The organism is Amycolatopsis albispora (genome assembly GCF_003312875.1).
GTDB lineage: Bacteria > Actinomycetota > Actinomycetes > Mycobacteriales > Pseudonocardiaceae > Amycolatopsis > Amycolatopsis albispora.
In genome coordinates this window covers 4,629,521-4,685,749 of record NZ_CP015163.1, presented here as the reverse complement: position 1 = coordinate 4,685,749, position 56,229 = coordinate 4,629,521, and the positions used below count along the sequence as shown (strand labels likewise).

General features: G+C 68.1%; 60 protein-coding genes, 1 tRNA gene and 1 pseudogene (2 of these 62 only partly in view). 39 read left to right on the top strand and 23 right to left on the bottom strand.

From position 1 onward, the window contains the following. Both A4R43_RS22020 and A4R43_RS22015 read right to left on the bottom strand, forming a co-directional pair. On the bottom strand, positions 1-475 hold the 5' portion of the coding sequence (locus A4R43_RS22020) for a phosphatase PAP2 family protein (RefSeq protein ID WP_113694066.1). It extends 86 nt beyond the left edge of the window; 475 of the gene's 561 nt are visible here — the first part of the coding sequence; its start codon is at positions 473-475; the stop codon falls past the left edge of the window. After that, positions 472-1,383, bottom strand: a complete 912-nt coding sequence (locus tag A4R43_RS22015; protein WP_113694065.1) for an ATP-binding cassette domain-containing protein — start codon at positions 1,381-1,383, stop codon at positions 472-474. Before A4R43_RS22015 ends, A4R43_RS22020 begins: the two co-directional genes overlap by 4 nt. Positions 1,384-1,516: 133 nt before the next feature. Here A4R43_RS22015 and A4R43_RS22010 point away from each other — a divergent pair, with 133 nt between their 5' ends. Continuing rightward, on the top strand, positions 1,517-2,329 hold the full coding sequence (locus tag A4R43_RS22010; RefSeq protein WP_113694064.1) for an ion transporter: 813 nt from the start codon (positions 1,517-1,519) through the stop codon (positions 2,327-2,329). On the opposite strand, the gene hrpB is transcribed toward A4R43_RS22010, so the two are convergent. Both hrpB and A4R43_RS22000 read right to left on the bottom strand, forming a co-directional pair. After that, positions 2,323-4,695, bottom strand: a complete 2,373-nt coding sequence (hrpB, locus tag A4R43_RS22005) for an ATP-dependent helicase HrpB (protein ID WP_113694063.1) — start codon at positions 4,693-4,695, stop codon at positions 2,323-2,325. The genes A4R43_RS22010 and hrpB overlap by 7 nt on opposite strands. Then, complete coding sequence (locus A4R43_RS22000) at positions 4,692-5,528, bottom strand: glutamate ABC transporter substrate-binding protein (RefSeq protein WP_113694062.1); 837 nt, start codon at positions 5,526-5,528, stop codon at positions 4,692-4,694. The genes hrpB and A4R43_RS22000 overlap by 4 nt, the downstream gene beginning before the upstream one ends. Positions 5,529-5,614: 86 nt before the next feature. Here A4R43_RS22000 and A4R43_RS21995 point away from each other — a divergent pair, with 86 nt between their 5' ends. From A4R43_RS21995 to A4R43_RS21960, 8 genes and pseudogenes are all read left to right on the top strand, one after another. After that, a complete protein-coding gene (locus tag A4R43_RS21995) occupies positions 5,615-6,427 on the top strand; it encodes a DsbA family protein (RefSeq protein ID WP_113694061.1) in 813 nt (270 codons plus the stop codon). Between the two features lie 72 nt (positions 6,428-6,499). Continuing rightward, entirely contained in the window at positions 6,500-6,841 is a 342-nt protein-coding gene (locus A4R43_RS21990) for a hypothetical protein (RefSeq protein WP_113694060.1), read from the top strand. Next, the gene (locus A4R43_RS21985; protein ID WP_236808185.1) at positions 6,838-7,950 is read left to right on the top strand and encodes a C40 family peptidase; all 1,113 of its coding nucleotides are present in this window, start codon (positions 6,838-6,840) and stop codon (positions 7,948-7,950) included. The genes A4R43_RS21990 and A4R43_RS21985 overlap by 4 nt, the downstream gene beginning before the upstream one ends. Before the next feature lie 29 nt (positions 7,951-7,979). Then, on the top strand, positions 7,980-8,345 hold the full coding sequence (locus A4R43_RS21980) for a YbaB/EbfC family nucleoid-associated protein (RefSeq protein WP_236808184.1): 366 nt from the start codon (positions 7,980-7,982) through the stop codon (positions 8,343-8,345). 5 nt (positions 8,346-8,350) lie between these two features. After that, positions 8,351-8,854, top strand: a complete 504-nt coding sequence (locus A4R43_RS21975; protein WP_113694059.1) for a YbaB/EbfC family nucleoid-associated protein — start codon at positions 8,351-8,353, stop codon at positions 8,852-8,854. Between the two features lie 75 nt (positions 8,855-8,929). After that, positions 8,930-9,002, top strand: a tRNA-Ala gene (locus A4R43_RS21970). A 322-nt stretch (positions 9,003-9,324) separates the two neighbouring features. Then, positions 9,325-10,028, top strand: a pseudogene (locus A4R43_RS44780) (hypothetical protein). A 28-nt stretch (positions 10,029-10,056) separates the two neighbouring features. After that, positions 10,057-10,548: a hypothetical protein gene (locus A4R43_RS21960; RefSeq protein ID WP_113694058.1), complete on the top strand. Its 492-nt coding sequence runs from the start codon at positions 10,057-10,059 to the stop codon at positions 10,546-10,548. Between the two features lie 113 nt (positions 10,549-10,661). Here A4R43_RS21960 and A4R43_RS21955 read toward each other — a convergent pair whose 3' ends face one another. The 4 genes from A4R43_RS21955 to fxlM all read right to left on the bottom strand — a co-directional run bounded on the left by A4R43_RS21955 (position 10,662) and on the right by fxlM (position 13,253). Further along, a complete protein-coding gene (locus tag A4R43_RS21955) occupies positions 10,662-10,871 on the bottom strand; it encodes a hypothetical protein (protein WP_113694057.1) in 210 nt (69 codons plus the stop codon). Continuing rightward, on the bottom strand, positions 10,859-11,125 hold the full coding sequence (locus tag A4R43_RS21950; RefSeq protein ID WP_113694056.1) for a hypothetical protein: 267 nt from the start codon (positions 11,123-11,125) through the stop codon (positions 10,859-10,861). The genes A4R43_RS21955 and A4R43_RS21950 overlap by 13 nt, the downstream gene beginning before the upstream one ends. Positions 11,126-11,445: 320 nt before the next feature. Beyond that, positions 11,446-11,850 (bottom strand): hypothetical protein, encoded by a 405-nt coding sequence (locus tag A4R43_RS21945; RefSeq protein WP_162788551.1) that lies wholly within the window; start codon positions 11,848-11,850, stop codon positions 11,446-11,448. A 161-nt stretch (positions 11,851-12,011) separates the two neighbouring features. After that, positions 12,012-13,253 carry a methyltransferase, FxLD system gene (fxlM, locus tag A4R43_RS21940; protein WP_113694054.1) on the bottom strand — a complete coding sequence of 414 codons (1,242 nt, stop codon included), beginning with the start codon at positions 13,251-13,253 and terminating at the stop codon, positions 12,012-12,014. Between the two features lie 24 nt (positions 13,254-13,277). On the opposite strand from fxlM, the gene A4R43_RS42840 reads away from it, so the two are divergent. Beyond that, positions 13,278-13,649, top strand: coding sequence for a hypothetical protein (locus tag A4R43_RS42840; protein WP_162788550.1), 372 nt, complete (start codon positions 13,278-13,280; stop codon positions 13,647-13,649). On the opposite strand, the gene A4R43_RS21935 is transcribed toward A4R43_RS42840, so the two are convergent. Further along, positions 13,632-13,997 (bottom strand): histone-like nucleoid-structuring protein Lsr2, encoded by a 366-nt coding sequence (locus A4R43_RS21935; RefSeq protein WP_113694053.1) that lies wholly within the window; start codon positions 13,995-13,997, stop codon positions 13,632-13,634. The two genes, A4R43_RS42840 and A4R43_RS21935, sit on opposite strands and share 18 nt — an antisense overlap. A gap of 250 nt (positions 13,998-14,247) precedes the next feature. Beyond that, entirely contained in the window at positions 14,248-14,427 is a 180-nt protein-coding gene (locus A4R43_RS42835; protein WP_162788549.1) for a hypothetical protein, read from the bottom strand. 440 nt (positions 14,428-14,867) lie between these two features. Here A4R43_RS42835 and A4R43_RS21930 point away from each other — a divergent pair, with 440 nt between their 5' ends. Further along, positions 14,868-15,218, top strand: a complete 351-nt coding sequence (locus A4R43_RS21930) for a hypothetical protein (RefSeq protein ID WP_113694052.1) — start codon at positions 14,868-14,870, stop codon at positions 15,216-15,218. Positions 15,219-15,420: 202 nt separating this feature from the next. Continuing rightward, on the top strand, positions 15,421-16,002 hold the full coding sequence (locus tag A4R43_RS21925) for a hypothetical protein (RefSeq protein WP_418190741.1): 582 nt from the start codon (positions 15,421-15,423) through the stop codon (positions 16,000-16,002). Here A4R43_RS21925 and A4R43_RS21920 read toward each other — a convergent pair. The 3 genes from A4R43_RS21920 to A4R43_RS21910 are packed head-to-tail and all read right to left on the bottom strand — an operon-like array spanning position 15,944 to position 20,612. Beyond that, the gene (locus A4R43_RS21920; RefSeq protein ID WP_113694050.1) at positions 15,944-17,152 is read right to left on the bottom strand and encodes a DNA adenine methylase; all 1,209 of its coding nucleotides are present in this window, start codon (positions 17,150-17,152) and stop codon (positions 15,944-15,946) included. The two genes, A4R43_RS21925 and A4R43_RS21920, sit on opposite strands and share 59 nt — an antisense overlap. Beyond that, complete coding sequence (locus tag A4R43_RS21915; RefSeq protein ID WP_113694049.1) at positions 17,149-18,549, bottom strand: hypothetical protein; 1,401 nt, start codon at positions 18,547-18,549, stop codon at positions 17,149-17,151. Before A4R43_RS21915 ends, A4R43_RS21920 begins: the two co-directional genes overlap by 4 nt. Continuing rightward, positions 18,549-20,612, bottom strand: a complete 2,064-nt coding sequence (locus tag A4R43_RS21910) for a helicase HerA domain-containing protein (protein WP_113694048.1) — start codon at positions 20,610-20,612, stop codon at positions 18,549-18,551. The genes A4R43_RS21915 and A4R43_RS21910 overlap by 1 nt, the downstream gene beginning before the upstream one ends. 1,285 nt (positions 20,613-21,897) lie before the next feature. Between A4R43_RS21910 and A4R43_RS21905 the strand changes: the two genes are divergently transcribed. From A4R43_RS21905 to A4R43_RS21885, 5 genes are all read left to right on the top strand, one after another. Continuing rightward, on the top strand, positions 21,898-22,881 hold the full coding sequence (locus A4R43_RS21905) for a hypothetical protein (RefSeq protein ID WP_162788548.1): 984 nt from the start codon (positions 21,898-21,900) through the stop codon (positions 22,879-22,881). A gap of 848 nt (positions 22,882-23,729) precedes the next feature. Continuing rightward, positions 23,730-24,053 (top strand): hypothetical protein, encoded by a 324-nt coding sequence (locus A4R43_RS21900; protein WP_113694046.1) that lies wholly within the window; start codon positions 23,730-23,732, stop codon positions 24,051-24,053. Next, on the top strand, positions 24,050-25,270 hold the full coding sequence (gene yidD, locus A4R43_RS44060; RefSeq protein ID WP_236808182.1) for a membrane protein insertion efficiency factor YidD: 1,221 nt from the start codon (positions 24,050-24,052) through the stop codon (positions 25,268-25,270). Before A4R43_RS21900 ends, yidD begins: the two co-directional genes overlap by 4 nt. A gap of 117 nt (positions 25,271-25,387) precedes the next feature. Continuing rightward, on the top strand, positions 25,388-25,582 hold the full coding sequence (locus A4R43_RS21890; protein ID WP_113694045.1) for a hypothetical protein: 195 nt from the start codon (positions 25,388-25,390) through the stop codon (positions 25,580-25,582). Beyond that, a complete protein-coding gene (locus A4R43_RS21885; RefSeq protein WP_113694044.1) occupies positions 25,579-26,556 on the top strand; it encodes an RNA polymerase sigma factor in 978 nt (325 codons plus the stop codon). The genes A4R43_RS21890 and A4R43_RS21885 overlap by 4 nt, the downstream gene beginning before the upstream one ends. Before the next feature lie 261 nt (positions 26,557-26,817). Here the strand turns inward: A4R43_RS21885 and A4R43_RS21880 are convergent, their stop codons facing one another. The 3 genes from A4R43_RS21880 to A4R43_RS42830 all read right to left on the bottom strand — a co-directional run bounded on the left by A4R43_RS21880 (position 26,818) and on the right by A4R43_RS42830 (position 28,018). Then, a complete protein-coding gene (locus A4R43_RS21880) occupies positions 26,818-27,009 on the bottom strand; it encodes a hypothetical protein (protein WP_113694043.1) in 192 nt (63 codons plus the stop codon). 493 nt (positions 27,010-27,502) lie between these two features. Beyond that, on the bottom strand, positions 27,503-27,847 hold the full coding sequence (locus A4R43_RS21875) for a hypothetical protein (RefSeq protein ID WP_113694042.1): 345 nt from the start codon (positions 27,845-27,847) through the stop codon (positions 27,503-27,505). Between the two features lie 9 nt (positions 27,848-27,856). Then, on the bottom strand, positions 27,857-28,018 hold the full coding sequence (locus A4R43_RS42830; protein ID WP_162788547.1) for a hypothetical protein: 162 nt from the start codon (positions 28,016-28,018) through the stop codon (positions 27,857-27,859). Between the two features lie 945 nt (positions 28,019-28,963). Between A4R43_RS42830 and A4R43_RS42825 the strand changes: the two genes are divergently transcribed. From A4R43_RS42825 to A4R43_RS21850, 5 genes are all read left to right on the top strand, one after another. After that, the gene (locus A4R43_RS42825; RefSeq protein WP_162788546.1) at positions 28,964-29,473 is read left to right on the top strand and encodes a hypothetical protein; all 510 of its coding nucleotides are present in this window, start codon (positions 28,964-28,966) and stop codon (positions 29,471-29,473) included. A 761-nt stretch (positions 29,474-30,234) separates the two neighbouring features. Further along, entirely contained in the window at positions 30,235-30,957 is a 723-nt protein-coding gene (locus A4R43_RS21865) for a hypothetical protein (RefSeq protein WP_113694040.1), read from the top strand. 2 nt (positions 30,958-30,959) lie between these two features. After that, positions 30,960-31,301: a hypothetical protein gene (locus A4R43_RS21860; RefSeq protein ID WP_113694039.1), complete on the top strand. Its 342-nt coding sequence runs from the start codon at positions 30,960-30,962 to the stop codon at positions 31,299-31,301. A 15-nt stretch (positions 31,302-31,316) separates the two neighbouring features. Then, positions 31,317-32,039: a hypothetical protein gene (locus A4R43_RS21855; protein ID WP_162788545.1), complete on the top strand. Its 723-nt coding sequence runs from the start codon at positions 31,317-31,319 to the stop codon at positions 32,037-32,039. A gap of 362 nt (positions 32,040-32,401) precedes the next feature. After that, positions 32,402-32,689, top strand: coding sequence for a hypothetical protein (locus A4R43_RS21850; RefSeq protein ID WP_113694037.1), 288 nt, complete (start codon positions 32,402-32,404; stop codon positions 32,687-32,689). A gap of 419 nt (positions 32,690-33,108) precedes the next feature. On the opposite strand, the gene A4R43_RS21845 is transcribed toward A4R43_RS21850, so the two are convergent. From A4R43_RS21845 to A4R43_RS21835, 3 genes are all read right to left on the bottom strand, one after another. Beyond that, the gene (locus A4R43_RS21845) at positions 33,109-33,498 is read right to left on the bottom strand and encodes a hypothetical protein (RefSeq protein ID WP_113694036.1); all 390 of its coding nucleotides are present in this window, start codon (positions 33,496-33,498) and stop codon (positions 33,109-33,111) included. Then, positions 33,495-34,511, bottom strand: a complete 1,017-nt coding sequence (locus tag A4R43_RS21840; RefSeq protein ID WP_162788544.1) for a hypothetical protein — start codon at positions 34,509-34,511, stop codon at positions 33,495-33,497. The genes A4R43_RS21845 and A4R43_RS21840 overlap by 4 nt, the downstream gene beginning before the upstream one ends. A 382-nt stretch (positions 34,512-34,893) precedes the next feature. Continuing rightward, on the bottom strand, positions 34,894-36,393 hold the full coding sequence (locus tag A4R43_RS21835) for an amidohydrolase family protein (protein WP_113694034.1): 1,500 nt from the start codon (positions 36,391-36,393) through the stop codon (positions 34,894-34,896). A 108-nt stretch (positions 36,394-36,501) separates the two neighbouring features. Here A4R43_RS21835 and A4R43_RS21830 point away from each other — a divergent pair, with 108 nt between their 5' ends. Then, entirely contained in the window at positions 36,502-36,963 is a 462-nt protein-coding gene (locus A4R43_RS21830) for a MarR family winged helix-turn-helix transcriptional regulator (protein ID WP_205215064.1), read from the top strand. A gap of 239 nt (positions 36,964-37,202) precedes the next feature. Here the strand turns inward: A4R43_RS21830 and A4R43_RS21820 are convergent, their stop codons facing one another. The 4 genes from A4R43_RS21820 to A4R43_RS21805 form a co-directional block, all read right to left on the bottom strand. Further along, positions 37,203-38,381, bottom strand: a complete 1,179-nt coding sequence (locus A4R43_RS21820; protein WP_162788513.1) for an IS4 family transposase — start codon at positions 38,379-38,381, stop codon at positions 37,203-37,205. Between the two features lie 49 nt (positions 38,382-38,430). Continuing rightward, positions 38,431-38,922: an acyl-CoA dehydrogenase family protein gene (locus tag A4R43_RS21815; protein ID WP_205215063.1), complete on the bottom strand. Its 492-nt coding sequence runs from the start codon at positions 38,920-38,922 to the stop codon at positions 38,431-38,433. A 16-nt stretch (positions 38,923-38,938) separates the two neighbouring features. After that, the gene (locus A4R43_RS21810; protein ID WP_113694033.1) at positions 38,939-39,742 is read right to left on the bottom strand and encodes a MerR family transcriptional regulator; all 804 of its coding nucleotides are present in this window, start codon (positions 39,740-39,742) and stop codon (positions 38,939-38,941) included. A gap of 63 nt (positions 39,743-39,805) precedes the next feature. Next, entirely contained in the window at positions 39,806-40,981 is a 1,176-nt protein-coding gene (locus A4R43_RS21805; RefSeq protein ID WP_113694032.1) for a serine hydrolase domain-containing protein, read from the bottom strand. Positions 40,982-41,190: 209 nt separating this feature from the next. On the opposite strand from A4R43_RS21805, the gene A4R43_RS21800 reads away from it, so the two are divergent. The 16 genes from A4R43_RS21800 to A4R43_RS21725 all read left to right on the top strand — a co-directional run. Further along, entirely contained in the window at positions 41,191-41,529 is a 339-nt protein-coding gene (locus A4R43_RS21800) for a hypothetical protein (protein WP_162788543.1), read from the top strand. A 132-nt stretch (positions 41,530-41,661) separates the two neighbouring features. Beyond that, positions 41,662-42,405, top strand: a complete 744-nt coding sequence (locus tag A4R43_RS21795; protein WP_113694030.1) for an SDR family oxidoreductase — start codon at positions 41,662-41,664, stop codon at positions 42,403-42,405. Further along, complete coding sequence (locus A4R43_RS21790; RefSeq protein WP_113694029.1) at positions 42,402-42,800, top strand: hypothetical protein; 399 nt, start codon at positions 42,402-42,404, stop codon at positions 42,798-42,800. Before A4R43_RS21795 ends, A4R43_RS21790 begins: the two co-directional genes overlap by 4 nt. Positions 42,801-43,039: 239 nt before the next feature. After that, on the top strand, positions 43,040-44,146 hold the full coding sequence (locus A4R43_RS21785; RefSeq protein ID WP_335645170.1) for a LysR family transcriptional regulator: 1,107 nt from the start codon (positions 43,040-43,042) through the stop codon (positions 44,144-44,146). Positions 44,147-44,323: 177 nt separating this feature from the next. Then, a complete protein-coding gene (locus tag A4R43_RS21780) occupies positions 44,324-45,367 on the top strand; it encodes an isocyanide synthase family protein (RefSeq protein WP_205215062.1) in 1,044 nt (347 codons plus the stop codon). Next, a complete protein-coding gene (locus tag A4R43_RS21775) occupies positions 45,364-46,686 on the top strand; it encodes an aminotransferase class V-fold PLP-dependent enzyme (protein WP_113694027.1) in 1,323 nt (440 codons plus the stop codon). Before A4R43_RS21780 ends, A4R43_RS21775 begins: the two co-directional genes overlap by 4 nt. Further along, complete coding sequence (locus A4R43_RS21770; RefSeq protein ID WP_113694026.1) at positions 46,683-47,156, top strand: flavin reductase family protein; 474 nt, start codon at positions 46,683-46,685, stop codon at positions 47,154-47,156. The genes A4R43_RS21775 and A4R43_RS21770 overlap by 4 nt, the downstream gene beginning before the upstream one ends. A 2-nt stretch (positions 47,157-47,158) precedes the next feature. Then, complete coding sequence (locus A4R43_RS21765) at positions 47,159-47,797, top strand: histidine phosphatase family protein (protein WP_113694025.1); 639 nt, start codon at positions 47,159-47,161, stop codon at positions 47,795-47,797. Between the two features lie 341 nt (positions 47,798-48,138). Next, entirely contained in the window at positions 48,139-48,885 is a 747-nt protein-coding gene (locus A4R43_RS21760; RefSeq protein ID WP_162788542.1) for a TauD/TfdA dioxygenase family protein, read from the top strand. A 38-nt stretch (positions 48,886-48,923) separates the two neighbouring features. Then, the gene (locus tag A4R43_RS21755) at positions 48,924-50,060 is read left to right on the top strand and encodes an LLM class flavin-dependent oxidoreductase (RefSeq protein ID WP_162788541.1); all 1,137 of its coding nucleotides are present in this window, start codon (positions 48,924-48,926) and stop codon (positions 50,058-50,060) included. Then, the gene (locus tag A4R43_RS21750; RefSeq protein ID WP_113694022.1) at positions 50,057-51,310 is read left to right on the top strand and encodes a styrene monooxygenase/indole monooxygenase family protein; all 1,254 of its coding nucleotides are present in this window, start codon (positions 50,057-50,059) and stop codon (positions 51,308-51,310) included. Before A4R43_RS21755 ends, A4R43_RS21750 begins: the two co-directional genes overlap by 4 nt. Positions 51,311-51,322: 12 nt before the next feature. Next, positions 51,323-52,498 carry an MFS transporter gene (locus A4R43_RS21745; RefSeq protein WP_113694021.1) on the top strand — a complete coding sequence of 392 codons (1,176 nt, stop codon included), beginning with the start codon at positions 51,323-51,325 and terminating at the stop codon, positions 52,496-52,498. A 50-nt stretch (positions 52,499-52,548) separates the two neighbouring features. Further along, positions 52,549-53,406, top strand: a complete 858-nt coding sequence (locus A4R43_RS21740; RefSeq protein ID WP_113694020.1) for a sulfurtransferase — start codon at positions 52,549-52,551, stop codon at positions 53,404-53,406. Positions 53,407-53,438: 32 nt separating this feature from the next. Beyond that, positions 53,439-54,584 (top strand): acyl-CoA dehydrogenase family protein, encoded by a 1,146-nt coding sequence (locus tag A4R43_RS21735; protein WP_113694019.1) that lies wholly within the window; start codon positions 53,439-53,441, stop codon positions 54,582-54,584. Positions 54,585-54,615: 31 nt separating this feature from the next. Beyond that, the gene (locus tag A4R43_RS21730) at positions 54,616-55,359 is read left to right on the top strand and encodes an NADPH-dependent F420 reductase (RefSeq protein WP_113694018.1); all 744 of its coding nucleotides are present in this window, start codon (positions 54,616-54,618) and stop codon (positions 55,357-55,359) included. Positions 55,360-55,463: 104 nt separating this feature from the next. Beyond that, positions 55,464-56,229, top strand: the 5' portion of a protein-coding gene (locus tag A4R43_RS21725) for an ATP-binding protein (RefSeq protein ID WP_162788540.1). The gene runs 1,244 nt beyond the window's last position; the window shows 766 of its 2,010 coding nt (coding positions 1-766); the start codon lies at positions 55,464-55,466; the stop codon falls past the right edge of the window.

Below are 56,229 nucleotides of genomic sequence, written 5' to 3'. Positions count from 1 at the left end.
CGAGCGCGATCCCGGCCAGCACGTCGTGCGGGTAGTGCACGCCGACAAAAACCCGCGAAAACCCGGCGAAGGCGGCGAGCAGGACGGCGAGCGCGGCGGTGCCGGGGTGGCGGCGCCACAGGGTCAGCAGACCGGTGGTGATGGCGGTGGCGATGACCGTGTGGTTGCTGGGGAACGACCAGTCGCCGACCGGCGGGCAGGCCTCCAGCGCGACCGTCGAGCCGCGGCACGGGCGGTCCTGCGCGACGAGCAGCTTCAGCAGTTCGCTGAGCAGGTAGGCGATCGCCGTCGCGACCGCGGTGAGCAGGACCGACGCCAGCACGTGGCGGTCGGCCCTGGCCCGCCGGCAGAGCAGGCACGCGAGCGCCATCAGCGCGAGAACGGCACCGTTCGTGCCGACCTCGAACAGCGCCTGGACCAGCCAGGGGCTGTCGGCGGCGAGCCCGGTGACCAGGTCGTAGAGTTCGCGGCTCACGCGGGCACCCCGTATTCGACCGAACTCGCGGTCAGCTCCAGGTACGCCTGCTCCAGCGAAGCCGTGCGTTCGGCCAGGCCGTGCAGCAGCACACCGAGGTCGTGGGCCACGTCGCCCACCTGCCGCACGGAAGCACCGGGCACCACCAGCACGCCGTTGTCGTCCTCAATGGACAGTCCGTCGGCGTGCAGCCGCCTGGCCAGCCGCTGCCGGTCGGCGGGCCGGGGTACCCGCACCAGCACCGCGGTGCGCGAGTTGCCCGCGATGAACTCCGCCACCGGCGCGTTCGCCAGCAGCCGTCCCCTGCCGATCACCACCAGCTCGTGTGCGGTCAGCTGCATCTCGCTCATCAGGTGGCTGGAGACAAAAACCGTGCGCCCCTCGTCGGCGAGCGAGTGCATCAGCTGCCGCACCCAGCGCACGCCGTCCGGGTCGAGCCCGTTCACCGGCTCGTCGAACATCAGGATGCCGGGATCACCGAGCAGCGCGCCCGCGATGCCGAGCCGCTGCCCCATGCCGAGCGAGAAGGTGCCCGCGCGCTTGCCGGCCACCTCGGTCAGCCCGACGGTGGCGAGCACCTCGTCCACCCGGCGGTCCGGGATGGCGTTGCTGCGGGCCATCGCCAGCAGGTGCCACCTCGCGGTGCGGCCGGGGTGCAGTGCCTTGGCGTCGAGCAGCGCGCCGATCTCGCGCAGCGGGTGGCGCAACTCGCGGTACGGCTTGCCGTTCACCAGCGCGTGGCCCCCGCTCGGGTGGTCGAGCCCGAGCACCATCCGCATGGTGGTGGACTTCCCGGCGCCGTTCGGGCCGAGGAAGCCGGTCACCCGGCCGGTGGCCACGTCCAGGCTCAGGTTGTCCACCACGGTCTTCTCGCCGTAGCGCTTCGTCAGGCCGCGAAGCGTGATCATGTTTCCTCCCTTGTCCGGCACCGAGGTTCGCGCGGGCGGGGTGCACCGGGCAGTGGGCGCAGGGCAGGGATCGACCCCTACTTTCGGCAGGGTTCGTTCGGCGGGGCCGCGGCCGGGCAGGCAGAATGCGGCCATGACGGCGAGCGGCACGACCCGGCGGCGCCGGGTCGCCCCGGTGGACCTGGCCATGCTGGTGCTGGCGATCGTCTCGGTCGGACTGCTGGTCTACGTGATGTTCTGGCCGCACTCCGACCGGACCGCGCACACCATCTTCGTGATCGACACGTGCATCTGCGGCGTGTTCTTCGTCGAGTTCCTGTGGCGGTGGCGCAAGGCCGGCTGGGAGCGGTGGTTCCCCTTGCGCAACTGGTACGAGGTGCTCGGCATGATCCCGGTGGCGCACCCGGCGCTGCGCGGGTTCCGGCTGCTGCGGATCGTCGTGGTGGTGGTGCGCCTGGCGCGGACGGCCGATCGCGCGTTCGGCGAGAAGTTCACCCAGCGGCTGGTGGAACGGCTGTCCAGGCCGATCGTGCTGGCGATCAAGAAGCCGATCACGGTGGCCGTGCTGGACGAGGTGGTCAAGGTGCTGGAAACCGGGAACTACCCGCAGAACCTGGCGCGTTCGCTCGGGGAGAACCGCGAGATGCTGCGGCAGATCGTCACCGAGAAGATGAAGGAGGACCCGCAGGCGGGCCGGTTCTCCAAGCTGCCGTTCCACGACGAGATCGTGCGGACCGTGGTGGACACGGTCATGCGGATCACCCTCGAAGTGCTCACCGATCCGCGCATCGACGACTTCTTCGCCCACGTGGTGCGGGAAAACCGCGAGCAGATCCGCAAGGCGGTGCAACTGGGCCTGCACGAGGAAAGCGGCGACGACGAACGCCTCGCCAAGGAACTACCCGCGCCACCGCAGGGCTTGTACCACCATCAGCAACATCACTGACGGGGTTTGGTGCGCCGGGTGGGTTCGGCGGTCGTCGGGTCCGCCGGCCAGGGGTGCCGCGGGTAGCGGCCACGCAGGTCGGCACGCACGGCGTGGTACCCGTTGCGCCAGAACGACTCCAGGTCGGCGGTCACCGCGGCCGGGCGCCCGGCGGGCGAGAGCAGGTGCAGCACCACCGGCACCCGCCCACCGGCGAGCTTCGGGGTTTCGCGCCAGCCGAAGGTTTCCTGCAGCTTGACCGCCAGCACCGGATCCTCGCGGTAGTCGACGCGGATCCTCGACCCGGACGGCACTTCGAGCCGGTCCGGTGCCAGTTCGTCCAGTTTGGCCGCCTCCGGCCACGGCAGCAGCGCTCGCACCGCGGTTTCGGCGTCGATACGTGCCAGGTCGGCGCGCTTCCGCACGGCACTCAGGTCCACAGTGGACAGAATGGCCTCGTCGGTGGGTTCTGGCCACGGATCACCGATGGCGCGGTGCAGGAAGTCCAGCCGCTGCCGCAACCGCGTCGCGTCCTCCGTCCACTTCAGCAGGCCGAGCCCGTCTCGCCGCAGGCCGTCCAGCACGGCTTCGTGCACCAGCGCCGGATCGGGGTCACGCAACGGCCGTTCGCTGAGCACGATCGCGCCGAGGCGGCGCACCCGGCGGGCGACGAGGTCACCGTCCGCCCAGCGCACTTCGTCCGATTCGGACAGCAGGTGCGCGCCGGCGGTCTCGGCCAGCTCGGCGTCGGCACGTGCGGCGAGCCGGATGATTCCGTTGGTGCGCCCGGGATCCCGGGTCGCCTCGCCGATCGCCAGCCATTCCGCGTCGGTGAGTCCGCTACCTGGGCCGAGTTCGGCGGCGGTGCCCCCGGCCATCAGGTAGACCGGCGAGCCGGCGGCGCGGCGGCGGGCGAGTCGTTCGGGGTGCGCTAGCGCGACCACCAGCGCGGAGTCCGGCTTCTCCGGCCCGCCGTCGACCAGCTTCGCCAGCCGCTGTGCCTCCCGCCGCCAGCGCTGGTCGCCGGCGTCGCGGAGGCGGCGCAGTTCGGCGTCCACATCGGTCAGTGACGCGCCGTTGTCCAGCAGGGCGACCACCTCGGCCGCCGACCGGGAGCCGACCTCACGCGCGCCGTCGAGCAGCGCCCTGGCCAGCCGCGGGTGCAGGCCGAGCGCGGCCATCCGGCGGCCGCGTTCGGTGACCTGGCCGGTATCGTCCGTCGCGCCGAGCGCGCGCAGCACGGCCTGCCCGGCGGCGAGCGCGCCCTCACCCGGCGGATCCCACCAGGCCAGCCCGCTGCCGTCCGGAGTGGACCAGCAGGCCAGTTCGAGCGCGAGCCGCGCGAGTTCGGCGGTGCGGATTTCGGGTTCCGGATAGGCGGGCAGCGACGCCTGCTCGTGCTGGGCCCAGCAGCGGTACACGCGGCCCGGCCCCTCACGCCCGGCTCGCCCAGCCCGCTGCTCGGCCACCGCCGCCGACACCCGCACCGTGGCGAGCCCCGGCAGGCCGCGGCGGTGGTCGACCCGCGGCACCCTGGCCAGGCCCGAGTCGACCACGATCCGCACACCCGGCACGGTCAGGCTCGACTCCGCGACGGCGGTCGCCAGCACCACCCGCCGGTTCTTCCCCTGGCGCAGCGCCGCGTCCTGCTGTGCCGCGGGCAGCCGCCCGTGCAGCGGGAAGACGTCCACCCCGGACAGCAGCTTCGCCACCCGGCCGATTTCCGCCGCGCCGGGCAGGAAGGCCAGCACATCACCGTCCGCTTCGGACAGTGCCTTGTGGATGGTCCTGGCCACGCACGCCTCGATGCGCTCGTTGCGCGCCGGCGGCGAGTACACGTGCTCGACGGGGAAGGTGCGGGCGTGCGCGGTCAGCACGGGACCGTCCAGCAGCGCGGCCAGCCGGTCGGCGGCCACGGTGGCCGAGGTGGCCAGCAGCCGCAGGTCGTCGCGCAGGCCCGCGCGGACGTCCAGGAGCAGCGCGAGCAGCAGGTCGGCGTCGAGATGGCGTTCGTGGCACTCGTCCAGCAGCACGGTGGACACCCCGGGCAGCTCCGGGTCGTGCTGCAGGCGGCGCACCAGCAGGCCCGAGGTGACCACCTCGATCCTGGTCCGCTTCGACACACGGCGATCCCCGCGCACCGAATACCCGACCGTCTCGCCGACGGGTTCACCGAGCAGCGAAGCCATGCGCGCGGCCGCGGCACGCGCGGCGAGCCGCCGCGGTTCGGCCACCACGACCCGGCCCTCGGTGCGTTCGGCCAGCGACGGCGGCACCAGCGTGGTCTTGCCCGTGCCGGGCGGCGCGACCAGCACGGCCGTCCCGTGCTCGGCCAGCGCGTCACCGAGGGCCCCGAGCACGGCGGTGACCGGCAGTTCGGCGCTCACTGCTCGGTGACCTGGGGCGGCGCGGGCGGCGGATAGCCGGACGGTCCGATGTGGGCGTCGAACGCCCTGGTCCACTCGCCGGTGCTGATCATCTTGCGGATCGCGTCGTTGACCGCGCGCTGCGCCTCGACGTCGCCCTTGCGCAGGCCGATGCCGTAACGCTCGGGCGCGAACTGCGTACCGACCACGCGGAGCAGTTCGGGCTGCTGGGCCGCGTACCCGGCCAGGATCACCGCGTCCGTGGTCACCGCGTCCACCTGCCCGGCCAGCAGCGCGCTGACGCACTCGGGGTAGCGCGGGTACTCCACCAGCTCGGTCTGCTGGGCGAACCGGTCGCGGACCTGCTCGGCGGAGGTGGTGTTGGTGGTCGAGCAGAGCCGCTTGCCGTTGAGCGACTCGGGCCCGGTGATGTCCGTCGTCTGCGTGCGGACCAGCAGGTCCTGGCCGGTTTCGAAGTACGGCCCGGCGAAGGTCACCTGCTGGCGGCGCTTCTCGGTGATCGAGTAGGTGGCCACCACCATGTCCACCGAGTTCGACGCCAGATCCGACTCCCTGGTCGAGGTCGCCGTCTCGCGCCAGGTGATGTCGCCCGGCGCCACGCCCAGCTCGCCCGCCACGTACTTCGCCACCTCCACGTCGAAACCGACCAGCCGCCCGTCGAGCGTCCGCTGCGAGATGCCAGGCTGGTCGAAGCGGGTGCCGACGGTCAGGTGCCCGCGGACGTCGGCGCGCTTGACCAGCGAGTCGGCGTCGGTGGCGGTGGTGCAGGCGACGGTGTTGATCATGGTGCACCCGAGCGCGGCGATGGTGGCGAGTGCCCGCCTGCCGCGCATCGGCGTCCTCCTGACCTCACGGTGTTCTCAGGTCGCCTGAATAGCCTAGAACCCAGGTCACGCCGGTGGGAAAGGAACTGAGGCAAGTGGGTGGAGCGGAGCGCGCCGCGCGGAAGCGGCGGCAGGAGCAGCAGCAGCGGCAGCAGGCCGCGAAGCCGGTTCCGGCCGCGCGGGGCGTCGACAAGCGGACCATCGGCGTGGTCGCCGCGGTGGTGCTGGTGGTGGCGGCCGTGGCCGGCGGCATCTTCTGGTACCAGGCCGACAAGAACAAAACCGAGGGCCAGACGATCACGGCCGTCGCGCAGGGCGCCCCGGCCTGGCCGGAGCGGCGGGACGGCCTCGTGGTCGTTTCCGGCAGGCCGGAGGCCAAGGCCACGCTGGACGTCTACGCGGACTTCCTCTGCCCGGCCTGCGGTGAGTTCCAGAAGCGCTTCGGCAAGCAGATCGAGGAGCAGGTCGCGGCGGGCAACCTCCTGCTGCGCACGCACATGGTGCCGATGCTGAGCGCGCAGAGCGATCCGGAGGGCTACTCGCTCGATTCGGCGAACGCGGGCCTGTGCGCGGCCGACGCGGGCATCTTCACGCCGTTCCACGACAGCCTGTTCGCCGCGCAGCCCGAGGAGGGCAAGCGCGGTTACGACAAGGGCCAGCTCACCGCGCTGGGGCAGGCCGTCGGCGTTTCCTCGCCCGCTTTCCCGGCCTGCGTCGAGAGCGGTACCTACAACCAGCAGCTCGACGCCGAGCTGAAGCGGGTCACCGAGGACCCGTCGCTGCACCAGGAATTCCCGAACGGCAGCAAGGGCTTCGGCACGCCGACGGTGATCGCGGGCGGCAAGCCGGTCGACACCGCCGACCCGGAATGGCTCAGCAAGCTCGTTTCCGGTGCACCCACCGCGTGATTTCCCTCCACCGCGCGAAACCGGTGGTTTAGGCTGGGCGCGGACTGCTCGGGGGACGAGGAGGGGGCATCCGTGCACGGCACACCACGCCAGGGTTTTCACGTGGGCGAGGGCGCCTACGAGAACTACGCGCGGCACATCGATCCGGCGGGGGAGGACATCCGCGGCGCCGGGGCCAAGCACCTGGACCCGCACGCGGACATCGACGGTGACGGTTTCTCGGAGCTGGGCCAGGAGACCGGGTTTTCCGGCGCCTACGCCAGCCGGATGCGCGGCATCCAGGAGCGCGTGGCGCGGCTCGGCGGCCAGTGGCAGCAGATGGGTGACGCCGCCCGGCAGACCGCGGTCAACTACCAGGTGGTCGAGGGGGACCAGGGGGACATCATGAGAAACATCGGCAAGGACCTGCCGTGACCTACGAAACCGAGCAGGTGCTCAGAACCGGGCTGGACACCAACCAGCAGTTCGAGCAGAAGATGCTCCGCAACAGCGCGGGCATCAGCGCGGCGCAGGACGGGCAGGTGGCGCTGCGCACCACGCTGGACGGGGTCCGCGGCAACGTCGCGTCGCAGCGCGCGAACCTGGCGGCGAACAGCTCGGGCACGGCCACCGACACCGCCACCGAGACCTCGGTGAACCTGGAGAAGGAGGTCGACGACCTGCTCCAGGAAAGCGCCGAGATCGAGCAGGCGGTGGCCGAGGCGGCCGAGATCCTGGACGTCGCCGACATCCAGAACAAGCAGCTGCGCGAAGAGATCATCAGGGTGATCAACGACGCGATGAAGAAGATCGCGATCGAGCGCGCGCGGCCCAACGGCGAGGGCAACGCCGCCGCGGCGGACATCCTCAAGCAGATGATCACCGAGGTGGACCGCCTCAACGGCGAGTCGGCGACGGTGGCGTCCAACGCCGAGGGCCAGCTCACCCAGACCGCGACCAAGCTGGCGCCCGCGCCGCCGCCGTCCACCGGGGACACCGGCGGCAGCAGCGGTGGCACGCAGGTCGGGCCGTCGTTCAACGCCCAGGGCAGCCGCCGCGGTGGCGGTGGTGGCGGCGGGGGAGGCGGTGGTGGCGGCTCGGTCCGCAAGCCGCGCCTGCCGGTCGCGATCCCGCCGCAGCCGGGTACCGGGGTGGACGTGAACCTGCCCGACGGCAGCACGGTCAAGGCGCCCAACGAGACGGCCGCGAAGGCGGTCCGGGCGGCGCTGTCGAACCTGGGCGTGCCGTACGTGTGGGGCGGTACGACGCCGGGTGTCGGGCTGGACTGCAGCGGGCTGACGATGACCGCGTACGGCGAGGCCGGGCTGGAGATCCCGCGCAAGTCGAACCAGCAGACCATCGGCGCCGAGGTGCCCTCGATCGACCAGCTGCTGCCGGGTGACCTGGTGGTCTGGTCGGGGCACGTGGCGATGGTGATCGGCAACGGGCAGATGGTGGAGGCGGGCGACCCGGTGCAGGTGGGGCCGATCCGGACCACCAACGCCGGGCAGTCGTTCATCGGGTTCTACCGCCCGACCGGCTAATCTGCGCGGTGGACTCGGGGAGGTCGACAGTGGCGGAGTTCGACATCGGCCGGGAGGCCGATCGGCTGGCGCGGGAGATGGACGAGGCGGGGGAGCGGGCCAGGGCGCAGTTCGAGCGCAGCGGGCCGATCACCGGCCGGGCCCAGACCGGCGACGGCGCGATCGCGGTCGAGGTGGTGCCGGGTGGCAAGCTCAAGAACGTCAAGCTGACGCCGTATGCACTGCGCAGCGCGCCGGAAGTGATCGCGCAGCAGATCGTCGAACTGGCGAACCAGGCCACGCGGCGCGCGGGCGACCGGATGTACCGCACCCTGGCGCCCGCGCTCGGTGACGGCCAGATCCGCTCGATGGGGTACGAACCCCTGCCCGACGACGAAGACGATTACCGAAGGTGAGCGGCATGGAGCAGGTGCCCATCCACCGGACCACCCGCCAGCTGATCGAGCAGACGCGGGCGCGTTCGGAAGCACTTTCGCAGGTCGAAGCCATGATGGCGCAGGCGAAGGGCACCGCGCACGACGTGGACCAGACGATGGAGGTGACCGTCGACGCGCACGGCAAGCTGCTGCACCTGTGGCTGGCCCCGACGGCGGTGAACTGGGGTGCTGAGCGGCTGGGTTCGCTGATCGTGGAGGTCGCCGAGGTGGCCCATCGTGAGGCCGTGCAGGACAGCTACAACAAGGTGGCTCTGTTGTTAGGCGACGAAACCACGGCGATGATCGAGCAGATCTCGGGCCTGCCGGCCCCCGCCCGCACCCCCGACGACGACAACGGCCTGACCGCGGCGGAGTTCCAACGCCGCCGCGAGCAGCGGCTGGCGCAGGAAGCCCCCAGTCGCCGAGCGCCACAGGACGATGACGATGTGTACGCCTTCGACCTGGCTTCGCTGAGGTCGGACCGGTAGGGACCCCCCTTTGCTGGGCCATCCGGGGGTCATGTACCTTATAGGCACACGAGATGCGGAGTTCACCTTCGCTCCGGGGCTATGGCGCAGCTGGTAGCGCACCTCACTGGCAGTGAGGGGGTCAGGGGTTCGAGTCCCCTTAGCTCCACAGTTTTCAAGATCGCCTGACCTGTCTGTATTTGCAGGTCAGGCGATTTTTTTGTTACAGCGAAGTTTTGTTTTGAGCGCGCCGTCCTTCAGTTACTGTTCAGTAGGTGGAGCAGAACTGGAGCAGCCCGTCGAATCCGGGCGAAACGGGGTCACAGGAACTGCTCCAGCTGTGTCGCCCAGTTGGGTAGACATCCGCGACGTGTCGGCCGCAGGTTGGTGCCTTCGGCGGGGCACACGAAGGATGGGAACGGGTCTGATCAGGCGCTATTGACTGGGACTTTGGTAGTGGAGGGGATTTCGGGCTGCCCGCACCGGGGGGCATGAGCACCGACTCGCGGATGGTGACTCGGTTTGTCACGGTCACTATGGGGATTGTCATCGGGTTGACCTTCTGTTCGGCTTCGGCAACGTCTTGAATCTGGCTTTGAAACTGGGCGTGCCGGTGTACGTGGCTCCGCTGGTGGCGCCGGCTGTGGATCTGACGGTGCTGGGTTTGCTTGCCGGTACTCGTCACCTGGCGTTGTCGGGCGCTGGCGACGACGTTTTACGACCAGCACGCCGCCTGCTCCTGGCGGCAAGCTTGGTGACCTTGCTGTTGAACGTTGCTGATCCGGTGGCCTCCGGCCACTGGGGGTAAAGCGGCATTCGATGCCGTTGGCCTGCTCCTGCCGATCGGGTGGGCAGAGGCGGGGCCCGACTTGCTTCGCGCCTGAGTGACGTGCCGCAGCCGTTGGTTCACCAGGTGGAAGAGGGATCGGCTGGGGAAGCAGCCGCTCAATCTGTCGAGCCGACGGGTGCCGCATGTCGCCTCACGGGCGAGCTGGATAGTACTCTCTTGGAGCTGGCCCGTCGCGCGGACGCTGAGCATTGGCGTCGTTGTCGGCGGCCTATCTCGGCTGAGACTCTCCGGGAGGAGTTGCGGGTCGGCGCGGCGACATCGCGGGAGCCGGTGGCAGTGGTTCGCGCTGTGAACGGGCCGGCGGTTGCGGCTCAGTCGGCTTCAGTGGGGCCTCTGTCGAGCTGACCTGGTCAACGTCGCTGCTGCGGGCGAGGTGGAGGGGCTCGAGGCGCTGCCTTGGCCGCATCACCAGACCGACTGCGGCTTCTACCGGATCGTCCAAGCCGAAGCCCGGTCCGTGCCCAACCGCCAGGCTGCGCACGCTGCGGCCTTCCTCTCCGACGAGGCGCGCCCGGTCATGGCGCGATGTCCATACCACCAACCCGACTGGCCACGACTCGTCCGCATCCTGCGGCAATCCCTCGATGGCCTCGAAGACGACGAGCGGCCGACCTTCCGCGCTCATCCCGAGTACGACCAGTTGACCGACGACGAACAGCACTGGCTGCACATCATGGTGGTGGAGCCGATCGAATGGGACGACGGCGGCGATCAGCTCATCAACGGCCAGCACCGGTCGTGCGCGCTGCGCGCCGCCGGAGTTGAGCACGGCCCCGTCAAGGGCCGCTTCCTGCCCGGCACCCAGTACCCCGCCCCCATCGACGCAACAGAGCACGCGCGCCACGGTCAAGGACTCGTGGCGTGATCACGCTGCCGAGCACGACGTTCCCGGCTGGGTTGGCACCTTGGCCAGGTTGCTCCCACGCGCGTGGCGCGCCCGGCTGATCGAGGACGACCACTAGCTGTCTGGCGTGGCGATCACGGAATGGTCGGCGTGGCGGCCTGCTCGAACACCTCGAGCCATCGCCGCGGTGTGGCCCGATGCTGTGCGAGCATCGAGGACAGCAATCGGGTGCGGCTTGGCCAGTTGTAGGTGGCGTTGTCGGGGTGGTGATCACCTGCCCGGCCGCCGCTGGCGATGTACTTGTCGGGGAGATTCCACGCTTGCTCGCCGGTCAGCAGGAACACCTCCGCGGCACCGAGAGATCGAGGACGTAGGACACGATCATGGGGCTCTGGCTGTACTGCCGGAATACCTTCAGGCCGCGTGTTGTGCCTTTGACCTGGATTTGGGCGACTCGGAACGGCTCGACTTGGTAGACAAGCAGGTCGGCCCCGTGATCGACGACGGGTACGGCCATGTAGAGCTCCGCGCATCGTGACAGCGACAGTTCGGTCGCCGCAACGGTGGCTCGTTCGACGCGAAGGTTGTCGGCTCGCATGGTCAGGTGTTCGTGAACGTCGGCACGAGCCCACCATAAGTGAAACCACCGACACTTACGGTTAAGGCGTGCGGCGACGCTCCGCAACGGGGGTGCCGGGCCAGAGCAAGCTGCCGAGCCGTGCACCGAGGGCGATACCGATGCCGGTGACAAAGCCTGTAGCGAGGCCGTCCAGCGGCACTTGAAACCGTCGCTTCGGGCGAGATGCGGCGCGGTGCTGCGTGAGGCGCGCGATGTTGCCGGTGTCCTCAGGTCCGGCCGGGATGTCGCCGTCGCCCAGTCGAGGAAGTCGGCGAACGTGGTCGGCGACTGCCGCGAGTTCAGTGGCACCGGTTGTCCTTGCCAGACAAGGACTTCGAGCGATGAGGCGTCGGCGTCGCCGAGGGCAGCGAAGGCGTGATCGCCGGAGCAGACGGTGAAACGGGCGCAGCCGTCGGCCTGCATCCGCCGCGCGTGCGCGCGAGCAGGGCAAGTTCCGCAGCGTCGGGTCCGGGCATGACGCGCAGGGGTGCGACGCCGAGCGCCGCCAGCGTGGAGGCGGTGACGTCGTCGTTGTCCTCACGCAGCATGCGACCGGCAGACTCGGCGATGCCGAACCCGTGCCACGCTGCCAGGAGCGAGGCCCCCGTGTCCGTGGGATCGGTCATCCGCAGCCGTACGACGCACTCCGCGATCAGCTCCAGCGCACTGGGCTTGCGGCGCGCACCAGCTTCGGTTTCGGTCACGTCCAGGACCGTAGCCAGCCACAGCGCCGACACGAACGGGCGATCGGCCAAGTCCGACGCTTCCATACCGGACGAAGGCTGCGAGCAGGAATGCAACGTCCCGGCCTCTCGTGGGTCCAGTAGTCGTCCCGCGTGGTCGAGCGTCGCCAGATTGTTTCGGCCTACTGCCAGATGACGGTGATGGGCTGATGGGGGCGGTCGAGGAAGAACCGGCCGCGTGTGGGGTCGGAGGTGTCGGTGCCGTCGGCGGGGATCTCGAACCGGACGTCGCGGTGCCGGAAGTCCCGGTCCCAGGTGCGGATCTCGTCGGCGACGCGGGCTGCCAGTTCGCCGCCGTGGGGGCTGTGCCCGATGACGCCGGTTTCGGTGAGCTCGTGGCCCTCGCTGTCGTGGCCGCCGGGACGCTTGGCGAGGTAGGCCAGTTCGCCGTCGCCGGGTACGGCCATCCCGGTGCGGAACATCGGGGTGATGAGGCCGGAGTCGATCGCGGCTTGGTCCGCTGGCATGCTGCGCAGGCCGCCGGGTAGAGCGCAGGTGAGCCAGAGGTACATCCATTCCAGGGATTCCATCCGGGCGAAGGTGACCCCGGTCCATATCTCGCTGCGGGGCTGGTCGAGCACGCCGGTCAGCCGGTCGGGGGGGGCGAAGGGCTGGTCCTGGTGGGACTGGAGTGTGACGGTGTTGTCGCCGGTCAGGTCGATCCGGCTGCGGGGGTCGTCGGCGATGCCGCCGCGTAGCGGGACGAAGCCGCACATCGCGTGCTCGGCGCTGCGCCAGCCGCCGTCCGGGGATCGCTCGAACGCGATCGAGCGCGACACGCTTCCGCGAATCCGCAGGGGCACCACGAGCCGTCCGCCGGGTGCCAGCTGGGACAGCCAGCGGTCGGGGATCCCGTAGGCGCCGACCGAGGCGATGATCCTGTCGTAGGGTGCGCCGGGCTCGTGTCCGCGGGCGCCGTCGCCGAGCACGACCTCGGCGTTGCCGATGTCGGCGGCGGCGAGGCGTTCGCTGGCGTAGTCGACGATATCGGCGTCCACGTCGATGGCGGTGACGTGGCCTTCCTTGCCGACGAGGTGCGCCAGCAGTGCCGCGTTGTATCCGGTTCCGGCACCGATCTCGAGAACACGGTCACCGTGCTGCGGGCGCAGCTGGTCGAGCAGGAGCGCGACGATGCCGGGCTGCGAGGCACAACTCAACACCTCGCCGTCCAGGCTTCGTTTCGTGACCACGATGTCGTTCGCGTAGGCGTCAGCCAGGTCGGCGTCCGGGACGTAGTGGTGGCGCTCGACCGCCCGCGACGCGTCTTCGACGGCCCCGCTACGCGCGTACCCGGCCTCCTTGACTTTGCCGATCAGGGCTTCCCGCAAGGCTTCGGGCGACATCTCGGTGGTGGTGACGTTCATCAGCGCCTTTCGTCAGGGTGTCAGGTGACGTGGTCGTCGATTCTGAGCCAGACCCTCGACAAGAAACCGGGCACGACGCTCGCGCCCTCGTCGCCCGGCGCCGTCTCCGGCCGAGCAGCGCGGTACCGACGTGCGGCTATCACGGTGCGCGACATCCACCTGCCGAGAGTCGTACCCGATCGGGTGGACCGAAAGTTTCTCGCCGCTCGGCTGGTAGGAACATGGCGACTTTCTCCGCGCGAGGCGCATGCGCGACTTGTTAATGTCGGAGAATCCATTTCCCGAGGTGCGCGAGCAGAGAAAGAGAACCGGATCGACCCACGAAAGGCGCCGCGCCTGTTGGTTGATCCGGTTCTGGAGTTACGAGCCGCGAACTCGCTATTTCTTGCGCCGTGAGCGCGAGCGAGACTTGGCGACGGGAGCCTCCCGCCGGACGCGGTTGTGCGCGTCAAGCACTTCGCTGGGAATGCGGCCCCGGTCGGAGATGGGCCAGCCGTTGTCGCGGGCCCATGCCCGGACAGCGCGCGTGTGCTCTCGGTCGGTGGTGACCTTGGTGCCGTTGGTGTTCGGTGTCGTTAAGCGTGTTTTGCGGCCCCCGGTGCGGCGTCCCGCCGCGACGAAGGGCGCGAATTCGTCGCGCAAGCGTGCGGCGTTGTCATCGGACAAGTCGATCTCGTAGGCCGCGCCGTCCAACGTGAACGGAACGGTCTGCGTGGCGTCGCTGCCGTCGATATCGTCGACCAAGTCGACTCGAACTTTCTGCCATAAATGTCCTCCAGTCCTTCTCTATTGTTTCTCTTAAAAGAATTCCTCTGCTGGAAACAATTCACATTAGCTCTGGTCGATTAATGCTCTCGATGTGGGTAACCGTGCCCCGTTGCGGCCCCCGGCAGGGATTAGCGCGGCCGGTCGAGGCGCCCGCTCCCCGTGGCGGCCGGTGGAAAGTGCGCGCGTGCGATGCTCAGGTGTACCGGCACGTACTTCGGACGAAGGTTCAGCGATGGCCGCCGACATGACCTACCTGTGTTTCGTGCCCGAGCACTCCGACACCGGGCACCGGGTGCTGGGTATCCGCGTCGGCGAGGACGGGGCGGTGGCCGAACCACTCGCCGAGCTGGCCGAGGGCCCAGCCGCGACCGTGCTGGCGGACGCGCTCAACGGGATCGTGCAGCACCGCGACACCGCCCAACGCCAGCTCGACGCCGTGCTCGCCGACGTGGCCGACGACGTGCGCGCCGCGATGCTTGCCCTCCTGCCTTGCCTGGCGCGCATCGGTGCCACGCAGGAGCGCCTGCGGGTCGCGGCAGCGCTACCGGGCTTGCGCGAGCGTGGCCCGGGGTTGTTCACCACGACGAACTGTCCGGGCCGGTGCGAGGTGTGCGGGACCTGCCGCAACGATTGCGCCGACTGCCCTCGGTGCCGCGACTTCGACTGCGAGGTGTGCCTGCCGGTGGTTATCACTCCCCGCACCGCCGCCGCGTTGGACGCGGCGCTGGGCAGGTTGGCCGACGAGGTCTACGACATCGCCGAGCAGACTCCCCTGGTCGGCGGTGGGCCCGCAATAGACGCGGACGCAACGATCCCGCCGTGCGTGGCCGACCGTGATCCCTGGTTTTGCGCCGCTACGCGGGGGCCTTCGACGACCTGGCTTGCGATCTGGCTGCCGGGCGACGCCCCACCCCGGCGTGCACCGCCGAGGAGTTCGGCATCCTGGATCTGGCGATCCAGGATGCCGAACGGTGCCAGCACGACGAACCCGACCTGCACGCCGATTTGGTGGCCGCGCACCCGGGTTCCCGGTTCGACTTCGACTGGCGCATCCTGCAGGACGCTCTGTTCCAGGACAAGGACTACGAGGGGCTGCTCGCTCACCCGGTCCCGCTGTCCTACGACGCGGCCGAGGAGTGGTTCGGCGAGTTCGGCAACGTGCCCACCCGCGATCCCGAGCGCGGATTCCGCCGCTGACGCTGCCGCCGCCCGCCAGCAACCCAGATGTTCACGTTGTGCCACTCGTTCGGCACGTTCGGTGTCAACGGGGGCGTAGTCTGGCCCGGAGCGCAGCTACCCTGACGGGTAGTGGCGGGGTGTCGCCGGAAGGGATCGTGGCCATGGCAGCCGAGGAGGACCGCGGGCCGGCGGGTGTCGGGCGGCGATCTGGCCGTTGATCGTGGACGGCATCCTGACCACGGCCACAGTCGAGCTGTGGAAGACCACCGGCCACGGCCGCCCTGCCGGCGGCCGGTGGGCGGCCTGGTTGTCCTTCGTGTTCGGGATCTGCCTTTCGCTGTGCGCGAACGTGGCGGCGGCCCCGGAGCTGAGCGTGTTCGCCGTGGCCGTGGCGGCGTGCCCGCCGCTGGCACTGCTGCTGGCGGTCGAGCTGCTCAACCGCGCGCTCAAGCGGTACCGTGCCGGAACCAGCGCCGAGACCGCGACCGAGACCCGTACCGAGACCGCCGAGACGGGCGAGACGGGCGACGAGACCGGGGCGGTGGTGCGTCTCGCGGTGGTCTCGGACGAGTCTCGCCCGCCGGCCGAGCCGACCGCCGAGCAGCGGATGTGGGCCTACTACGCGACCGAGCGGGCCAAGGGCCGCACACCGACCGGCGCGGAGCTAGACCGGATCGCGGGCACGAACAACTACGGCCGCAAGGTCCTGCGCAGGTGGCGGCAGGCGAGTGACCTCCCCAGCATCAAGGCAGCTCGCGCAGCTGGTGATCTACGGGAACCGTCGACGGCGGGAGGGTTGTGATGAGGAGTTCATCAGCGTCACGCTTGCCGGTCTTACCGCTGGCGGTGTACCGCATCTTTACCAACCGTTTGGTCAAGGTCCAGGAATGTGCGCCGAGCGTGTCCCGGTCCACGCGGCTAGGCGTCATGCGAGCGTGCGCATAGAGCCAAGTACTTTCGGTCAGCAGTGGGTTATTGTCATAACTGAGCAGCCAGCGGAACTGCGCCTTGGTGCGCAGGTATGCGGCGAGCTGCATGTGGAGCATGTGGTCATCTGATCCCGCCTTGCCAGCCCTGTCGCCGCCGTATCCACCTCTGGGGTCGAAAGAGGTGCGGTACAAGTGCGAAGCTTTTTCGATGTAGGGTGGGTCGAGGTAGGCGACGACGCGGGACGGGATCAGCTGCGGGTAGTACTCGGGCACGTCATCGAGTGTCTGTTTCCAGTCCTTGTGCCAGACATCGACGAGTCGGCCAGTGTCGTACAAGTGACCGACGTATCGAAGCCGTTCCTCTATGGCCTCCGGATTCCACCGGCATCCGATTCCGTACGGGCTCTCCTGCTTGCGTCCGCCGATCGGGCCTGCCTTACCGTGAAGGATTCCAGAAAACGTCGTGCGGTTTAGAAATAGGCACTGTGTCGCCAACCCCAGTCGGACCGTGGAAGGCTTCGCGTTCCAAGCGGGCGCCCAGGAACGCCAGTAGTCCCACCGTTCGACGGCGGTTGCTCCGCCTGGCTTGACGTATCGGGTCCACTCGTCATGCATGCGGTCGATCAGCGCATCTGTGTCAGCGGCCGCGGCCTGCCAGAAAGCGGTTACCAACGGATCCACGTCAGCAAGTAGCACTCGGTCGACGATCCCTTGGCCGACGAGTCGCAAGGACGCCGACGCGCCGCCAGCGAACGGCTCGACCAGCAGGTTGATTTCCGGAACGGCCCGCGAACCCTTGGCGGCATCCAAGATCCGGGCGATCACCGGAGCAAGGGACGACTTTGCTCCTGGGTAACGCAGTGGCGACTGGTACCTGCTCGCCATAAGCGCGTGATCAACGTCGTCAAGGGGTGCGACGAGCGGGCGTGGGTTGTCGAGGATGTGGGTCGGGATTGCGGGGGCGTCAGCTGCGTGAGCAGCCCGGAGGGGTGCGGCCGGCAGCACAGCCACATTCTCGATCATGGCGCAGACCGTACCGGACCGGCTTGTCCACCAGACGAGTCGAGGCCGAGACGTTTGGTGGCCACAAGGCGGAGCACATCAGTGCCCACACCAATCGGGAACGCGGCCTTCCCGTGCGCGGCCGCCACCGGGATGATGCCATCGACGTACATTGAGGAACCGGTGCGGTCGATCACGTCGAGGATTGCCGGCAGCGTCGGGTAGGCCGCCGGGTCGGCTTGGCCCCCGTTGGCATCGTACGGTGCGCCGGTCGGTGGTGGCACGGTCGGGACGACGACTCGCCCATCAAGCGCGCGATACACGAACTTGCGGCCCCAGTACGTCTCCTTGCCGTAGGCGCGGGCGTTGTTGGCATTGACGACGCGAGCGATGACCTGTTCATCGCATACCAACAGGTCACCCGGTTCGAGAATGCCGTGCCGCGCCAGTTGGCGCGCGTAGTCGACCAGAGCTCCGGACTTCTCAATCCCACAAACGTATGGGGCTTTACCCGGAGCAGTACTGCCCATCGCTTGGAAGTATTCAAGGGCTCGCCCGCGCAGCTTTGCTGGTGTGCCGAACACGGCCAGAGGGCCATCGACGATGAACAGCGTAGTTGGCAGATCCTTCTGGCGCGACTGCTCCCACAGCAGCGTCGCCAGCCCGACCAGCACCAACAGTTCGATCACCGACATCAGCCGCCCGAGAGCGGACTGGTTCGTGCCCTCTTCGCCAACCTCCTCGTGGATACGAAGCACGTCGGTGGGAAAAAGGTGCACGCCGCACGCGTCGCAATCGGCGCCAGCGGGCGGCACGGGAACGTCCTTCTTGCAGTCCTGCGTCGGGCAGTTGACCGGCACAGTGGCCGCTGGCGACCCGGGAACGCCGTGGAGAAGGAAAAGCAAATCAAGCAGCGGCTGGTCGAGGCGATTGACGTCGATCTTCTTCTGCCGAAACAGCTCGTTGATAGCCTCGCGCCACGACGTCACAATGTCGACACCGGCACGCGTGTACGCGCCGGAGACGGGCAGGTCCAGCGTCACGAGAGCGGTGTTGACCGCACGCTCGATCTTGTACGGGTCGACGAACCGCTCAGCCCGTTGTGACTCCATGACGCCGAGATCCACATACGCTGCGGCGGCCTGCGCGAACCCGTACAGGACCGATGGAAGACCGTCACGCACCTGCTCAACGACGTGTGAACCATCGATCGCCAGCGCGGCGGTGAGCCGCTCCGACGCAGGCGGGGCGGCGAAGTCGCCCCGCGGACGGATTCGCTCGCGGATCGAATCCGAGTCCTGAATCGCCTCAGCCGGAACATGAAAGGTCCGTTGGTCCGCAATCGCCCGGATGGCGGCCGCTGAATGCCCCAGCCGCGACGCGATCTCGTGAGCCCCGCCGGCAGTCTCGTACGGCATCAGGGCGCCGTCCCGTTCAGCGTCAACGGCGGGTCACCAGCCGCTGCTCGTGCTTCGTTGACGAGCGCGATGTCGTACCGATCGATCTGGACGGGGACGATGTACGGCGAGGACAGTGTCTTGAGCCGCACGTAGCCGCGGTCCTCGGAGGCGATGATCGCATCTGAGAACGCCCCGAAGTCGTAGAACTTGGCCAGTTCCCGCACCTCTGTTGTGTTGTTCAAATGGGCGACAACCCAGTTGGCAGTATTCGCCTTGACCTGGTGCGCTACCCCCGAGACCTCTTGCGTCGCGTAGGTCATGCCGAGGTTGAGCTTGCTGGCTTCCTTGGCGAGCTTGACCCACACGTCGAGGTCATCCTTGTACCGGTCCGACGAAAACAGGTTGTGAGCCTCCTCAAGCATCACCTGGATGTGCGGTGGTTCCTGTCCCGACGTAAACACCTCGGTCTGCTTGGAAAGGAGTCGACGCGTAATCGACTCGCTCAGCGCCTTGGTCACGGCCTCAGCCCCGACATGCAAATCGACGATCACAATGCGACCCCTGACTAGCTCCTCGTAAATCTCGATCGCAGGGTCGTTCCGTGTCGCAGGGCTATGAAAGGGGCGCAGCGGATTCAGGTTTCGCCAGCCTCGGACGCTGCGGTTCCCGCTGCGAGTCGTGAAAATCGGCTCAACGCTCTTCCAACGGACATCCTTCGTAAAGTTGGTCGCGTCGGTGTCTCCGGCGTCGCGGAGCTCCACGATCTTGTCGACGACATCCTCGACGTCTGCCGCAGCAACTGTCACGAAATTGGCGCTACCTCCGGCCTGCGTGAACGGATTGCGACCTAGTCCGGCGACTGTGCCAGCGATACCCGTGACGATCTTCTGCTGAAAAGCGCCGCCGATATTGATTCGCACACGAAAATTTGTCGGCACTGCGAACCCTGCACGCATCAGCGCACCATAGAGAACAAGCCGGGCGCGTTGGGCATGTGTGGTGGCGGAGCGGTCCCCCGGCACATCCGCGTAGGACGTACCCGCGAAGTCCTTGACGTAGCCGGACTCATCACTGCTAAGCGTGTCGGAAATAAGCCCCTGAACGGCGTCGATCTGGTTCTCGGAAAAAAAGTTGATATTGAGAGGCTTCACGTGCGGCTGCGTACCGTCGGCGCCAAACTTGAAGATGCGGACATGGTTCGCACCAATCGCTGCGATCTCGGTGCCATCCTGCGTGTTCGGGTTGGCGTACTCTCCCTGCGGATCGAAGATTAGCTGACCGATGGGATGTCCACCCGTGGCACGCTGTCGCTCGGAGACCACGAACGTGCGCGCGATGATGATCTTTGCAGTATTCGACTTGCCCATCCGGGTCATACCGAGCAGAGCGGTCTTGTTGCCGATGAAGTCCCGGATGTTGACTTCGACGGCAGCGTCGGCTTGCTTGGAGGTCTTGGCTCGCCGTCGCGTCGCGGAGTACCGCACCGCGCCGATACGTACGCGTTCCACGGGGCGCCCGGTGGGCTTAAGGTAGGAAGCGATCGTTGCCAGGCCGCCGCCGATCGGTTTCAGGACTCGGTATGTGGACGTGGCATAGAAGTTGTCCACGTCGGCACCGAACTCAAGCACCTTCTGCCCGTCCACGTCGTCTTCATAGAAGGTGCCGAGGATTTTGCACCGTACGCCGGTAAACGAAACTCGGTTCTTGGTGAACGGGTCGAGTTCCGCATCGAGCACAGCGGACGGCGATGGGTCCTGGTTGTTCGAGAGGGCTGTGCGCAGGGACTCCTCGCGCACGGCGTGTAGGTCGCGTTCAAGCGACAATGGTGCCGTGCCCTCGACACGCAGAAGCAGCACCTCGTCGTCGTCGACGCGAGGATCGTTGACGTCCTGCGCGGTCGCAAGCAGGAACGAGAATTGTGGAATGCCACCGGCGTCGAATTTCCAGCGGTCATGTGTCAGCACGACGGCTTGACTGTAGTCGATCTGGTGAATCGCACCGATCCGGGTCGACCGACCGTCGGCAAGCAGCTCCGAACGGAGTAACGATCCGGCGCCGACACCAGGGATGAACTCAGTCATTCTCGCCTCTCGAGAGACACCAGCGGGACGCAACCTCGCATAGCTTACTGAAAGTTCTCGTACCACGTGGCCGACACGCTAGGCGCAGGCCGGTGGACCTGATCGCTGCGACGAATTAGCTGCGTCATGGCGTGGCGGCTACCAACGGGCCGCCGAGTGTTGACCTTGGCTTGCCTACGCGGGCGGCTGGTCAACAGACCACACAGCGTCTGCTTCTCCGTCAAGCGGTTCGGCGCGGTCTCCTGCGAATTCACGCCAGGCCTACGGGGGTTGGTCTGACTAACCAAACCGCACATCCCGCCGCTCCTGCGGGCCTTTGCCCGCGGTCACCCGCGCCGGCCTCAACGCGCTGCGGCCCTTGGCGTCCAACTGCCCACGCAGGCGAGTAGTTCATCGCCCGCAGCGTGCTGCCCCAGCGGAGGGGGTTCCTCGACTTCTCCGAACGGCTGCCTGCCCCAGTGGCTCAATTCGGCCGATGTTGGCCAGGTCAGACCGCTGTTGACGGCGAGCTTCCGCTTCCAGGCGCAATAGCCTAACTCAAGTGGAGCAATAATCGCGAGGAATGCTGTCATTTTTCGGATCTGGTCTACCTTTGCGCAAAAGATCCGTAGGGTCGTGACACGAATGGACTAGTCTGCCTCAAAATTTCTAAACTGAGTACGGTTTCGCATCCTCCTTCGTCACCCGGCAGGCGCCTCTCGGACAGGGGTGGCGGCAGGTCATGGGAAAGGGCGACAGGCCTGGTCGCCGGCGAACTCGAGCACGCCACCTCGGACACCGGTCCGGTTGGCCGTCGGCGCGGCCGGGTTAACCCGTGTCGGCTCGGACGAGGGCTGGCGGGCTTCTCTGGGTGGACGCGGCGAACGTCAATGCGCCCGCGATGGGGATGACGTTAGGCCGTTCTGGTGGTTGAGAACTTGTCGGAGGGGGAATTTGAAACGTTTTCATTTGAGCAGATCAGCCAGGTGGGGGCAGCTTTGTTCCCCAGCTTGGCGAATTGCCCATGATCCCTATAACGACTAGGTTACGCAGCTAACGACTAGGTTACGCAGCCAGTGGTCGAGAAGGGGCGAGACGAGTCTCGCCCCTTCTCCTCGCCCTCTGGGAAGGGGTCGGGAGTGCGATGGACGGCCTGTTGGCGAGGGGCGTCAGGGAAGGGAGGACTGACAGGAAGACGACATGGATGCCCGCGGGCGGGAGGTGAACGCGGGCTAGGCGCAGCGACCTATTCGTTGATCCCCTATGACCACTCCGCTGTCGGGGCGGGGTTGGCGGCAGGAACCAGGTGTCTGCCTGGGGGATTTCGCAGAAGGACATCAAGATGCCCAGTGGAGAGGGCACCACCACTGACCCCGGACCGCCGGTTTTCGATGGAGATGGCGGCCTTCCTACGACCCCGGCTTGTCCGGTCCCGCGGCAACGCGGCCGGCGAGGGCGGGCCGCGGTTGACGGCCTGCCCTCGACCGCGGCATTCAGCAACGCCGATCTGTCGGCCAGTATGCGGGCGCTCAACCTGTTGGTCCTGCTGGTGGTGACCGGCTCGATCGGCACGATGCGCGAAGTCAGCCGTAAGCTGCTGGCTGCCCACGCCGATGACCCATGGCACTGGACATATGGGTACAGCGAGCAGGACGTGAGCAAACGACTGGCCGACCGTCTCGGGCGCAGTGCGCGGCGCACGCCAACCTGGCCGGAGATCGAAGAGTTGTACGCCGCTCACCTCCCGGAGGCGCAGCGTGGGCCACTGCTGGCCCTGACGGCGGGGATGTTCATCCACGCCCACGGGAAGCTCCCGAAGGAGTACACCGGGCCGGTCACGCAGCCGCACTGGGCCACGGAGCCGGTCGTCGACGCGGACACGATTCGCACGACCATCGCCGAGGTCATCGCCTCGACCGAACCTCTCGTCCAGGCTGAAGACGCGGTGACGAGCGGCCCTCGTGAGGCACCGAGCGTGCCGTCGCCAGCTCGCTCGCCGGAGGAGAGCAAACTCTGGGACGCCCTGGCGATCGCCAACCGCGGGTTCTTGAAGCTGCAGCGGCGGTTCAACGACTTGCAGTCCGAGTTGCGCGTGGCGCAGGCCCGAGCCGAGCACAGTGAGGCCGCTCGGGACCTGCACCGGCAGATGACCGCCGGCCTGGAGGGCAATGATCTGTGGGCCATGGCCGAGCAGGCCCTGGCTCAGCTGCATCCGGAGCTCACGCGCGCGGAAGTGAAGAACCTGATGTACGAAAGGCTGCGGCGGCCCGCGGGCAACCAGCTCGCCTGAACGGCGCCACACCCACGCACCCCACGCCCCGTGCCGGCGATCCCGGCACGGGGCTTCTTTACGCCTCCACCGAGAGTGAACGGGGAGTGAATCGCGAATGAGCGGGGAGTGGACAAGGTGCGTTTGTGGAGTGATGTGTGGAGTGAACGGCCCGGAGCGCGCGCATTAGTCCGATTTCGCGTATAGGCCGTTCAGTGCGGTAATCGCGCGTGGAGTGAACTGTGGAGTTTTTCGTGGAGTATTGGCCACGATCAGTCCGCAGGACCGCGAATTCCACTTATCGCGCCCGTAAGCCCGCTGGTCTCTGGCCAACGATCTCTGCCTGCCGTTCACCCGCCCTGCTCGATAGGTTCGAAAACGGCAGATCGCCGACTTCATCAATTCGCCGAGCGGGAGAACTCATGCCGGAATCACCGGAGCCACACCATGACCGAGCGCTTGCGCTGCCCTGCCACCGAGGCCGGCGTGCGCTGGCCTGCCTGGGCGCGACAGGGACGCCGAGGCGCGTGCCGAGGACGTGCTCTCGCATCCGGCGAGAGCCTGCGGGGCGCGACCGCGCCCCGCGCTGAACAGGAAGGAGAGCCCGGATGGGCGGAAAACATCGGAAGGAGGGCCAGCAGGGGTGCGCGGTGATCGCGTTGATCGCGTTCACCGCGACGGCCCTGCTGGCCACCGTCGCTGATCAGGTTGCGGCCCTGATCGGCTGACCGGCTCGGTACCGATTCGGCGGGGTCGGCCGTGTGGTCGGCCCCGCTCCCATTTCTTGCACCGCGCGTCAACCAGTATGCCATCGCTACGCGCGGACTGACCCCATTTTTTCACACTGTCGAGTGAGGAAGTTTCGCGTTATGTCGTTCAATCTCGCCTCGTTCGTGCCCCGTCAGCGCACCCACACCCCGCGTGTGATCGCGGTCCGGCTGCGCGCCGGCACGACGTTGTCCAGCGGCCGCACCTGCGGAGAAACCGACCGCGAGGTGCATTACATCCCCACGCCCGAGGCCGTGAACACCACCGGCACCACCACCGCGTTGTGCGAAACGGTGCTGCACCGCGGCGATCTCGAGTTCGTCGAGGGACACCGCGGAGTGCCGTGCACCAGCTGCTTCCTGCGCTACCTGAACCCGCTCACCAGCGTGCAGGTCCCGCGCCAGCGCAACGGGCGCGTCTGGTGACCGCCACCTCCCGACCCGCCCGGCTGCGCGCGGGCGCACGCTCACCACATCACGACGGGGATCAGCGCACATCCCGTGGCGCCTTCACGGGCACGACCTACCAGCCCCGCACCTTCGACGAGGCCTACAGTCATCTGTTCCAGCCGCTGTGCCGCTTCGTCCGCAGCCGGGCCAACGCCCTGCACCGCATGCGGCTGCCCGAGGGCGCGGAGAGCGTCGTGGTGCAGCGGGTGTTCGACGCTGCCTTTGCCACCGGCTGGGCCACCATCCCCCAGCCTCGTACCTGGCTCTACGCCGTTGCCGGCCATCATCTGCATTTGATGGCCAGTGATCAGCACGCTGACCACGACCTCACCAGCCCGCAGGCGGCGACCTGGACCGAGGCGGCGACCACCCGGGCCAGTGTCAGCGAAGTCAATATCGCCGCGATCGTGGCCGGGCATGCCGTGTGCGAGCTGCCCGATCACCGCAGCCAGGCCGCCTATCTGAGGTGGTGCGAACGCTGGAGTATCACCGAGATCGCCGACGCGCTCGGCATCAGCGAGACCGCCACGCGCGCGCTCAGCGACCGCGGCTTGCCCCAGAATCCCGGCCGGCGTGATCCGGGCGAGGCAGTCGCACTGCGGGTGGCCGCCCGGGTGCACGCCAACACGTCCCTGTTCGCCGTGCGTGCCCCGCGGCCTCGCTGCCACCAGACCCGCGCGTCAGCCGACCTCTTCAACGCATCGGCCACGCTGCTGCTCAGCATGCTCTGCGCGGCGAGCGGGCTGGTCCTGGGCTCGACCTGGCCGATTGTGTTCGGGCTCGTCAGCGCGGCACTGGCCGTGACAAGCGCGAGCTTGGGCCTGCGGTACCTGCGGTTCCGCCACCGTCGCGCTCGCCTGGCCGCCATGCAGCGGGAACGCGAACCCGCCGCGGCGACCCCCAGCGTGCTGGCGCGCGTACTGATGGCAGCGGTGCACTGTTACCGCGCGGTGCTTGCCCCGCTGCTGCCGTCCAGCTGCCGGTTCGAGCCCAGCTGCAGTACCTACGCCCTGCAAGTCCTGGCCCGGTACGGTGCTTTCTGCGGCACCGTCCTGGCCGCCCGCCGGCTCTCGCGCTGCCGTCCCACCGGCCCGCGCGGCCTCGACCCCGTGCCCGACCCAGCGCCCCAGCGCGCTCCGGTGCCTTATGGCCTGTTGCGACCGGCGCGGCAACGGCGGCGCATCACTTTGTGACCCCGCACTGAACTTTTGTCCTTTCTCCGCCGCACTGACCCGGTAGCAAGGTCGCCGCGCGCCCGGCCGACGGTGACCTTGCTACCACAGCGGCAACCCGATGACCTGGGAGAAACAATGATGATCATGCTGGGAACCTCCGACGGGTGCCTCGCCGCACGCTTGGTGACCTGCCGGACCAAGATTCCGGCGCCATCCCGTTCGCTGACCACGGCGGCCGCGCTTCCCACCGAGACCGCGCTCGTCGAGCAGGCCGCTGAGCGCGGCAACGGGCGGGTCACCCGGGCGATCACGGAACGGAGCTGCGCGTGAACGAGGCACACGACGACGCTGCGGCTCAACCCCGCACCCTGGAAGAGGCCTGCACTCAGCTCTACGAACCACTCTGCGAGTTCGTGCGCCGCCGCGCCGCGGCCATGTACGGCCGCGTGCACCTGAGCGACGGCGCCGAAGGCGTCGTCCAGCGCGTGTTCGAAGCCGCCCGCACGGTCGGCTGGGACACCATCCGGCAGCCCCGCGCTTGGCTCTACGCCGTCGCCCGCCGTCACCTGCACGCCATGGCCGACTGGCAGCGCGCCGAACTCCCCACCGCAGTGCCCGGGCCAGCGGTGACGTGGACGTCGAGCGCCCCGGTCTGCACACCCGAGGTCGGCGTCGCCGCTGTCATCGCCGGGCAGACTCTCAGCGAGCTTCCCAATCGGCAGCGCCAGGTCGCTCACCTGCGCTTTCACGAGCGATGGACCTTTACCGAGATCGCCAGTGCCCTCGGTATCAGCGAAGCCGCCGCGCGCGTTCACGTTCCCGGAGCCCGGGAAGTCCTGCGCGCAGCCGTGCCTGACGAGCGCACCGACGGCCCGCAGGTGTGGTGGAAGTGCGGTCCAAGAGCGGAGGACACCGAACAACCCGCCCGCAGTAACGTCCGCGCCCCCAAGGCCAAGGACATCGACGGCTCGGTGCGGCGCGCCGACCTGATCAGCGTGCTCGTCATGGCCGTGACCGGCGCGCTCGCCGCGGGTATCAGCGTTCCCCTCGGCGGGGTGTGGGGAGTCGTGGCGCTCAGCGGCACGAGCGTCCTTATTCTCGCCGGAGCCGTGCTCGCTGCCCGATACCTGTGGGCGTGGCATCTTTGGGCCTGGCACGCCGACTGGCGGCGGGAACGCGCGCGAGCACGGCCGCCGCGCTCCGGTTCGCTCGCGAAAATCCGCCAGTTTCTGCGGGACTGTTCTCGGGCGATGCTGTTCCCATGGTGGCGGCTCTGGTGGCTGCTCAGGAACCTACGTTGGTGAGGACGCTTACCAGAACCCAGGCCGGCGGCATCGATGCCACCGGCCTGGCTCACGCCCCAGCGCATCCTCCGCGAACGAGCTCAGGTAGTCGGCTGGCAAGCGCTGGGTGAGGGTTGTGATCTGGCTCAGGTGCCAGGCCAATGCGCCAATTCGCGCCGGTGTTGATGCGCCGGCGCGGACGCGTGTCCTTGCCGAGTTGGGAGTGGGAGTGCCGCGCTGCCAGGCTGGCGGTTTCGAGCCGCGAATGCATCCTGAGCTTGTTCAGCAGCGTCTGGAGATGTGTGCGGACGGTGGTGCTGCCGCTTTCACCTCGCGCAACTGCAGCGCCACCTCGTCCGCACGCGGGTCACCGACCTGCACCATCGCCGCATGTGTTTCCCGCAGTGACTGGGCGGCTTGGGCGTACTGGCCGCGTTCCGCCAGCCGGTAGCTCTTGGCCAGCCGCCGCAACAACAGAGCCTCTGCGTTTTGTACCCGCCTGCCCGCGCAGCGGCCACACCGGCGGACTCGGCGGCGAGCCGTGCCGGCCACCACGCGCGAGGGCGCGCAGCCGCTACCTGGTGGGCGCTGGCAAGCACCACCGCGACCGCCCACGCCCCCTCGCGTTCGGTGACCCGCGGCCACCGATAGGACCGGCAGCTCGGTGTCCAGCCACGCCACGGCTTCGTCGCGAGTGAACCTCGGCGACGGCCCCGTGCTGGTAGCTCAACCTGTACTTGTAGGGCCGTCGGGAAGGCGGCCCGGTCGGCGGTGTCCGCGGCTTGGGCGTACCAGGTCAGCACCGCCGAGAGTGCGCGGTCCCGGCCCTCGGCCGGTTCGTCGGATTCGGCCCTCCGCACGGCGTAGGCGTACAACAGGTCATGTAGCCTGTACCGCTTGGGGCCGATCAGTTCCACGAGGTTCAGATCCGCCAGCTCCTCCAGCACCCGATAAGCCTCGTGCTCGGTCAGCGCGGTGCCCGCGGCCACACCAAACTCCGGACCCGGATGCAAACCCAGCAAGCGAAACAATCGGGCCTGGTGGAAGTCAGGCGGCTGAAGGACAGGTCGAACACCGCCTGCACCGCGCTCCGCTCGTCCCCATCGGGCACGCGCAACCCCGCCACGCGGTTGCGCTCGTCGGCGAGTTCGGCCACCACATCGGCCACCCCGCCGTGACGACTGGTGGTAGTCCGGCAGGCCGCCACCCGGACCGCCAACGGCCGCCCGCCACACAACGCGACCAGTTCCGCGACCGCCTCTGCCTCGGCATCTGCCCGTTCCTCGCCCACGACCGCACGCACCAGCGCCACCGACTCCGGCTAGGGCATCGGCGCCACGGCATCGGTGACCCGCAGCCCGGTCAAGCTCGCCCTGCTGGTCACCACCACCGCACACCCAGCGGCACCGGACGGCAACGGCCGCACCTGCCCGGCCGAGGCGGCAATGTCCAGCACCACCAGCACCCGCCGGTCAGCCAGCAAGGTCGGTACAACCCGGCCATCGCGTCCTCGCCGGACGGCACCTGGTTCCCAGCGCCTGCACGAACCCGGTCAGCACGACCTCCGATGCCAGTGGCGCGCTCGGCCCGTACCCCCCCGCAGATTCACGAACAGCGTTCCGTTCGGGAACCGCTCGGCCATCCGCTGCGCCCTGCGAACCACCAGCGAGGTCTTCCCAACCCCGCCCATACCCTCCACCACGACCAGCGGTCCCGGTCCCGTAGCCAGATCGCTCACCACGGTGTCGAGGTCGGCCAATGCCTGTGCCCGGCCAGTGAAATCCCGGACCTCGGATGGAAGCTGGCGCGGTACCGGGACCGCGGGCGCCGACAGCGCCGTGTGATCCACCGGCCTGTTCCAGCGGCTGACGCCCTCGCGGTCTCCGGAACTTGGCCTTGTCGTTGCCCGCGCGTCCATGGCGTAGGCATCTCACGCGCCGCCACCAGTTCACCAGGAATCCCGGGTGGTATCCAGGGTGCCGCGCACACGGTTGGGGCGCGGGAGGTCCGTAACATCACGGTCGCCGATCTTCACACCTACTATGTGATCGCAGGCATCGTCCCGGTCCTTGTTCACAACAGCAACGGATGCCCTAATTGGTCCGCCAGTAGTGTGAAGACGTGGGGACATACGTTCAAAGAACATGGTGAGGGTGCAAAAACACCAGGTCTCTTACGGATCGGGCCCGTGGTACCGGGAATCAACAGGGGCAATGGCTGGACAACGATGCGGCCGCGGCGTTCCTGAAAGGTGTTCATGTCGAAGGTGCCGGGCCGAGGTCGGTGCGCATTCCGAACGGGTTGGGGCAGGCCATCATGCCAGATGGGAGTATTGTCCAAGCTGGGGCGGCTACCCTCGTGTCGAGGTCTGGCGGCATGTACAGGACGGCCTACCCCATCGTTGGCCCGAAGTAGAAGGTGGAAGACAATGAGTTTTTCCGTCTCGTTTGACCGAGCTGTTTCGCCTGATGTTGCGAGCTGCGGTATGGCGACTGACCCGGCTGTGGGTCAAAGTTACGAGAATCTCGTAATGGAGGCTTGTGGTCACCTCTCTGAAGCTCGAGGCGGAAGGTTCTGCGTAAGTGGCTTCGGGGAGGATGCATGGCCGGTCGATGTCGCGTACGACCTGTCCGCATTCATGGAGCAGTATCCGTCGGTCCTGGCGGGAGTGCGTGAACGTCGGGAAGTTGAAGTGGATCTTTACTCTCAAGGTATCGAGAGGACGTTGACCTTCTTTCCCGACGGAGTATTAGTTACGATTCGTTGCCGATCTCGCACTAGTTGGCAGCCGATTCCGGATCGGGAGAGTATTTCGCAAGTTGATTTGAACGAAATGCTTTCAAAGTTGGCCTTCGATTTCGCTTCGGCATTAAAAGAGGTCAATTCTAACTTGTCAAATATTGACCCGTTTAAAAATTGGCTAGCAGGCCAGGTTTAGTGTCCTGATTGGTTGATTCTTGGTCGCCGCAGGCTTGAATGACGGCCGATTTCGAATAGATCTCGTTTGTGCTATCCGGGGAGAATGGCGGGTATTGGACGTGGACGGCAGTCTGTCCGCCGTACTGCGCCCCGGCTGGTATCGCTCGATCGCCTGCGGCCAGGTCGCGCACGTGGACGTGACTAAGTTGGAGTCAGGCCCGGTGAACGCGAAGCGCAGGTCGACCTGCGTTAGATGCCAAGTGTGCCAACGCGGCTGGCGGGTGCTTGGTCGAGCCGTGGTGGGGTCGGGGGTCGGGAAAGTGCTGATGCGTCGTCGCTAAGTCGGGTTGGTGACTGCGAAGACGGGTTCTGGGAGCAGGCGCTCCAGCCACTCGGTCCACCCGCCGTGGAGGTACTCCCGCATCGACGAGTTGCTGGGGTAGCGGGTCCCTTCTACTTGGGGACCGCTTCGACGCCTCGCAGGTCTTGATCGCGTACCTGTCGGTGACGAGCTTCTCCAGGGCGTTGTTGCCCGCGCCGCCCGATCGGCTAAGTCCTTGCCGATCTTGGCGGCCGAAAGCTTTCGTCCGGGTGGTTGGTCAGGTAGTTCTCCACCCGTGGCCCGAAGGCGGACATGGTGGGACATTCGCGCCAGTCGGAGGGGCGCCTGGCCCCGGTGTTGTCGAACGGCAGGGTGAGAAGGCGCAATCCGACCACATCACCGACTGTGTCCAGGTACGGTCGCTTGGTGAGTTGTCAGGGGTTCAAGGGGGTGGTGGAATGACGCTTGAGCACGTTGAGTTGGCCACATTGCAGGTTCGGGATGACCCGCGGATGCGGGCTCGTTTTGCTGAGCTCACCCGTCCGGGGGGTACGCCGCTGGAGCCTGCGGACGCCTATGAGGCGCGCGACTCGAGCGGATTTGTCGTAGTCACGGTCAATAAGGCCGCGAAAGTCACCAATGTGCGGATCCGGCCGGGGTGGGTTGGCCAAATCGGCCCGGCGGCGTTGCCGGCTGCTCTCTTCAACACCTATGTGACCGCACTGCAGCGGGCGCTCGCGGTGGAGCTCATTCATCGCCCGAAGTCCACACCGCGCACTCCGGTCCCGGATTCGGACTCCCTGGATCCGGCGGAACTGTCGGTGGATGAGTTCCTGGCCCGGACCCGGGCACGTTCCGAGGCCACCAACAGGCAATATGAGGCGATTCGTCGCCAGCAGCAGGCCCCGCTTGCGGAGATTTACGAGGTCCGCAGCCCGCTCGGCTATCTCACGCTGCGCATGCGCGGCGGCGGCCCGCTGGCGCTGCACGGTGACCCGCGCGCCCTGGATAACCCCTCTGCGGAGGCGCTGGGCGAGGACGCGCTGCAGTTGTTCGCGCGAGCGGGCCTCGGCGTGGCGAGCGAGGCCCGTCCGGCGCCGGAACGGGAACCGCGCGGCGTCTCCGACGGGGCGGATGACGACTATTTCGCGGAATTCGACGTGTTCGATGACGAGGACTGACGATGAGTGATGGTTTCAAGGTGGTCACCGACGCGCTTCGGGCAGAGGCCGCGCTCTGGCAGGAAAAGGCGGACCAGACGCAGCCGATCTTACAAGCGGTCAAGGAGACCTACCTGACCTGGACAGCGTTCTCGGTGATCGACCTCGCCGTGTTCCCGGCGCTGGCCAACGCCAAGATCCAAGCCAGCCAGTACGAGGAGTTCCGCGCTTTCATGGAGCAACTCCTGCAGGGCGCTGCCACCGAATTCAATCAGATCAATGACGTGCTGCGGCGGATCGCTGACGAGTACGACCGAAACGAGAGCATCACCGAGAGCGATCTCGGCAAGTTCTACGAGGCTTAGGGTTGGGTGATCGGCATGTCCACTTCCGACGAGATGATTTCCCTGCTCAATGACAGCTTCAACGGTCTTGAGGACAAGATGGTCCAGTGCGGCGACAAGTACAACGCCGCCGTGCAACACATCATGGGCTGTCAGTTCGTGCTCGGTCCGGCGATGTTCCTCATCAAACCGGCGATGGACGAGATCAGGGAACATTTGGTCAAGGTGGGCCAGCTGGTTCAGACGGCGGTCACACATCACGCCCCGGTGGTGTCGCTGATCGTCCAGTCCTTCAACTGGCTGGCGAAGATCCAGGGCCCGGTGGCCGGGCTGAACCACCAGCGGACCAAGCTGGTCTACACCTGGGAGGGTAAGGCCGCGAAGAAGTATGAAGACACGATCGCGGCACAAAACGCCGCGATCGAAGCCTACGCCCTCAAGTCGGACAGCGTCAGCAAATGGCTCATGGAGATCGCCCAGTACAACGTCGAGTACATGACCAAACTGGCCGAGGTGGTCACCAGCTTCCTGGGCCAGCTCGTCACCGTCGCGATCGAAACGGCCACGGTCTTCGAGATCCCGTTCGCTGTGGACAAGCTCGCGGGCGCGATCGGCCAACTCGCCACCGACATGATGAACAACCTGGTCGGCGTTGTCGAGCGGTTCGTGGCCGCACTCGGCAAGGTGCGAGACCTCATCAGCCTGATGACCGACACCCGGCTGCCCAAAGGGGCTTGGCCGCAGTCGGTCGAGGGCTGACCCGCAACAGTCAAGAAGGAGTCATGGCTACACATTTCTCCCGCACCTGGCGCTGGCCCGTCATTGGCCTGGTGGCCGCGGCACTCGTCGGCGGCTGCGGCCGAACCAGCCCTCCGTCACAGCCGAGACCGGTGCCCAACACGGCCACAACCTCGAGTTCGCCTCCGCCACCGACCAAGTACAACCTCGCCCAATTGCCCAAATGTGCGGCGATTCACGAGGAAATACCCGGGCTACCGCCCCCTGAACGGGCAAACGACTCGACCGACTACGGGACGGCGCCCGGGCGAAGCTGCAGTTTCCGGGGCACCGGCGATGACGAGTCCTACGCTGACCTTGGCGTCGCGCTCTGGGAGTCCTCGGTGGACGCCTTCGGCACCGAGGCAGGGACCGAGCGCGCCAAGGAGGACTTTCGCCGGCGCGCGACCCCGCAGGACGAGCAGGTCAGTGGCCTCGGTTTCGGAGCGGAGGCTCGCTGGTTGGACCCCGACGGCGGCGAGGTGGGTTGCCGGCTGATGATCCTCGACGACAACGTGGTGCTGAGCGTGTTCTACGTCTCCGGCAAGAACGATCCACCACGGGGCGAGCAATGCCGGACAAGGGCGACCGAACTGGCCACACAGCTCTACTCAGCCATACAACCCCAGTAGGCAACCAGCACGGCGCCGGACGAGTACGGCCGCCACCGCCGGAGCGGCCAGCTTGCGGAAACCTGGAGGCGATCTTGTCGTGGAAGTGTTCCTCAGGACCTCCACCCTCCGGGTTGCCCCTGGGGCGGGGTCAAGCCGCTAGTTTCGGGCCCGCCAGTGGTAGTGGGCAGCGGTCAGAAGCATCTGGTTGACGTCACAGTGGCGGGCGAGCACCCGAACGTCCAACTCCCGGCTACGGTGACTGCCACCGTCGGCCACCCCTTCTGGGTATGTGGGTAGGCATCTGCTGACGCGATGACGTCGGCGATCTTGCGGGTCGGAGGGCCATCCGCGGCCAGTGAGTCGTCGGAGACGGTCATCGCGCTGGCGCAGGTCTGGTGAATCTCGCCTGAGGTGGCGGCGCTTCGGCTGCGCGGTGGTCAGGAATCGGTGCTGGAGAGCCAGGTCCAGTCGCCTTCGCTCCAGTCTTCCTCGGGCGGCGGCTGGTTGCTTTCCCGTTCCCGTTCCCGTTCCTCCTCCGCGCGTCGGATCTCGCGGAAGGCGCGTTGGTTGTCCTCGGCGTTGTACCGTTCGTCGGTGAGCCACTGTTCGGCCGCGCCGCTGGGCATCCGGTCGAGGGTGTGCAGCAGTTCGTCGAGCGCGTTGTCGAGCTGCGCCCGATCCGCGGCCGATGCCAGGCGGTACAGCCCGGCCATGGTGAGCGGACCGTCGGCCAGCACGGCGTTGACGGCCTCCTCCTGGCCGACGTCGTCCGGTTCGATCTCGCCGGGCTCGGCCATGCGGCCGTGTGGGTCGGTGTCATCGTTCATGAGTAGCCCCGCGTCGGCGGGCGGACCTCGACGCCGCGGATGGGTGTCTGGGTCCGGAGGTCGTCGAGCAGGTTGCCCGCCACCTGAAGCAGCTGCGCGACCGTGTTGACCACAAGGAGTTTCTTCGCCGCCACCGCCGCTGCCTTCGACACCGTTCGCCAGAGGATCAACTGGGGCGCCCGGTTCTTGGCGAGGTCGAGCGTCACGTCTTCGATCAGGCCCTCGAGCACGTCCTGATAACCGGAGATCGCACCGGCGGCGCGGGCGGCGTTGCGGTACAGCCCGGCGGCCGCGCTGGTGTAGTTGCCGCCGATGGAGGTCATGCCAAAAGCGATCTCGCTGCGAATCCAGTACAACAACACCTGGAAGTAATCGGCGGCGAGTTCGGCGGTGTCACCGGTCCAGCCGTGCTTGAGCTGATAACCGATCTGCTCGAACTGATTGCTCAACTCGAAATACGCTCGGCCTAGCTGGGTGTAACCGTTGCCGACCTTCGAAATGGGCCCGTACTGGCCCATCGCGGCCTTCGCCCAGTCGTTGTTTTCCGTCGTTTCGCCGGGGGTCACCACCAGCAGGAACTTGAAGTAGATCATGAGGAAGTCAGCGACTTCGGACGGAATGTCGCTGACCAGCGCGACCAGATCGAGCACGTGGTTCGGCAGCAGGCTCGGTTCCACGAGTTCGACCGGGTCGGTCAGGGCTTTCGACGGTTCCTCGAAATCCAGTTTCTCGCGCTTGGGATGGTCGCCGGGGTCGCTGGGCTTGCGTGCCGGCGACACGCCGAGGTCGTCCCAGAACTGGTTGACCTTGACGACGTTCTCGGCCTCGCCCCGTTCGTAGGCATCGGCGGTGTCGCGAAGGTTCTGCGCCAGCGTGGTCAGCTGCCGGTCGATCTCCAGTACGAGGTCCTGGGTGTAGGAGATCACCTCCGGTCGGCACGACAGCGCCTTCTCGGCGGCCGATCCCGCCGACGGCAGGGGCAACGTCGCCACGGTGGCCACGTAGGCGTTCATCTTGATCTGGTCGCGCCCCAGCTTGCCGACCGCCTCAGCGGCATCCCGCAAGATGGCGAGATCGTACGAAACCATTGTCCCCTCCCGAGCTCGGCGAGCCGAGCTGTCCGTGACATCTGCGCCTTGGATGTCACCTGACCCGACATGGTTCCCTTCGTGATTGCTTTCAAGCTGGAAACTACTTGCTAGCGTGCATACATGAAGCCTTGATGGAGGGCGCGGTGCTGATTCCGCCGGTGGCGTTCGTGACGCACTGGCCGGTGGCGATCGTGGCAGGAGCGCTCTGGCTGCTCATGCTGGTGGCCTTGCTCAGGTTCGCCGCCAGAAGTTTGTTTGGGTGCTGCCTCCAGCAATCAGCTTGCGGGACACCGTTCAGGTCGTTTCAGCTCCACGCGAATAGGTCCTGCGCCAGGCCCATCGCTGCGAAGAGGTGATCGCGGGAAGATTCGAGTTCCCGGCGCAACCGGGGCAGGTCCGCGTCGAGCAGTTGGCCTTTCCACTTGCGCACCTTGCCGGCGACGATCACCGTCTCGACGTTGGTGCGGTCCATCAGCGACACGACCGCTCCGGGAACGCTGTTGAGCGGGGCCACGTTGAGTGCGGTGGCGTCGAGCAGGACGATGTCGGCCTCCTTGCCGGGCGTGAGCGTGCCGGTCTTGCCGTCGAGTCCGAGGTGCTTGGCGCCGTTGACGGTCGCGTACCGCAGCACGTCGCGGACGGTAAGGAGTTCGGGAGTGCCCGGGGCCGGCGTCGGCCAGTTGTTCGGCGGCACGAGGTCGCCTTGGTCGAGAATCAGCTGGTTGACGGTCATGCGCTGCATGATCATCGCGGAGCGCATCTGGGTGAACGGGTCCGCGGCCATCGTCGTCTCGACGTCGGAGCTCAGCGAGGGCTCCATGCCCAGTCGCTGCATCGTGAGGATGGGCGGCGTGCCGTGCCGCATCGTCATCTCGATCGGGAAGGCCAGGGATACCTGCGCTCCGGCGTCCCGCAACCGTCGCCAGGTCTGGTCGGACATGCCGGTCATGTGGATGAACAGGTTGTCCGGCCCCACATCGACCCCGGCGTCACCCCGCGCGAGGTCGTCGAAGATGGGCCGCATCCCCCACGAGCCGACGGAGCGCGCGGCGATCCTGAGACCCAGCTCGCGGGCGATCGCCCAGGCGCGGGTGTACACCTGCCTGCCGAGGTGCAGCTCGCCGCCCATGACCATGCTCACCAGCTGGTCGTCCGAGGAGAACCACTGATCCTTGAGGCGGTAGGCGTCCTGCGGATACCGGGCTGTCGCGCGGCCGTCACCCTCGAAGAACCCGAACGCCGAACGCCGCCCGGTGTCGACCAGCGCCTGGATCGCCGCGTCGGTGTGCTCTGGGGAGTGGTGGATCTGGGAAACGTCCAGCACCGTCGTGACCCCGGTATCCAGCTGCGAAAGCCCGGCGAACAACGAGTTGACGTAGACGTCCGCCGGCCGGTAGTGCCGCGCGAATCCCCGCAGTATGTGCTCGCCGTAGTTCGGGTGCGCGCTCGGCGAGCCCGAATGGTCATCGAGAAGCAGACCATTGGCGAGAAACGCACGCTCCGCGGTCTCGAACAGGTGGTGGTGCGTGTCAACGAATCCCGGCAGGACGATGCGCCCCCGCGCGTCGATCACGCCGGCGCCGGCGGCGTGGATGCGGGGCCGGATGTCGACGATCTTGCTGCCCTCGACCAGGACGTCGGCGACCGCGAAGTTGCCGACGTTCGGGTCCATGGACATCACCGCGCCGCCGCGGATGACGTAGCGGCGTCCCCGCTGCCCGCTGTCCTTCGGCGGCTGCGCCTCGGCACCACCGTCCGCGGTGGCCCGCTCCGGCGGCTCACCATCGTCACGTCGTTCGGTCATGGGGCGCCTTCCTGCGCGCGGACGCCTGGGTGAGCAGGCTGAGTTGATGAGTCAACTGAAGGCTACGCCGCGGAGTTGATTTGTCAACTCGCGGGCTAGGATGACGGTATGAAGCAGCAAGGATTGACCGCACACGAGCTCCGCGCATGGCGGGTCTCCTTCCAGATGCTGGAGCTGCTGCGGACACGCATCGAGCAGCAGCTCCAGGCCAGCAGCGGGCTGTCCAACGCCGACTTCACCGTGCTCGCGTTGCTGTCCGAGGTACCGGACGGGCGGATGCGCGTCTACGAGCTCAGCCGAATGGCCAACTGGGAGAAGAGCCGCATGCACCACCAGCTCACCCGGATGTGCAAGCGTGGCCTGGTCGCGCGGGAGCGGTGCGGCTCACGCGGCATGGAGGCGGTGATCACCGCGAAGGGGCTCACCGCACTCACGCAAGCCGCGCCCAGCCACGCCCAAGAGGTCCGCCGCCTGGTCATCGACCGCCTCACGCGTGAAGAACTCGACCAGTTCGCCGACATCGCCGCCACGATCCTGGAGAACCTGCAAGCAGACCAGCCACCGGCCTAGGCGCAATGCCGGTCGATTAGGTGATCTTGGCTGGTCGGCGGCGGTGTCCGGTCGTGGCGGGCGGGACAATGGCGATTGTTGAGGTCGGTGGCCTGCTGGCCTTGTGTTGCTGTCGATGCTCTGCCCGTTTGACAGGGAAGTTACTCATTTTCCTTTTGACCACACGGGGATAGCGCCGGTCCCGGCGTTGCGGGTTGATCCCGGCGATGACGTCGGCCAGCAGCAGCCGGTAGTGATCATCATTGTGGCGCAGGGGGAAAAGACTCCGGTCGCCAGATCCGGGACCGGAGGACACGCACGGTGTTCTTGTGGGAGAGCCGGTCAGGATCCAGCAGGGCCTGACCGGCGGCGTCCACCTGCACGCACATCGTGGCGTAGTGCACCGCCAGATGCGCCCAGAACTCCTGCCGCACCCCCTCCGGCGACTTCGACCGGAAGATCTTCTCCTCGTTAAGCTGGACACTCTTGACCTGCTTGAAGAATCCCTCGATATCCCAGCGCTGGTGATAGACCGCGGCGAGTTCTGCCGCGGGAGCCCGCACCGGGTCCAGGACCGTGGTCACCAACCGGTAGACCTCCTGCGAACCGGGCAGCGTGTACTCGATCGCCCGAAGCCGGAACGGCCGCTGCCCCGAGGACTTCGGCGGGGTGATCTCAGCGATGAAAGACCCGTCACCCAGGCGTTGCGCGGGCAGCAGCCCCAGGTTCGCCGACACCCTCCACGCCAGATCCGCACCCGTGGCCGCCGCCGCCAGCCAGCGCCGGAACGAGTAGACGTGCCGGTCCGCCAGCACCAGCATGCCCGGCCGCAGCGAGGGAAACATCTCCTCGATCAGCATCGCCTCCCCGGCGGCATAGGCGTCCATCCGGGCGTCGAAGACCGCATGCGTGCCCACCTCGACCAGACACGCCGCCTGGATCTGCGGATACGCCGTTCTGCCCTCGCCACGGCCGGAACCCGGGCGGCCGAACTCGCGTTCGTTGTCTTCGGTGTCGGGCACGGTGAAGGTGGTCCCGTCCACCGCGGTCAGCAACCACTCCCGATACCAGGCACCCCGTGTTTCCTGCTGCGCCACGGGCTTCATCACCGCCCGCGCCACGGTTTCCATCGGACCCGCCCCCAGCCGGCGGCGGGCGTCCCCGATCGAGCCGGTCGTGGGCACCCGGTAACCCCGCCCGCCACGACCGAACACCGACATCAGGATCGCCATCGCCGAGCGGTAGGACTCATGCGGGAACAGGCACAACACCAGCGTGAAGTAGAAGACCAGCCTGGCCGGCAACGCCCGCGTCCGCTGCTCACGCCGCCAATACTGATCGATCACCCGATCGACCAGCTCAACCGGAAAAGTCCTGGTCAGCACACCGATAGCGGCCTGATCGGCCAAGCTCAGCCGCCCACCCACCTCAAGATCCACAAACCGCAGGCTACCGACCACCCCACGAACTAACCGACCGGCATTGGGCCTAGGCGATCATCGACCGCTCTGGTGTCGACTGGGCATGCGGCCCCGCCCGACTTGGTGCCATCGGCCGTGTGTTGCCCCACGCGATGACCGAGTAGATGCCTCGGTCCGGTGGGAGTGAAGGTGAACGTCCCCGGCACACCCCAGTTGTCGACGAGCGTCGCGAGTTCCTTGGGAACGTGAAGACCAGCGCCTCACCGGTCTCCGCGCAGAACGCGGCGGTGTGGATGTGCGTGGCCAGCGGGATCCCGGACGCGAACCCCCAGCGGCCGCTGATCCGGTAACCGCCGTCGGCTCGCACCGCGGTACCGAGGTAACCCGCGGTGGAGCCGGTGACGAACTGGACCGCCAGCACCGTCCAGCCAACGGAAGCGTCGTGGTACGACAGCTGTTCGATGGTCCGCACCACCTGCGACGGCGAGAACTCGTACCCGCCGAGCTCGCTGGGGATGCCGATCCGCAGCACCCCGGTGCTTTCCAGCGCGAGCACCACGTCGTCGGTGAGGGTGTCACTGGTGCGGGATGGGCACGCCTGCGGCGCGCAGCTTCGCCTCGACGAGCGCGTTCAGGCGGGTCCACGCCGCCGACGACTGGTCTTCGAGGTGGTGGTTGACCAGGCCGTACCGGGTGGCGGCATCGGGCCCCGGTTCGTAGCCGGCCGGTACCTCCAGCAGTTCGCGCTTGGCCAGCAGGTTGTCCGCCAGGGCGGCGGCCAGCTCGTCGATCCGGGGATCGTGCGGATCCCAGGACCGCGCCTCCCAGCCGCGTTTGGTCAGGTCGCCGAACTCGGGATCGTCGAGCCGGTGTTCGAACTGGGTCAGGAACAGGTCGAACAACTCCGGCGACAGCGCCTTGGACAGCACCAGCGCTTCTCGCTGACCGGTCACGTAGTCGTCGCTGAAGCCCAGTTCGGTGAGCCGGTCCAGGATCGCGAGCGCGCGGCCGGGGAGCAGGAGCCGGTCGCCGTCGGCGAGCCGGCGCAGGGTGTCGAGCCGGGCGGTCAGTTCGGCGATCCGCTCGGTGAGGCGCCGCTCGACGTCGACGAGCCCGGTGGTGAACTGCTCGGCGTCGGCGTCGAGCAGCGGCCCGACTTCGGCCAGCGGCACCCCGGCCGCGGCCAGCGCCCTGACCTGGACCAGCCGCAGCAGGTCGGCCGAGCCGTACCGCCGGTAGCCGGAGCTGTCGCGCGGTGGTTCGTCGAGCAGCCCGTGCCGGTGGTAGTGCCGCACGGTTTTCACCGTCACCCCGGCGAAGGCCGCCGCCTGACCGATCGTGACGCCGGTCAGCATGGCGGAGGTGGTCGAGGGAGCCATGCGACGAGTCTGGAGCCTGACCCGAGGTCAAGGTCAACCCGCCCATGGCCCCCTCGGGGGTGCTCAGCTCGCGGCCTGGTCGCAGAACTCCGCCTTGAGGAGCTTGCTCAGCGCCCGCGGGTACTCGTTGACCACGTCGACGTCGCGGTCCCCGCCGGTGAGCAACGCGGTCAGCGTCCGGCTCCCGTCGGGTGTGCTGTACATCAGTGCCCCGTACCCGATGGTGCTGCCGTTGTGCCGGAAGACGGTGGTGCCGCAGCCCGCGTCCTCCACGAACACGCCGAGGCCGTAGCCGACCTTCGGGTGCGGCTTCCGCATCTCGGCCAGCAGTGACGCGGGCAGGAGCTTCCCGCCCTGCAGTGCGGCGAAGAAGGTGTGCAGGTCCTCGGCGGTCGAGACCAGGTCACCGGCGCCGAACAGCAGGGACGGGTTCTGGCGGGTGACGTCGACCGTCTTCGTCACGCCGTTGTGCTGGTAGCGGTAGTAGCCGTGGGAGTGCGGTCCGGGGAGCACGGACCTGGCCCCCGGCGCCACCGTGCCCTTCAGCCCCAGCGGACCGGTGATCCGTCGCCGCAGTTCCTCGGCGAACGGGCGGCCGCTGAGCTTTTCGACCAGGAGCGCGGCCAGCGTGTAGTTGGTGTTGGAGTAGTTCCAGTCCGTTCCGGGCGTGAACAGCAGCGGCTTGGCCAGTGCGTACCGGACCAGTTCAGCGGGCTGGTAGGTGCGGAACCGGTTGTCCACCCAGTCCTGCCCGGTCGAAGGCAGGCCTGGTAGTTCCTGCCCGTTGTAGTAGTCGCCGGTGTGGCTGAACACCCCGCTGGTGTGCTGCAGCAGCATCCGCACGGTGATCCGCCGGTCCAGGGCGAACTCGGGCAGGTAGTCCCGCGCCGGGGCGTCCAGCCCGATCCGGCCTTCGGCGACCAGTTGCAGCACCATGGTCGCGACGAAGGTCTTGGTGTTGCTGCCGATCCGGCCCATCGCGTTCTTCGGAGGTTTCGCCGGCTCGCCCAGCTTGCGCACCCCGGCGCTGCCGGTCCAGGTGCCGCGCTCGTCGTCCACCCGCACCTGGATCCCGGCGAATCCGATGTCGACGAAGCCCTGTACGGCTTCCCGCAGCTCCGGACGTTCCGGCGCGGCCACCGCCGGCGCGGCCACCCCGGTCAGCAGCGCGACGGCCACCGCCGGAGCGGCCAGCTTGCGGAAACCTCGAGGCGATCTTGTCGTGGAAGTGTTCTTCATGACCGCCACCCTCCGGATTGACCTTGGGGCGGGGTCAAGTCGCTGGTTCTCCGGCTTCAGTGGCTTGCGCTTTCTGCTTGCCTTGCGAGGATTTCGGGTCTCGGATACGGCTATCGTCACATCAAGAACGGGCACATGACGGACTGGGAGAACATCGCCTTCATGGGCGGGTGGAACTGGCGGGACATGTGTTGAGGCGGGAGCCGAATTTGCTCGGTGAGCTTGTCCGCCGGCTGAACCTGGTCGGCGGGCAAGCCGCCTACCACGCCGAGGAGAAAAGCGTGGTCATTTCGGCGTGGCGGGACGAGCCGCTGGAGCCACCGGTTCGGCTGGCCGTAGACGAGGGCACGCTGGCACAGCACCTGTCCCTCCTGTACAGCGACGCGGCGGCGCTGTGGCCGAACACCGAACAGGAGGCCGGGGCGTTCAACCTGCTCACCGTGCACATCGAGGAAACCGTTCTCACCCGCAAGCCCGGGCAGGCGGACCTGATCCTGGACCGGGTCAAACGGGTGCCGGAATGGGTCGAGCCGGGCGACGGAGCTTGACACCGTAGGACGTGATTTCAGGGTAGCGCCGCTGGCCTCCGGCTAGGACGCCAAGCTCCGGTTGTCACATTCCGGAGGCCTGTCCGGTTCTTAACGGGTGACCTGACAGCTCTCCTCGGAGGATTCCTACCCGTGACGAACCAGATACTGGTGACGGGCGGCACCGGCCGGCTCGGCCGCGCGCTCGTGCCGCAGCTTCTGTCGGACGGTCATGCCGTCCGCGTCCTGAGCCGCAAGCCGCCATCGGACGAGCGGACGTGGCGCGGTGACCTGCTCACCGGCGAGGGCCTGGAGCAGGCGGTCGACGGCGTCGGCGTGATCATCCACTGCGCGACCGGCAACGGCCGAGCGGACATCGCCGGTACGCGCAACCTCATCCAGGCGGCGGCGCGAGCCGGACGCCCGCACCTGGTGTACGTGTCCATCGTCGGCGTCGGGCAGGTGGACCTGGCTTACTACCGGGCGAAGCTGGCCTGCGAGCAGCTCGTGGAGCGCTCCGCCCTGCCGTGGACGATCCAGCGCACGACCCAGTTCCACGAGCTCATCGTCTGGATGTGCACGAGCCAGCGCTGGTTGCCGATGATCGTGATGCCGAGCGGGGTCAGCTTCCAGCCCGTCGACGCGGGCGAGGTCGCCGCCCGCCTGGCCAGGCTGGCCGGCGCGCCACCGGCCGGCCGGGTGCCGGACATGGGCGGGCCCGAGGTGCGCCCCGCCGCCGAGCTGGCCCGCGCCTACGCTCGCTCGCGTGCCAGCCGCCGGCCGGTGGTGTCGCTGCCGATGCCGGGGGCCGGCATCCGCGGCTACCGCGAAGGGGGACACCTGACCCCTGAGCACGCCGACGGACGCATCACCTTCGAGCAGTTCCTCGCCGCATGAGTGCCCGCAATTGGCTGCGGGCAGGCCTGGGCTTCCTTGCCGTGGCGCAGTTCGCCGTGGGCGGCTGGGCGCTGTTGTCGCCCCGCTCGTTCTTCGACATTCCGTGGGTGGGGATGCGCATGCCGTACAACGCGCACCTGATGATGGACTACGGCGCGATGAGCCTGGCCACGTCGGTGGTGCTGGGCGTGAGCGTTTTCCTTGTGCGGCGGAGCATGGCCCGTACGGCGCTCGCCGTGTACCTGGTGTTCGCCGTGCCGCACCTGGGGATCCACGTCCAACTGCTGCACCACCTCACGCCCGGCGAACGCGTGCCGCTGCTGGCCGCCCTCACGGCGGCCGTGGTGATCCCGCTGGTGCTGCTTCCGCTCACCAGCAAGCTCGAAAAGGGGTGACGACCGCCCCGGGCGAGGTGGCTCCTGGCCCGGGGCGTCAGTCGCTTCAGTTGACGCAGGCATCAAAATAGGCCGTGTCACCAGTGGTGAAACTGTTCGGCAGGTCGATGAACCGAACCTCACCGTCAGGCCGACGGACGTGCCTGCTGGCGAGAGATGGTCGGTGAGGCACAGGATGTCCCGGCCGTCAGTGCGCTGGCGGTCAGGATCTTTCGCTTCATTTTTTGTCCCCCTCTGCAGTGGATTGCCCCTATTCGTTCGGGAGCTGCCGATTGCCACAGGCCAGTCAAAGATCAACGGGGCCGCTGGCCCGGCGGACAGGCGCTGCCAGGTGGTTTCCTGTGTACCCTCGGCAGGGACGGTTGCGACGAGGGGGAATTGTGGCGGCTAAGGACCCATCGATTCACCAGCTGCGCATGCTGCTCACGCTGGCCGAAGAACTCCACTTCAAGCGCGCGGCCAGCCGCCTCTACCTCACGCAGCCCGCGCTCAGCCAGCAAATCCATTCGCTGGAACAGCGCCTCGGCGTGCAGTTCTTCACCCGGACCAGCAGGCACGTCGAGCTGACGCCCACCGGGCAGGCGCTCCTGCCGCTGGTCGAGAAGGTGGTCAAAGCGACCGACCACCTTCGCACGGCGGCGTCCCGCTCGGTGGCCGGCGCGTCCCGGCTGCGGGTCGGCATGTGCGAGAACGTGGCCGCCCTGACCGCCACCCGGGGTGTGCTGGGTGCCTACCGGGCGCTGTACCCCTGCCTCGGCCCGGACATCCACGTGCTCGATTTCGTCGAGCAGACCACCGCGCTGGACAGCGGCGAGATCGACGCCGCGTTCGTCTACCTGCCGGTGCCCGACGGCCTGCACGCGGTGCCGTTGACCACGGAGCCCCGCGTGGTGTGCATCGCCAGCTCGGACCCGCTGGCGGCGCGCTCGTCGGTGACCCTGGCGGAGCTGGCCGGGCTTCCGGTGGTCAGCCTGGCGTCGCAGATGTTCCAGGGCGGCCAGCAGTTCTGGGCCGCCGACCCGCGGCCGGACGGCTCCCCGGTCCGCTACACCGACCACCGCGTCACCCGGTTCGAGTCGCTGCTGTCGATGGCCTCCTTCGGCGGTGCGATCGCCTTCGTCCCGGCCGTGGCGGCCGACCTCTACCCCCGCCCGGACATCCGGTACGTGCCGGTAGTGGACCTGCCCCACTGCACGTTCGGCGTCGTCTGGCCCGCCGCGCACCGGGAACGGCCGCAGATCGCGGCGCTCGAGGAGATCTGCGAGCAACTGCGCGGCGAGGGCCTGCCCGCCGGGGTCACGCAGGACGCCGGTGTCCGGCCGGATCTGCAGCCCATCGAGTGCTGACCGGACGTTTCGGCGAACGCCGCGTGCCGGGTGGGCCATCCGGTGGTATGCGCGAAACGATCGATAAGTGACCGGCTATCGAATCGCGCCAAACTCTGATTGATCCTTCCTTGCTAATCGCGACCGGCGTCAGGCGATAATGGGAAATCAGCTGGCACTAGAACTGGGGAGGCTTTGGTGCCGAAACGCTCGCATGATCAATACTGGGGAGATTCTGTCTCGGTGAGAGAAATTTCCGAAGTCAAATCAACTGATACGCTGCCGCACGCGGATGTGGCCCGCCGGGTATTGGAAGTGCTCTACCGGTTCCGGCGCATCATCGATTCGCCGGACGGCGATGACAGCGCGTGCATCGACTGCTTCGAAGCGCGACGGACGAAGATCGATCGATTCGTCGAAAACTGCGAGCGGATCGAGTTCGTCATTCCGGCCTTTCCCGCCAAGTCTCCCAACCGCACCAAGGTGCTGGGCGAGCTGCCGGACCTGAGCGAACGGCTGGCCCTGTCCTTCCTGCAGTCCCTGTGCGACTACATCAGCCACTTCTACCCGCCTGGCGCACGGATCACCATCTGCTCGGACGGCCACGTCTTCGGTGACGTGGTCGGCGTCAGCGACGCCACGGTCACCGCCTACCGGGAGAGCCTCGCCAACATCATCCGAACCGGAAACCTGACCTCGTTGGCGATTTACGGACTGGACGACGCATTCGGGATGATGAACTACCCGGTGCTGCGGGACATCCTGGAACGCGACTATTCGGACACCGTTACCGAGCTGAAAGAAAAAATTCGCGTAGACGACGGAACGCGTTCACTGTTCAATGGTATTCACCGCTTCCTGTTCGAGGACGCGGTGGGCGTGCACGGTGGTGAGGTTTCGCGGACCAAGCTGCGCACCGAGTCCAAGGAACGGACCTATCACACCATCCGCCGCAGCAATGCGTGGAGCCGGGTCGTCGCGGAAAAGTTTCCCGACGCGATGCGGTTGTCCATTCACCCACAGCCCGCGCATTCGGAGAAGTTCGGCTTGCAGCTGATGCGGACCGGGGACAGCTGGCTGACGCCGTGGCACGGCGTCGCGCTCGACGACGGGCGCTCCGTGTCGCTGGTGAAGCGGTCCGACGCCGAACGGGTCGACGCGACCATCGTCTGGCGGGAAGACCGGCCCAGCCACTTCGTCGCCCCGCACCTCAGCATCAGGCCCGAGGAGGCGGCCAGGTGACCGTCGCCGTCGAAAGCACCCCGGCCCTGCTCGGCGCCGGCCTGCGGGTGCCGCTGGTGACCGGCGGGCACGTCGAGTACGCCAATCTGGACTACGCCGCGAGCACCCCGTGCCTGGTGGACGTCCGGGACGGCATCGACCGGCTGCTGCCGTGGTACAGCAGCGTGCATCGAGGGGCGGGGCTGGCGTCGCAGGTGTCGACGATGGCGTACGAACGGGCGCGGGACTCGGTGCGGACCTTCGTCGGCGCGAAGCCCGACGCCGCGGTGATCTTCACCCGGAACACCACCGACGCGCTGAACCTGCTCGGCCGATCGCTGCCGGCCGGCACCCAGGTGTTCCGGTTCGCCTCCGAACACCACGCGGCGTTGCTGCCGTGGCGGAACGCCCGGCTGCACCGGCTCGGCATACCGGCCAGCCCCGAGAACGCCGTCCGCAGCCTGGCGCGCGCGTTGGCCGACGCGCCCAGCGGTCCGCGGCTGGTGGTGCTGACCGGGGCGTCGAACGTCACCGGCGAGCTGTGGCCGATACCCGAACTGGCCGAAGTGGCGCGGCTGTTCGGGGCGCACACCGTGCTCGACGCGGCGCAACTGGCCGGGCACCGGCCGATCGACCAGGCGGGCTGGGGCCTTTCGTGGGTCGCGGTGTCCGGCCACAAGATGTACGCGCCGTTCGGGACGGGCGCACTGGTCGGGTCGGGCGACTGGCTGGCCGACGCCGAGCCGTACCTGGTCGGCGGTGGTGCGACCGAGTCGGTCGCCGACGACGCCGGTGCCGAGACGGTGACCTGGACCGGGCTGCCGCACCTGCACGAGGGCGGCTCACCGAACGTCGTCGGTGCGCACGCGATGGCGGGTGCGTGCGAGACGCTGACGAGGCTGGGCTGGGGCCCGCTGGTCGAACACGAGCAGGCGCTGACGGCCCGGGTGCGCGACGGTCTCGCGAGTGTTCCCGGCGTGCGGCTGCTCGGGTTGTGGGACGAGGACCATCCGCGAACGGGGGTGGTGTCGTTCAGCCTGACCCGGCCCGATCCGCGGCTGGTCGCGACCGCGCTGGCGGCCGAGTACGGCATCGGCGTGCGGGACGGCGCGTTCTGCGCCCATCTGGCCGTGCGGTTCCTGCTGGACCGCTGTGGTCACGACGGGGCCGCTCAGGCGGTGCGGGTGAGCGTCGGCCTCGGCACCACCACCGAGCACGTCGACCGGCTGGTGCACGGGCTGCGCGAGCTGGTGTCGAACGGTCCGAAGTGGGCATACGCGGACACCGGCGGCGGCTGGCGGCCGCGGCCCGATCCCCGGCCAGTGCCGGAGTTGCGATGACCGGGTTGCGCGAGGTGATGGCGCGGTTCGCCACCGGGATCACCGTGCTGACCGTGGCCGGTGAGCACTGCCACGGCATGACCGCCAACGCGTTCAGCTCCGTCTCGCTCGAACCGCCGCTCGTGTTGTGCTGCGTGAACCGCAAGGCGCGGATGCACGCGGCGATCGTGTCCGCCGGCTCGTTCGCGGTGTCGGTGCTGAAGGCCGACCAGGAACCGATCGCCCGGTACTTCGCCGACCGGAGCAGGCCGAGCGGCCGCGCGCAGTTCGACGGCGTGCGCTGGACGCCGGGTGTCCGCACCGGCGCGCCGTTGCTGGCCGGATCGCTGGCCTGGCTGGAATGCCGGCTCGTCGAGGCCTACCGCGGCGGCGACCACTCGATCGTCATCGGCCAGGTGCTGAGCGCGCACTGCGGTACGGGCGAGGAGGCGCTGGTGTTCTTCGGCGGCGCGTTCCACCGGGTGGCCTAGGCATGGCGACCAGGCTGCTGCTCGTCCGGCACGGGGAGACGACCTACAACGCCAGCGGGGTGGTCAGCGGGCAGGCCGACGTGCCGCTCACCGGACCGGGCGACTGCCAGGTCGCCGCGCTGGCCCGGCGGCTGGCGGATCGGCGGATCGATCACGTCGTCAGCTCGCCGCTGGCTCGCGCGGTGGCGACGGCCGAAGCGATAGCGGCACCGCACGGGCTGGGTGTGCGGCTCGACGACGATCTGCGTGAACTGGGCATGGGGGCATGGGAGGGGCGAACGCCACGCGAGATCCGCGCCCGCGAGCCCGCCACCTTCGACGCCTGGCGCGCCCGCCCGGACCGGGTTGTGCCCGAAGGCGGGGAGAGCGTGGCCGCGCTGGCGGACCGCGCCATGCGGGCCGCGGAGAACCTGCCGCCGGGCACGGTTGTCTGGTCCACGCACGGCGGGTTCATCGGGGTGCTGCTCTGCCGGCTGCTCGGCGTTCCCCAGCATCGCCGGAGCCAGTTGCACACGGACAACGCCTCGGTGTCCGAGGTGTATTTCGACGGGAAGTACCCGGTCCTCCGTGCGCTGAACGCGACGGAGCACCTCGCCGATCTTCTGCCGGACCACCACCGGCCGGTCTACGCCAGCCCGTGAACACACCGGAAGGAGGACTCGCCCGCCCGCGGCACCCCGTCGCGGGATCGATAGGGTTTTCTTTATCGGTCGGCTCCGGTTATCCAATGGCTCGGTTGTTGCGTCGGCTCGATCGGATGTGAAATTCTACGGGAGTCGCCGGGGAGGCGAATTCTCGACCGACGTGATCAGCCGTGTCGTAAATCATTTCCAGCTCGGGTGATTCCGGGCGCTCACGTCGCAGCAAATAGCAGGAAGGCGATCACATGACGAATTCGGCAGTACCCTCCGCCCCGAGCTTTCCCTGTGGTTCCACCGAGCACACCAAGCTCAGGCACGTTCCGCTTCGCCCGTTCGGCCGCGTGGTGCAGGCATCCGGTGGCCGGGGCAGGATCCAGGACATCCCGGTCGAGATGGTCCGCCGCTGGACGGAGGAGTCGCGGGTGCTGGTCCTGCGCGGGTTCGACCTGCTGGACCCGCTGGAATTCGCGGACTACTGCCGTCAATGGGGCGAGGTGCTCAAGTGGGATGACCAGGAAGTGATCGACCTGGTCATCCAGGAGAATCCGAAGAACTACCTTTTCGGCAGTGGTGACGTCCCATTCCACTGGGACGGCGCGTTTGTCGAAGCGAACCCGCGGTACTTCATGTTCCAGTGCCTCGACGCGACACCGGGCGTGGGCGGGGAAACGGTTTTCTCCGACACCACGCAGGTCTACCGCGACGTGAACGAAGAGCTGCGCGAGCGGTGGAGCCGGATCAGCATGACCTACTCGACCGAGAAGGTCGTGCACTACGGCGGTGAGATCACCGAACGGCTGGTCTCCCAGCACCCCGCGACCGGGCTGCCCGTGCTGCGGTTCGCCGAGCCGCTGGCGCCGGAGAAGTACAAGAACCCGGTCCACGTCAAGGTGAACGGCGTCGACGAGTCCGAAGCGGACGAACTGCTCACCACGCTGGCGGAACTCGTGCACCGGCCCGAGTACTGCTACGACCACGACTGGCGGGCTGGCGACATCGTGCTGGCGGACAACTTCTCGCTGATCCACGGGCGCAACGCGTTCACCGGGCCGACCAAGCGCCATCTCCAGCGGGTCGAGGTCATCTGAGTCCCATGGCAGCCACGACACCGAGTGAGGAGCGGGGCATGGAGGTGGGCTTGGCGTGGGACGCGGTCGGGCCGATCGACGGCGGGCGCGGCCTGCTCGAGCTGGCCAGGACCGCCGGGTTCGACACGTTCCTGGTGTTCGACCACCTGATCAACGTCTTCCCGCGGCAGGCGTGGGATGCCGGCTTCAGCTATCTGGCCACCGGCCTGCCGACACCCGACCAGTCGCTCGAATACGCGACCGTGCTGGGCGACTTCGCCTCGCGCGCCGGGTCGGTGCGACTCGCGGTCGGTGTCACCGATCCACGCCGCCGGCATCCGGCGGTGCTGGCCCAGGCGGCGCTGACCCTGGCCCAGCTCACCGAACGCCCGCCGGTGCTCGGTATCGGCGCGGGCGCACTGGAGAACCTCCAGCCGTACGGCATCGGCCACGACCACCCGGCCGGCCGGGTCGAGGAGGCGTTGCGCCTGCTGCGGATGCTCTTCGACACCAAGGGCCCGTACGACTTCGAAGGCCGGTTCTTCACCCTCGACCACGCGATCATGGACCTTCGGGCGCCGGACGGTGGTGTGCCGGAGATCTGGGTGGGTGGCGGTGGTCCCCGGATGACCGCGCTCGCCGGGCGTTATGGCGACGGCTGGCTCCCGCCGGAGCTGATGCCGCCTGCCGAATACGCCCGGAAATGGGCGGTCGTCCGGGAATCCGCCGTCGCGGCCGGGCGTGACCCGGATCGGATCGTGGCCGCCGGGGGAGTGCCGATCGTGGTGGCCGAAACCGACGCCGACGCCCGGGAACTGGCCAGGACAAAGGCAATCCGGTTCGTGGCACTGCACGCCGGTGCGGCCAAGTGGCACGAATGCGGTGTCTCCCATCCGTTCGGCGACGACTACCAGGGGCTGTCCCAGTTGCTGCCGCATCGGCTGACCCGTGAGGAGGTCGAGCACGCGTTGTCCCGCGTGACCGACGAACTGGTCGCCGAGGTGGCGATCGTGGGCAGCAGGCAGACCGTGCTCGACCGGCTCGGCGAACTGGCCGACGCCGGTCTGCGGTTGCCCGTGCTGATTCCGGTCTCGGCCCTGGCTTCCCCGCAGGCCGCCGAGTACACAGTGGACAGTCTGGCTTGGCTGGCCGCCGAGGTGCGGTCGGCCGATTTCGCCCGGCAGGTGACCGCATGACCGGCATCGGCGTGATCGGCGCCGGGATCGCCGGGCTGCACCTGGCCCTGCGCCTGCAGCAGCTCGGCGTGCCGGTGACGCTGTATTCCGCGCAGACGCCCGGCGAACTCGCCACCGCGCGGCCGCGGAACTTCCCGGCGCGGTTCGGCCCGACGCAGCAACGAGAAAAGACGCTCGGGGTGCGGGCGTGGGAGTCCGACGACGCCCGGGTGCGCAGCTGGTCGATCACCATCAACGGCGGCGGCCTCGACCTGGAGTTCGCCGCGACACTGACGCCACCGTCGAGCGTGGTGGACTTCCGCCGCTACCTCCCGCACCTGTTCGAAGAGTTCGTCAACCGCGGTGGCGACGTGATGATCGGTGCCGTCACCGCGGCGGAGGTCGCCGGACGGCACGATCTGGTGGTCGTCGCCAACGGTGACCGGTCCCTGCGCGAGGTGTTCCCGGTGGATCCGGCGCGGTCACCGCACACCACACCACAGCGGATTCTCTGCAGCGGCTTCTACCACGGCATCGTCGAGGACGTCCCGCACTCGCTGGATCTGTACTTCCTGCCCGGAATCGGGGAGATCCTGCGGATTCCGTTCCTGTCCCGCCTCGGCCCGGCACACGTGCTGGCGTTCGAGGCGGTCCCCGGCGGCCCGCTGGAGCCGCCCGCCCATCTCGACGCCGACGCCGATCCGGACGGTTTCCGCCGGGAGGTGTTGCGCCTGGTGGCCGAGCACGCACCCAGCCTGCGCGAACGCATCGACACCACGCGGTTCGACCTCGTCGCGCCCGGTGAACTGGCGCAGGGCGGGGTCACTCCGGTGGTCCGGCGGCAGTGGGCCCAGCTCGGCGACGGGACCTGCGCGCTGGCCATCGGCGACGCCTGGATCACCAACGACCCGCTCACCGCCCAGGGTGCCAACCTGGGCTCACACACGGCATTCACGCTGGCCGAGCTCATCGCCTCGGCGAACGGGCCGCTCGACGCCGGGTTCTGCCGTGCCGCGTCCGCTCGGCTGTGGGAGCACGCGCGGCACGTCGTCGAGTGGAGCAACGCGTTCCTGGCCCCGCCCCCGCCGCACGTCGTCGAGCTGTTCGGCCGCGCGGCGGAGGACAAGCGGATCGCGGACGCGTTTGTCAGCGGCTTCCACGACCCGGTCGCGATGTGGGCCGTGCTGTCCAGTCCGGAAGGGGTGGATGCCTTCGTCCAGAGCTGCACCGAGCTGACCAGTTCACCGCAAACCGCCGGCAAAACCGATTGATTCGAGAGAAAAATGCCCATCAGCGTCCTGTCCCTCATGGTGTGCGTATTCGGCATCACCACAGGTGAGTTCGTGCCGGCCGGGATCCTGCCGGACATCGCCAACGATCTCGACGTGTCCATTTCCTCGGCCGGTCTGCTGGTCACCGCGTACGCCATCGGCATGATCATCGGTGGCCCGCTGGTGACCGCGCTCACCGCCCGATATCCGCGGAAGCGGCTGCTGTTGATCCTGCTGGTGATCGCGATCGTCGGAAACGTGGTTTCCGCGCTCGCGCCCGTTTACGCCGTGTTGTTCGTCGCGCGCTTCATCACCGCGACGGTGACTTCGACTTTCTTCGCCAACGCGATCGTGATCGCCACGTCCACCGCGCCGCCGGAGAAGCAGGCGTCCACCGTGGCGAAGCTGATCCTCGGTCTGACGCTCGCGATGATTCTCGGCGCGCCACTCGGCACCTGGGTCGGCAACAGCTTCGGGTGGGAGGCGACTTTTGTCGCCATCGCGATCACCTGCGCGGTCGGCCTGCTGCTGGTGCTGCGCTTTGTGCCGTCGGTCCCCAACGACGTGACGACCTCGGCGTTCGGTGAGCTCAAGGTGCTCCGCAAGCGCGGTGTGCAGCTCGCCATCCTGGTCACCGCCGTCGGCAGCGCGGGCCAGCTGATCGCGTTCACCTACTTCGCCCCGCTGATGACCGACCTCACCGGGTTCTCCACCGCCGCGGTGCCGATCCTGCTGCTGGCCTACGGGGTCGGTGCGACGGCGGGGAACCTCGCCGGGGGCTGGCTGTCCGACCGCGCGCTGATGCCGTCGCTGATCGGCATGCTCGCGGTGACCACCGCGGTCCTGCTCGGCATGTGGCTGGCCAGCTCGAACCTCGTCGGCACCGCGATCCTGGTCTTCTTCATCGGGGCGCTCGGCTTCTCGATCGTTCCCGGCATGCAGGCGAACGTGCTGAAGAACGCCGCGCAGGCACCCACCTTGGCGCTCGCGGTGAACGCGTCCGCCTACCAGATCGCCGTGGCGTTCGCGGCGTGGCTCGGCGGCTTGGTGATCGACGGTGGTCTGGGCCTGCGCCCGGTCTATCTGGTGGCCGCCGCGGTCACCGTCGCCGGCATCCTCGTCACGCTCTTCGCCTGGCAGCGGGACCGCCGTCCGGCGGCGGAGCCCGAAGTCACGGCAACTACGTGACGCGCCGCTGAGCAACTCCACCTTCTTCGCCAACCGCAGAGGAGCGGTCCATGGAACACGACTCCGTCGTCGACGCGGCGTGGGCGACCGGCCAGGTCGGCGACCCGGAAACGGTATTCGTGGAAACCGGGAACAGCGACGCCGACTATCGTCAGGGGCACGTGCCCGGCGCCGTCTGGATCGGCTGGGACGAGTTCCAGGACGATCTGCGGCTGGGTGTCATCGACCGCGGCTCGTTCGAAAAGCTGCTGAGCCGGAAAGGCATCGGCAACCACGACACCGTCGTGTTCTATTCGGGGAACAAGAACCTGCTCGCGGCGCTGGCACTGTGGTATTTCCGGCTGTACGGCCACCGGGCGGTGAAACTGCTCGACGGCGGCAGGGAGAAATGGGAGCGCGACGGCCACCCGCTCACCGCCGAAGAGACGGTTCGCCCGGCGACCAGCTACCAGGCCGCGGACCCCGACCTCTCCATCCGGGCGACGCGCGACGAGGTGCTGGCGGCGATCGGCACCAAGGAACTGATCGACGTCCGCACCCCGGACGAGTATGCGGGCCGCATCTTCGCCCCCGGGTTCGCCGGTGAGGCATTCGCTCCGGGCAACAACCCGCACGAGGTGGCGCAGCGCGCGGGTCATGTGCCCGGGGCGGTGAACCTGGAATGGGACGCGGTGCTCAACGAGGACGGCTCGTTCAAGTCCGAGCGGGAGTTGGAACGGTGCTACGCCGGGCTGGACCTGGCACGCGGAGCCATCACCTACTGCTGGGTGGGCGCTCGCTCGGCGCACACGTGGTTCGTGCTGAGCGAGTTGCTCGGCAGGCCCGATGTCAAGAACTACGACGGGTCCTGGGGCGAGTACGGCTCGCTGGTCGGTGTGCCCGTCGAACGCGGCGACGGCAGTCGCTGATCCCGATCCATCCCGAGCAGAGGAGGTGCGCGATGCGCCAGGACCTGATGGCCGCCATCGACGGCCTTGCCCCGCAGCTGACCGAGGCCGCCGGCGAGGCCGACGCCGAACGGCGGCTGGCCGACAAGACCGTGGCCGCGATGCAGGAGGCCGGGTTGTTCCGTGCCGCCGTGCCGAAGCGGTACGGCGGTGGCGAGGCGTCGCTGCGCACGCACATCGACGTGGCGGCCGCGGTGGCCGCGATCGACGGCAGCGCGGGCTGGCTGACCGGCCTGTGGAACGGCAACAACTGGTGCGTGGCCCTGTTCCCCGAACAGGCGCAGGACGACGTCTGGGGCGGCAATCCCGATGCGCTGGTCAGCGGAGCGCTGAAGCCGAGCGGCCCGGTCCGCAAGGTGCCCGGCGGCTACCGGCTCAGCGGTGCGTGGAGCTACGCCTCCGGCATCTGGCACGCCGAGTGGACGATCGCCGCCGCCGTCCTGGACGACGGCCCGGCGGCCTTCCTCGTCCCGCGCGAGGACTTCGAAGTCGTCGACGAGTGGTACATGGCGGGCATGCGGTCGACCGGCAGCAACCGGTTCGTGGTCGATGACGCGTTTGTGCCCGACCACCGGGTACTGCCGCTGGGGCCGGTGGTGGGCGGCGCGAACGTCACGCCCGAGGTCGCCCCCGCCTACCGCACGGCGATGGTCCCGACGCTGGTGTTGATGGTCGCCGCGCCACAGCTCGGACTCGGCCGCGCCGCGCTGTCCCATGTGGTCGAAGCCGCGGCGCACAAGGGAATCGCGTTCACCAGCTTCGCCAGGCAGGCCGAGTCGGTCGGCTTCCAGCTCCAGGTCGCCGAGGCGGCCGCGGCCATGGACACCGCGGAACTGCACCTGTACCGAGCGGCCGGCGCGCTGGAGCAGCACGCCGCCGACGCCGTCTACCCCGGGGAACTGCTCCGCGCCCGCTACCGCTCCGACGCCGCGGTGGCGTCGCGCAGCATCAACCGCGCCTTGGAAACCCTGATGACCGCCCACGGTTCGAGCGGTTTCGCCGACGCCAGCCCGGTGCAGCGGATCTGGCGGGACGCCAGCGTGGCCGCGCGCCACGGAATGCTCGTGCCGCAGGTCAACCTGGAGATCTACGGCGCGGCGCTGCTCGGCGTGCCCAACACCGTGACCCCGTTCGCGTGACCACCGGCTCGCCGGAAGAAGTGGAGAACCCGTGACGTACACCCTCGGACTGATCGGCAGCGGAATGATCGGCGGTGTGCTGGCCCGCCTTGCCGTCGATGCCGGCCTGGACGTCGTGCTGAGCAACTCACGCGGCCCCGAGACCCTCGACGGCCTGGTCGCCGAACTCGGCCCGCGAGCACGAGCGGCGACGCCCGCCGAAGCCGCCCAATCGGGTGACTTCGTGGTGGCGACGATCCCGCTGTCCGCCTACGACCGGCTGCCCAGCACCGCGCTGGTGGGTAAAACCGTGATCGACACGATGAACTACTACCCGGGGCGCGACGGCCACATCACCGTGCTGGACAACGGGGAACTGACCTCCAGTGCACTGGTGCAGCGTCACCTGTCGGGCTCACGGGTGGTCAAGGCGTGCAACAACCTGTTCTTCCTCAGCCTGCTCACCGCCGTCCGGCCCGCCGGCGCGGCCGACCGCAGCGCACTGCCCATCGCCGGTGACGACGCCGGTGCCAAGGCGGACGTGACCGAGCTGCTGGACCGGATCGGCTACGACGTGGTCGACATCGGCACGCTGGCCGACAGCTGGCGCAGCGAACCGGGCATGCCGGTGTACGTGCTGCCGTATTTCCCGGCGCAGCCACCGTTCGCGGCGAGCCCGGCCGAGTTGCGGCGCTGGTTCGCCGACAATCCGGGGCCGGGGGTGCCAGCCGCGGAAGTCAAGGCTCTGGTCGCCGGCGCGGTTCGGGTTCCCATCGCGGATCGGCTGCCTACCTGAGACCCGGACGGCGCGCCGTTCCGCTCGTCGGCCGGGGAGTTCGGGTGGACGTGCTGGGTAGAGTGGCGGCGTGTTACTGGGTTGACGGTGATGGGGGACGCAGCGTGACGGGTGCGGGCCGGGTGCCGGCGGCGAGGTTGCCGGTGCCGCGGGTGGTGGTGAACCGCGTGGACGAGTTCAGCCGCCTCGAAGCGGAGCTGGTCGAGGCTCGCCGGAGCGGTCACCAGGCGGTCATCGTGGTCACCGGGATTCCCGGGGTGGGCAAGACAGCGCTCGTCGCGGCGTTCGCCGAGCGGATCCGGCAGGGCTTTTCCGACGGGGTCCTGTACGCGTCGCTCGGTGCGTCCGGTGAGACGGTGTCGCAGGCCGACGTGCTGCGCCGGTTCCTGCGCCGGTTCGGCGTGGACAAGCCGCCGGAATCGTGGGACGACCTGGTGGCGGAGTACCAGGACCTCACCGCGGACCGGAAGCTGCTGGTGGTGCTCGACGACGTCGAATCCGCCGCCCAGCTGAAGAACCTGCTGCCGAACTCGCCGCACAGCCTGGTGCTGGCCACCAGCCGCAAGTGGGCCGAGGCGTTCGAGCTGGAGGACTTCACTGTGGTGGAGGTGCGGCCGTTCGCGCCACCCAGTTCGGTGGAGTTGCTGGCGACCAAGCTCGCCGGGGAGCGGCTGACGGCGGCGGCCGACCACCTGCCGGTGCTCGCCGAGCTGTGCGGTCACCTGCCGTTGGCGCTGCGGGTGGCGAACGCGCGCCTGCGGGCGCGGCGGCACCAGCCCGTCGCGGACTTCGTCGAGGAACTGCGGGCGGCCCCGTCCTTGGTGCGGGAGCTGGCGGTGGACAGCGATTTGCTGGTCGCCCAGCTTTTCG

Coding starts and splice junctions, on each gene's coding strand:
- A4R43_RS22015 (WP_113694065.1), bottom strand. CDS start 1,383: ATGATCACGCTTCGCGGCCTGACGAAGCGCTACGGCGAGAAGACCGTG.
- A4R43_RS22010 (WP_113694064.1), top strand. CDS start 1,517: ATGACGGCGAGCGGCACGACCCGGCGGCGCCGGGTCGCCCCGGTGGAC.
- A4R43_RS22000 (WP_113694062.1), bottom strand. CDS start 5,528: ATGCGCGGCAGGCGGGCACTCGCCACCATCGCCGCGCTCGGGTGCACC.
- A4R43_RS21975 (WP_113694059.1), top strand. CDS start 8,351: ATGGAGCAGGTGCCCATCCACCGGACCACCCGCCAGCTGATCGAGCAG.
- A4R43_RS21950 (WP_113694056.1), bottom strand. CDS start 11,125: ATGCGAGCCGACAACCTTCGCGTCGAACGAGCCACCGTTGCGGCGACC.
- fxlM (WP_113694054.1), bottom strand. CDS start 13,253: ATGAACGTCACCACCACCGAGATGTCGCCCGAAGCCTTGCGGGAAGCC.
- A4R43_RS21920 (WP_113694050.1), bottom strand. CDS start 17,152: ATGATCGAGAATGTGGCTGTGCTGCCGGCCGCACCCCTCCGGGCTGCT.
- A4R43_RS21915 (WP_113694049.1), bottom strand. CDS start 18,549: ATGCCGTACGAGACTGCCGGCGGGGCTCACGAGATCGCGTCGCGGCTG.
- A4R43_RS21910 (WP_113694048.1), bottom strand. CDS start 20,612: ATGACTGAGTTCATCCCTGGTGTCGGCGCCGGATCGTTACTCCGTTCG.
- A4R43_RS21900 (WP_113694046.1), top strand. CDS start 23,730: ATGTCGTTCAATCTCGCCTCGTTCGTGCCCCGTCAGCGCACCCACACC.
- A4R43_RS21890 (WP_113694045.1), top strand. CDS start 25,388: ATGATGATCATGCTGGGAACCTCCGACGGGTGCCTCGCCGCACGCTTG.
- A4R43_RS42825 (WP_162788546.1), top strand. CDS start 28,964: ATGAGTTTTTCCGTCTCGTTTGACCGAGCTGTTTCGCCTGATGTTGCG.
- A4R43_RS21865 (WP_113694040.1), top strand. CDS start 30,235: ATGACGCTTGAGCACGTTGAGTTGGCCACATTGCAGGTTCGGGATGAC.
- A4R43_RS21860 (WP_113694039.1), top strand. CDS start 30,960: ATGAGTGATGGTTTCAAGGTGGTCACCGACGCGCTTCGGGCAGAGGCC.
- A4R43_RS21855 (WP_162788545.1), top strand. CDS start 31,317: ATGTCCACTTCCGACGAGATGATTTCCCTGCTCAATGACAGCTTCAAC.
- A4R43_RS21845 (WP_113694036.1), bottom strand. CDS start 33,498: ATGAACGATGACACCGACCCACACGGCCGCATGGCCGAGCCCGGCGAG.
- A4R43_RS21840 (WP_162788544.1), bottom strand. CDS start 34,511: ATGAACGCCTACGTGGCCACCGTGGCGACGTTGCCCCTGCCGTCGGCG.
- A4R43_RS21835 (WP_113694034.1), bottom strand. CDS start 36,393: ATGACCGAACGACGTGACGATGGTGAGCCGCCGGAGCGGGCCACCGCG.
- A4R43_RS21830 (WP_205215064.1), top strand. CDS start 36,502: ATGAAGCAGCAAGGATTGACCGCACACGAGCTCCGCGCATGGCGGGTC.
- A4R43_RS21810 (WP_113694033.1), bottom strand. CDS start 39,742: ATGGCTCCCTCGACCACCTCCGCCATGCTGACCGGCGTCACGATCGGT.
- A4R43_RS21805 (WP_113694032.1), bottom strand. CDS start 40,981: ATGAAGAACACTTCCACGACAAGATCGCCTCGAGGTTTCCGCAAGCTG.
- A4R43_RS21790 (WP_113694029.1), top strand. CDS start 42,402: ATGAGTGCCCGCAATTGGCTGCGGGCAGGCCTGGGCTTCCTTGCCGTG.
- A4R43_RS21770 (WP_113694026.1), top strand. CDS start 46,683: ATGACCGGGTTGCGCGAGGTGATGGCGCGGTTCGCCACCGGGATCACC.
- A4R43_RS21765 (WP_113694025.1), top strand. CDS start 47,159: ATGGCGACCAGGCTGCTGCTCGTCCGGCACGGGGAGACGACCTACAAC.
- A4R43_RS21755 (WP_162788541.1), top strand. CDS start 48,924: ATGGAGGTGGGCTTGGCGTGGGACGCGGTCGGGCCGATCGACGGCGGG.
- A4R43_RS21750 (WP_113694022.1), top strand. CDS start 50,057: ATGACCGGCATCGGCGTGATCGGCGCCGGGATCGCCGGGCTGCACCTG.
- A4R43_RS21745 (WP_113694021.1), top strand. CDS start 51,323: ATGCCCATCAGCGTCCTGTCCCTCATGGTGTGCGTATTCGGCATCACC.
- A4R43_RS21740 (WP_113694020.1), top strand. CDS start 52,549: ATGGAACACGACTCCGTCGTCGACGCGGCGTGGGCGACCGGCCAGGTC.
- A4R43_RS21735 (WP_113694019.1), top strand. CDS start 53,439: ATGCGCCAGGACCTGATGGCCGCCATCGACGGCCTTGCCCCGCAGCTG.